Below are 57671 nucleotides of genomic sequence, written 5' to 3' on the forward strand. Positions count from 1 at the left end.
GGATCCAATTGAATACACATTGGAGGGAATTAATCAGGTACAGTTAAAAGAAAATATTGGACTTGATTTTGCAACCACTTTGCGAACTTTTTTAAGACAAGACCCTGATATTATTATGGTAGGAGAAATCCGTGATGTTAATACGGCCAATATGGCAATCCGGGCCGCATTGACTGGGCATTTGGTATTGTCAACAATTCATACCAATTCTGCATGGGCAACTGTTTCAAGATTAATAGATATGGGAATTCCGTCTTTTTTAATTGCCAGTACTTTAAATGTTAGTGTCGCACAACGTTTGGTTAGAAAACTTTGTAACTCGTGTAAGCAGGAAGAGGAGATTGATTCTGCAATTTTTCCAACTAATTTTGAGATTCCCCAAAACCTGACAAAGCATTGTGTAGCTGTAGGCTGTGAGGATTGTTATCATACAGGCTATTCAGGCAGAAAAGCAATTTATGAAATTTTACCAATTGGATCAGAACTGGCTTCTTTAATTAAAAATAATCAGTTGGATATTAATTCTTATCTGGATGAAAATGAAATATTTACATTAAAACGAAATGCATTGTCTTTAATTAATAATGGAATTACTTCTATAGATGAAGTTTTTTCATTACTCTTGTAAAACAAAAAAAAAAACAGTAAAATCTTACGATTCGATATTGATTCATGAAAAAAATAACAACAATACTTTTAATATTTATATTTCAAATCTCATTTTCGCAGGAGAATAGAATTTCGCAGCTTAAAAACCATATAGAATCCATAACCACTGATGCACCGGGACTTAACGAAAAAGTTAACATTAATATTAAAGAGGCTTCTTTATCCAGTTTTTTATTAGGGGTTTCACAAATTCATAAATTAAATATCAGCGTAGCGCCAAATTTAAGCCAAATTAATATCGTTAATAACTTTTCGGATGTTACAGTTGGTGATTTATTAATCTTTTTATGTAAGGAATACAATCTTACTATTGATTTTACAGGTAATATTTTAGCAATCAAATCGTATGAAAAGCCTATCGAAGCACCTTCTGTAAGGGCAATTGATGTTGTCTATTATACAGATGGTAATTTGCTTTCTCTTAATTTAAAAGACGATAAATTATATGATGTCTTTAGAAAAATAATGGATGAAAGTGCTAAAAACTTAGTTTTTGCACCAGGCCTGGAAAATCAGTTGTTGACAGTGTACATTAAAAATATGCCATTTGATGCGGCATTAAATAAATTGGCTTTTGCCAATAATCTGAATGTTACTAAAACAAGAGATAATTTTTATGTTTTTGATAAGCCTGAAGGCAATTTCACACCTGAAATTGGCGATAATAATGCTACAATAAGGCAAAACAAACCGCAGCGTTCCAGAAAATCTAATTTTTTCTTTACTGTTGTTGATGCAGATAGAAAACTTTTGGATGTTGATTTTGAAAATACACCCATTTCAAGTATTGTCTATGACATTGGTCATGAATTAGATATTGATATGTTTATTTCGAGTCCGTTAGAAAATGCAGGAAATGCAACTGTAAAGGCTAAAAACATTACTTTTGATGCTCTTCTTATTAAGTTATTCGAAACAAAAGCAGATGGTGTTGCTAGTCCAAACACTAATCCATCGCAGCAGCAATACAATAATTCGCAAAATAATTTTTCTGCCAATTCAGGATCAGGTTCTTTTACTTTTATGAAGAACGGATCGATTTATTATTTTGGAACCAAAGAACAATTGGTAGTCAGGAATATAAAATCTATACCGTTGATGTATCGTTCTATTGAAATTTTAGGTGATCCATCAAAAGAGGGCAGGAGTGCAGGCAGACTGAACAACACAAACAGTTATTCTAATTACAATACGTTTGATTCAAAAAACAATTCAAACTACCAAAATCAGAATAATTTTTCAAATAATGCATCATCTTCCTCATCTTCCGGCAGCAATGTGCCTTCTGAATCTATATTGACAATTATTCCGGATGAAATTAAAAAAGATTTAGATATTAAAATAGATAAGGAACTTAATAGCTTTTTGGTTAATGGACCAGCAGCAAGTATTGAGCGATTTGAATCTTTTATTAAATACATTGACAAGTCTGTACCCGTTATTCTAATTGAGGTAATGCTTCTTGAAGTAAACCGATCGGCTACTGTAGAAACAGGTATCAAGGCAGGAATAGGAGATAAACCAGTTACAACTTCAGGAACTGTTTTTCCGAATGCAGATATTAATTTGGGAGCACAAACAATTAATAATATTATTGATGGTTTTAGCGGATTTGGGTCTTTAAATATTGGTAAAGTAGTACCAAATTTTTATTTGAGCCTGAAAGCTATGGAAACGAATGGTAATCTGAAAGTGAGATCATCCCCTAGATTATCAACTTTAAACGGTCATAAAGCCTATTTGTCTATAGGAGAAACAACATATTATGTAGTTACCAATCAAAATTATTACGGATCTCAGATTCCGCAGGCGTCAGAAGTTAAAAATTATCAGCCAATAGACGCAGAATTGTCTGTTACGATTATGCCATTAGTTGCCGGCGATGGGCAGGTCACTATGGACATTAAAGTTATTCAGTCGAGTTTTAACGGACAAAAAGTAGATAAGGATGCTCCTCCGGGTATTAATTCAAGAGAATTTACGTCAATAATCAGAGTTAAAGATCAGGATTTGATTGTTTTGGGAGGATTAGAAGAATCGGTTAAAAATGATTCAGGAAGCGGAGTACCATTACTATCAAGGATTCCGGTGATTAAATGGTTATTCAGTTCCCGTAAACGAGAAGATTCCAGGAAAAAATTGAGTGTACTAATCAAACCAACAGTGATTTACTAATGGTTTTTCCGTCTATAACGTCACTTTTGCTTGGTAAAGAATATATTGGAATTGAGCATTTTACTTTAAACAATGAAGAGAAGATTACTGTACTCTTGATTGAAGAAAAGAAGGAAGGATTAGTTATTTCTAAAAAAGACAGAGTTAGTTATAATCAAAAAATAGCTGAAAAATGGGATGTGAAATTACCCTTCTTTTTAATTCTTAATACAAATCAGGTTATACAAAAGGAAGTTCTGAGCATCGAAGTTTCGGATGATAAATTACTCCATAAAGCGTTTCCTAATACAAATTGGGAAGAGTTTTATTTTGAAATCTGGCGATTAAAAACAAAATCTATAATTGCCATTACCAGAAAAACCTATCTTGACGAAATAGTGAATCAATATGATAAACAAAAGATTAAAGTAGCAGGAATTAGTCTGGGCGTTTGTGCATTATCTGAAATTTTTGGATACGTAAATGAAAACCAAATTTTTACAAATAATCAGGTAATTTCAAAACAGGAAGAACAACAAATAATTTCTACAAATGTTTTGGAGTCTTCAATTACTTACAATGTTAATGAACTTGAAGTTGAGAACAGGCATTTGCTGGCTTTTTCAGGAATATTGCGTTTACTACTAAATACAACTGATAATTCGGGTTCTGTTGTATCTTTTAGTGACGAATTGCATGATAACTACAATCAAAAGCAATTTTTTGTAAAAGGATTAAAAATAATGATCGGAATTGTGTTAGGTATTTTATTGTTGAATTTTATCTTTTTTACCCACTATTATAAATTAGCACAAGAAACAACAGAGACTGTTTTAGTCAATAAATCGTCACTTGAAGATGTTGCTAAAATCAAGCAGCGTATTATAATAAAAGAAGAAAAAGTAAAAAACAGTGTTGGAAAAACTGACTCTCAAAGTTCACTTTTGATAAATGAGATTGCTAAAGGAATTCCATCCTCAATTTTATTAACAGAATTAATTTTCAATCCTTTAGAGAAAAAAATAAAAGCAGAAGAAGCTGTTGTTACAACAAATAAAGTGATAACTATTAGAGGCACAACGCTTTCTAATGATGATTTTACGCATTGGATTGAAGAGATAGAAAAAAAAGGATCAATTGACAAAGTTCTCATTACACATTTTGGAAAAAATGATGCTAATGAAACGGAGTTTTCTATTAAAATTACGTTGAGATAAATGAAGCTAAACAAGAAAAATAAGTTGCTTGTATTAGGATTTGTTTTAATCCTGTATATCTGTTATTCTTTTGCGATATCAAATACAATCATGTATTATAAAGAGTATAAAGATAAAAAACAGCAAATTGCCAATGATAGTAATATGCCTAATCTTGTAGGTCAGCTTGTTAAAAAAGAAAAACAACTGGATCAGATTTTGTCTCAATACGATATTAATGTTTCAGAATCGTTCCAGAATGATTTATTAAAACAATTAAGTTCGTATAGTGCAAATTATCATCTTAAAATTACTGATTTTCAGGAACCCCACATTATAATTCAAAACGGATTTACCACAACAAGCTATATTTTTACTTTAGAAGGTTCATTTAACGGATGCCTGGCCTTACTGAATCAGATAGAAAACAATCCAAAGCTAGGTGCTGTAAAGCATTTAAATTTCACTAAGAAAAAAAATTATAAAACTAACACTGATCAATTGCTTGTTGAAGTCATAATGCAGACAAATAAAGGGGTTTAACTATTTAAACATAATTATGAAAAAAAATCTTTTGCTGCTAATATTAGCAGCTCAAATAAATTTTGCACAAAATACTTTTCCTCCTACTGGCCCGGTTGGTATTGGTACATCCACTCCAAATAGTTCAGTGCTATTGGATGTAAATGGTAAAGCAATTTTTAGATCTCTTTTATATGCTAATGATATAATGGGTGGAAATGGGGGCGACATTAGAATTGGACCAAATACAGGAGGAAATGCCTCAACTTTATTTTTTGTTGGTGGAGTAAATCCCACTGAAATTATGAGAGTTCATTACAATGGAAATGTTGGAATAGGGACTAGCTTACCTTCTGCCAAATTAGATGTAAGTGGAGGTATCATTAGTAGTGTTTCGAATCCCTTGGGTGGTTATATTAAATTAAAAAATCCTTCTAAAACTGTAAGTGGTACAGCTAGTGAATGGACAATTTTTAATATGACCGGAAATTATGGTAATAGTTTGCAATTTTGGGCTTATGATGATTTAGACTGTGCAAATGGAGGAATGTGCAGTAATCGTTTTACTATCATGGATAATGGTAACGTTGGTATAGGCACTAATTCTCCAACAGCAAATTTAGAAATCAATGCCCCAGCAATAACAGGAGCCGAAACTTTACTAAAATTACGGGTAAGTGATGCTCCTCAGGATTATATAAGGATTGGAAATGGAACTAACTCAAGTGCACAATTTTTACCTAATTTAGTTGGATATCGTACTTCAGATGTAAGACCTTCCCTGTATTTGACTGCTTCAACTGAAACAGCAACTGATACTGGAAATGATGCACTTATGGTGTTTGATTCCCGGACTTCTGCCGCTGCTATAATAACAAGACCTTTGTTTTCCTGGGACTCTTATGGAAACAGGAAAATGGTTTTAAATGCTAATGGCAGTCTTGGAATTGGTACCACAGCTACAGGAAATCACAAACTTGCTGTAGAGGGCTCAATTGGTGCAAGGGAAATAAAAGTTCAAGCAACTGGCTGGTCAGATTTTGTATTTAAAAAAGAATACACTTTGCCAACACTTGAAGAAGTTGAGAAACATATTGCAGAAAAAGGACATCTGGAAAATATTCCAAACGAAGAAGAAGTTCTGAAAAACGGAATTAATCTGGGAGAAATGAATGCTAAGCTTTTGCAAAAGATTGAAGAATTAACTTTATATGTAATTGAACAAAATAAAAGACTTGATAAAGTTGAGAAAGAGAATAACGATTTAAGAAACCTGATTGAAAGTCATCATGAAAAATAAAAAAATGAAAGAGAAAATAATTAAGTTATTCTTTGCAATAATGTTTTTATATTTTCAAAATGCGATATCACAAGGCTTTATTACCTCAACAGATAATAGCGTAAATGCCATTATTGCATCTTCCGCAACAATTCCTAAAATGGAAAATGGTACCGCAATGTGGACAGCAACAAATGCATATTGGGCTACACCACTAATCTATAGAACCAAAAGATTTCCTGAAGATGGCACAGGTACTTTTCCCTTTAATAATTACGGAGAATTAATGATACAAGGAACGTCCCACGGGAGTGGATACAATAAGGGAATAAGTTTACTAACTTGGGATGGATTAAGTAGTTCTCCTGAAATAAGAATGAGAATAGCACCAAATGGAAATATTGGTATAGGCATGATTAACCCTACCAATAAATTGGATGTTAACGGTATAATCCATTCTAAAGAAGTAAAAGTTGATATGACTGGTTGGTCAGATTTTGTATTTAAAAAGAATACACTTTGCCAACACTTGAAGAAGTTGAGAATCATATTGCAGAAAAAGAACATCTGGAAAATATTCCAAATGAAGAAGAGGTTCTGAAAAACGGAATTAATCTGGGGGAAATGAACGCTAAGCTTTTGCAAAAGATTGAAGAATTAACTCTATATGCAATTGAGCAGAAAAAAAATACCGAACAGCTTACTAAAATAATTTTAGAGCAAAATAAAAGATTAGAAGAACTGGAGAAGAATAAAAAATAAATTGTTTTAAATCAATAATAAATTTTTAATTTAAGCTCAATCCTCCTGGATTGGGCTTTTTATTTTTTTACAAATTAAATAACAACTAAAATAATCAAAGCAGCCTTATTTAAAAACATCCAAAAATAGCAATATATAACTTATAACACCGTTTAACTGATTATAACATCAAAAATTAGCATAAAAATAACAATTTAATTAGAAAAATATTTAAATCATGTTTTATGTTAATTCCTTTTGTATATATTTGTTAGTGGAAATACTACACTTTTAAATGAGTATTTAAGAATTTTCAAAGGCATTTAATTTATAGATCCCTTGTCCAATATTTAAAAAATTTTAAAATTTTAAAGGAAAGAAAAAAGTGAAAAATTTTTTACCCTATTAACTAAATCGTTTTAGTAGAAAAAGAAAAGATTAAACTGATATTTATATGTTTTTATTGGGCTATTATTTTACAAATTAATGTTATACAAAAACCTGTGTTTTTCTAGGTTCGGCAGGAGATAAGCAAAGTCTTTTATTACAAGCAGAGTTCAACTATTTTATAAATTTTTTAAAACAACTAATTAATTAACAAACAAAAATCAAACAAATTTTAACCAAAAAAAATGCTTATGAAACGAATTTTAGCAGTGTTAGGAATCGTATTGTTCAGTAGTGCAGGAGCTGTTGCGCAAAACCGATTAATAACAGGCACAGTGAATGATGCAGATAACAAGGGAGTTGTTGCTGCATCCATTGAGGTTCAGGGAAAACCATTTAGCGCTATTACTGACGCCGAAGGCCGATTTAAGATGAATGTTCCGGAAGGTAAAGTTACTTTGAATGTATCTTCTATAGGTTTTGAATCTAAATTGGTAGTACTTCAGGAAAACGAAAACAGAGTTTCTGTTACGTTATTAGAAAATGCTCAGGAATTAAAAGATGTGGTCGTAACCTCATTTGGAGTTAAAAAACAAAGGAAAAGTCTAGGTTATGCAGTCGGAGAACTCAAGGGTGAAGACCTGACAAAAAATAAGGAAATAAACCTTGGAAACGCACTTCAGGGTAAGATAGCCGGAGTCAACGTTTCTGCACCGGTAACAGGACCATCAGGTTCCAGCCGTGTGGTCATCCGTGGAGCGACGTCGGCCTCCGGACTGAACCAGCCTTTGTATGTTATAGACGGAATTCCGATTGACAATACGCAACAAGGAAATGCCGGTATGTACGGAGGAGCAGATAAAGGAGATGGTATGTCATCATTTAATCCGGATGATATAGCTTCTATCTCGGTTTTAAAAGGTAGTGCCGCTTCTGCACTTTATGGGTACAGAGGATCAAACGGTGTTATTTTAATTACAACAAAAAAAGGAAAAAACGGATCTGGTATTGGAGTAGATTTTAGTACAAATTCTACTTTTAATACTCCTGCAAGCCTTTTGAACTGGCAGGACCAATATGGAGCAGGTGCACCGGACGCAAACGGCGTTCCTACGAGGTTTACAAATTTGCAGGAACTCAGGGATTCTTACTATTTTGCCTGGGGTGATAAGTACGACGGAACACCCTCGCTTGCTATTGACGGAACGACAAAACCATACAGAGCATATGGTAAAGATAATGTCGAAAATTTCTACAGAACCGGATATTCGTTTAGTAATACGCTGGCAATTTCGGGAGGGAATGAGACAACAAACTTTAGATTGTCTTTCGGAAATACAAAAGATGAGTCTATTTTACCGGGAACAAATTTTGGACGAAACAACGTCAACCTGAGTTTGAATTCTTCTCCAAACAAAAAAATAAGTATTGAGACTAATGCACAGTACATTTCTGAGAAAAGTAAAAACAGACCTTATCTGAATGATTCTCCGCGAAATCCTTCTTTTCCAACTACTTTTATGACTCCGGGCACAGATATCAGATGGATAAGCAATCCGTATGATATAAACGGTGGTGAAGAAGATTATTTTGGAGGAAATGTATATCATACGAATCCATACTTTGCTACAGATCAGCTGTTAAACAGCGATCTTAGAAAACGTTTTATCGGTTCTGCAAAAGTAACGTATAATATTACGGATAAAATTTACGCAAAAGCTGTTGTGGGGATTGATGATATCAATTACGAATATACAGAAATTGAACCTACAGGAATCAACTATAGTCCGGGAGGATCTATTGAAAACAGAATAGAAAACCGTTCTGAATTTAATGCTTCGGGTTATTTAGGATATAAAGGGGATATTACTAAGAATCTTTCACTGGATGCTTTTATCGGCGCAAACCGCCAGGACAACAGATACAATGCGATCAAAATGAAAGGAAATAATTTTATTGTTCCGTTTAAATATTTTTATGCCAATACACAACCGGACAAAACAGAAAAACTGTATTCAAAAAGTGAAGTGAATTCTCTTTTTTATTCTGCCGATTTAGGATATAAGGATTTCCTCTTTTTGAGTTTAACAGGTCGCCAGGATTGGTTTTCTACCTTGTATATAGATGATAATACCACTTTTTATCCATCTGTAAGTACTAGTTTTATTTATTCTGAAATAATCAAATTACCGGAATGGATGTCTTATGGAAAAATTAGAGCAGGATGGGGTAACGTAGGTGGAGCATTGCCAGAGGCGTATGCATTGACACTAACTTATATTGCTCCGGATGGACAAACTGAATCACAAGGGCAGCCTATTTTGGGTATTAATGGAGAAACGGTTCCAAACAAAAATTTAAAACCATATAACGTAAGTACAATTGAGTTTGGTTTTGAAAACACGTTTTTCAATAACAGATTGAGTACAGATTTGACTTTCTACAGTAAAAAAACAACTAAAGATATTGCCGATGCAGATATTTCTATTGGTTCAGGATTTAGAACAACCAAAATTAATGTTGGGGAAATCTTAAACAAAGGGGTCGAATTTGCAGTAAACCTAAAAGCAATAAAAACAGAGAATTTTTCTTGGAGTGTAGGTTATAATTTTGCTTATAATGAAAGTGAAGTGGTGAGTCTTTCTGATAAAATTAATACTAAATCATTGGAAGGAAACAGAGATGCAAGAGCTTCTGTAGTCTTAGAGAAAGGACAGCCGTTTGGAGTAATTAAAGCATATGATTATTTAAGAGATCAATATGGAAATGTTGTACTTGATTCAAACGGAAAATTTTTGAGAGGAAATCTTATTATTGCAGGACAAGGTGTTGCGCCAACATCTATGGGACTTTCAAATGATTTCACTTATAAAAACCTGACACTTTCTGTATTTGTTGATGCCAAATTTGGAGGAGAAATTTATTCTGCAACAAATCAGTTAGGCGCCCGTTACGGATTATCAGAAATTACGCTTCCGGGGCGTGAAGGCGGGATTCCGGTGGATGGAAAAGATGTGCTTGGTGCACCAGTAAGTACAACAGTATCGGCCTATGATTACTGGAGAAGTTATAGCGATGTAACATCAAATTTTGTATACGATGCTGATTTTGTTAAGTTAAGAGCTATTTCATTAAGCTATAATTTTCCAAAAGCATATATTCAGAAAACACCTTTTCAATCTATAAGTTTGGCTTTTTCTGCTCATAACTTATGGACAATTTATGACAAAGTACCTAACATCGACCCTGAGTCAAATTACTCAAACAGTAATGCGCAGGGTATGGAAAGAGCTTCAATGCCTTTGACAAGAAATTATGGTGTAACGCTTAATGTCAAATTTTAATAATACAAAAAATGAAAAATAATATAAAAATATTTTGTGCAGCAATTGTTAGTGTCATCACACTGGCTTCCTGCGATAAAGGATTCGAAGAAATGAACACGAATCCAAATGCTCTGACAGACCCGGCCATAAAATCAATGTTTACACTGGCTGAGATTTATGTTGACGGACAGGATTTTTCTAACACAAGAGGAAATAATATTTATGCCGCACAAATCGTACAGCATTTTTCTTCACTGGGAGGTTCGGGATCAAAATATACCTATTCTTCAGAATATTCAGCTGCTCTTTTTGGAGAATCCTACGGTAAGGGATTAAATCAGATTTTTCAGTTATTATCTGTATTAGAAGATACTCCCGAAAATTCAAACATGATTCAGTCGCTTAGAATTATGAAAGTTTTGATGTTCCAGAAATTGACTGATACTTATGGTGAAGTTCCTTATTTTGAAGCTGGAAAAGGATACAACGGAAATATTTTTTCTCCAAAATATGACACTCAGGAAGCTATTTATAATGACCTCTTAAAAGAACTGGACGAAGCAGGTTCTGCTCTTGATGCCTCAAAACCATTTGCGGGCAGTGCCGATTTGTATTATCAAAGTGATGTTGCAAGATGGAAAAAATTGGCAAACTCAGTCATGCTAAGAGTGGCAATGCGTTTGTCTAAAGTCAATCCTGCAAAAGCAAAAGAATATGTAGAAAAAGCCTATTCAAAAGGTGTTTTTACATCCAACGATGATAGTCTTATCCTAAAACATGATGCTGCTCCTGTTGGGGTTAAAACAAATCCGATTACTTCTGCATGGATTAGAAATGACCTAAACGGAGGAGAATCAAATATTAAATTCAGTAAAACTTTTATTGATTTATTAAAAAACACCAATGATCCGCGTTTAAGGATCTATGCCAAATTAGAGGCAACGGGAGATAATGATCCGGCTCACCAGCAAGGACTTGCAAACGATGCTAAAGAATTTCCGGGTGGAGACAAAAAATTGTTTTCAGACCCTAACACTTCAACAGTGCTGCGTTACGATGCACCAACTTTGATTATGTCGTTTGCAGAAGTTAAATTTATACTGGCAGAAGCAGCCGTTAGAGGCTGGAGTGTTGGTGAATCTGCACAAAAACATTATGAAGATGGCGTAAGGGCCGCAATGACTGTATTAACTATTTTTGGAGATAAAGTTCCGGCAGTTACAAATGCAGAATATAATACGTATATGACCACATATCCTTTTAAATCTGCGGGTACTGATGCACAAAAAATTGAGCAGATTATTACGCAAAAATGGATTGTATTATTGTTTAATGGTTTTGAAGCTTTTTCAGAGTACAGAAGAACAGGTTATCCGGTATTAGTTCCTGTAAATGATCCAACAGGAGAAACAAACGGTACGATTCCGAGAAGATTAATTTATGATCAGTCTGAACTTCTTACAAATGAGGAGAACTATAAGGCAGCAATACAGCGTCAGGGTCTTGATTTGATGACAACCAGAATCTGGTGGGATAAAATCTAAATCATTTGATTAAATAATGAGATAAGCCGGGTAATTTCTGCCCGGCTTATTTTACTTTTTATTTCTATTAAAATTACTCTTGCTGAGAATATACACTATATTGATTTTGTTGCTTTTCTTTCGCAAAGATTAAATTGCTTCTGCTGAAAAAGATGGAACATTTTTAAATAACTTTAGACATTCAGCAAAAGAGCTAAAAAATCAAAAATAAAAAGGTAAAAGTGATAAAAAAATAGTATTTAAAACCTTTGTTAACCAGTAGCTTCTGAATCTCAAAACCTTAAAAAAAATTATGTCAAAAAAATATAACAGATTAATTCTTGGCGGAATTTTCATTTTATTAATAGTCAATTCTGCAATCTCACAGCAAAAGAAAACGGAGCAAAACAGTGACTATACACAATATGTAGATCCAATAATTGGTTCAGCAGGTCATGGGCATGTATTTGTTGGTGCCAATGTTCCATTTGGCGCGGTTCAGTTAGGACCCGTAAATGTTTTTGAAGGCTGGGACTGGTGCAGTGGCTACAACTATGCAAGTAATACCATATTGGGTTTTACGCATACACATTTGAGCGGAACAGGAATTGGAGATTTAAACGATATTTTGTTGTTGCCCGTATCAGGAAAAGTTGCCCTTACAAAAGGGACAAAAGAAGATATGGCGACAGGTTACGGTTCTTATTTTTCGCATAAAAATGAAATTTCAAAACCGGGTTATTATAGTGTTATTTTAGACAAATATAAAATTAAGGCAGAATTAACGACCAGCGAAAGAGTTGGTTTTCATAAATATACTTTTGATACCACTGCCGATTCTCACGTTTTATTAGATCTCGCAGACGGAATAGGATGGGACAGGCCCGTAAAAACTTTTATAAAAAAAACAGACCAAACAAAAATCGTCGGGTACCGTTATTCTGCAGGGTGGGCAGCAGATCAGCGTATTTATTTTGCTATGGAATTTTCAGAGCCCATTGCAAATATTGCTTTGTATGACAGTATTGCTCCGGTAAAAGGAAATGAAGGCGAAGGTTTAAAAATGAAAGCCATTTTAGATTTTAAAACCCTAAAAAATAAGCAAGTTCTAGTAAAAGTTGGTATTTCTCCGGTCAGTTTTGAAAACGCTTCTGCGAATATAAAATCAGAAATTCCGAACTGGGATTTTGATAAAATTGTAAAAGAAGCAAATTCAAAATGGAACAAAGAGTTGAGCAAAATTCAAATCAAAGCGAGTGATAAAACGATGAAAGTTTTTTATACCTCGTTGTACCATACCATGTTTGCACCTTCGGTTTTTAATGATGCAAACAGAGATTACAGAGGGACAGACAAAAAAGTATACGAAAAAGCTAATTTTACCAACTATACCACTTTCTCCCTTTGGGACACCTACCGCGGGCTCCATCCTTTATATACCATTACACAGGCAGATAAAATCAATGATATCGTTAAATCTTTTTTAGCCATTTATCAGCAACAAGGAAGATTGCCGGTCTGGCATTTAATGGGAAATGAAACCAATACTATGAATGGAAATCACTCCATTGCTGTTATTGCAGATGCTTATCTAAAAGGCTATCGCGATTATGACACTGAACTGGCTTACGAAGCAATGAAAAAAACGGCCATGCAGACACGCGACGGAATGGACTATATTCAGAAATTAGAATATATCCCGGCCGATAAAGTGCTGGAGTCTGTTGGAAATGCTTTAGAATATGCCATTGATGATTATGCTATTGCCCAAATGGCAAAATCATTAAACAAAACAGAAGATTATACTTATTTTATGAAAAGAGCGAATTTGTATAAACTCTATTTTGATAAAGAAACCACTTTTATGCGTGGAAAATTAGCAGACGGAAACTGGAGAACACCTTTTAACCCGCTTTCATCGGTACATCGTAAAGATGATTATGTAGAAGGAAATGCATGGCAATATACATGGCTGGTACCTCAGGATCCGTATGGTTTAATTGATTTATTTGCAGGTGAAGATAAATTCTTGGCCAAATTAGACGCATTATTTTTACTGACCGATAAAGTAGAAGGAGAAGATGTTTCTCCTGACATTAGTGGTTTAATAGGCCAATATGCGCACGGAAATGAACCAAATCATCATACACCATACTTATATGCTTATGCCGGACAGCCCTGGAAAACAGCAAAATTAATTCGTGAAATCGATGATAAGTTCTATTCAACAAAGCCAGACGGTTTGTGCGGAAATGAAGATTTAGGCCAGATGTCTGCCTGGTATATTTTATCTGCCATGGGATTTTATTCGGTTAATCCCGCAAACGGAATTTATGTTTTAGGAAGTCCGCTGGTAAACAATGCTGTAATTCATTATAAAGAAAATATTTCATTTAAAATAAATGCAATAGACAACAATGCGGCAAATATTTATATTCAAAAAGCAGAATATAATGGAAAACCCTATACCAAATCATACATAACACATGACATGATTATAAAAGGAGGCGAACTAAAATTATATATGGGAAGCAAATCGTCGACAACCTGGGGAGTAAAGAAGGAAGACAGGCCTCTTTAGATTTTAGATTTTAGTTAGATTTTAGATTTCAGAGTTTAGATTTTTAGATAATACAAACTTTCCTGCAAGGTTTGTAAAACCTTGTAGGTATCAACAAGCATATAAAATTTAGAAAAAGACTTTCCTGCAAGATTCTAAAACCTTGTAGTTAAAGTATTTAAAATATTCAGAATCAAAATAAAATATACTCAAAGTACATTTTTCATTTTACAGCACATTTTACAACATAAAACAATTATGAGAATAAAGTATTTAATTTTTTTAGGACTAATGCAATGTTGTTTTTTTGTTAATGCACAAAATAAAACTTTGGATCCTGTTGAATATGTAAATCCTTTGATGGGAACACAATCTTTGCACAATCTTTCTAACGGGAATACCTATCCCGCAATTTGCAGGCCATGGGGTATGAATTTCTGGACACCGCAAACAGGAAAAATGGGCGATGGCTGGGCATATACGTATACCGCAGAAAAAATAAGAGGATTTAAACAAACACATCAGCCATCACCGTGGATGAATGATTACGGGCAGTTTTCTATAATGCCGGTAACTGGCAAAACGGTCTTTAATGAAGATGAAAGAGCAAGTTGGTTTAGCCATAAGGCAGAAACATCCAAACCTTATTATTACAGTGTTTATCTTGCTGATTATGATGTTACAACAGAAATTACGGCAACAGAAAGAGCAGCACATTTTCAGATCACATTTCCGGATAATGAGAAATCTTCAATTATAATCGATGCATTCGATAAAGGATCTTATATTAAAATTATTCCATCAGAAAATAAAATTATTGGGTATACAACCCGCAACAGTGGCGGCGTGCCGGAGAATTTCAAAAACTATTTTGTATTACAGTTTGACAAACCATTTACAGCCAACTCGACCTGGACAGATAAAACCCTGACAAAAGACAAATTAGAATCAACAGGACTTCATGTAGGTGCCGTAGTAGAATTTAAAACGCAGAAAGGAGAAAAAGTAAATATAAAAGTAGCTTCTTCTTTTATCAGTGCAGAACAGGCTGAGTTAAATTTAAAAAATGAATTGGGTCAGGCAACTTTTGATGAAACGGTAGAACAATCTAAAAATGAGTGGAATAAAGTTCTTGGAAGAATAACAATTGAGGATGATAACGCAGAGAAAGTAAGAACTTTTTATTCTTGTTTGTACCGCACAGTATGTTTTCCTCAAAAACAATATGAGATAGACAAAAATGGTGATATTGTGCATTACAGCCCCTACAACGGAAAGATTTTGCCTGGTTATATGTTTGCCGGAACCGGGTTTTGGGACACTTTTCGGGCCTTATATCCTTTGCTCAACCTGGTTTATCCTTCTATAAACAAAGAAATGCAGGAAGGGCTTATAAACGATTATAAAGAAGGAGGATTTTTGCCAGAATGGTCCAGTCCGGGCTTTAGAAATGTTATGGTCGGGAATAATTCGGCATCAGTTGTTTCTGATGCGTATATGAAAGGTTTAAGAGGTTATGATATTAATACATTGTATGAAGCCCTGGTACATGGCGCAAATAATGAAGGCCCAATGGATGCTGTGGGAAGAAAGGGCGTGAGCTATTACAATACTTTGGGATATGTACCTTATGATGTAAAAATCAATGAAAATGCTGCCAGAACTTTAGAATATGCTTATGATGATTTTGCCATTTGGAAATTAGCGAAAGCCTTAGATCGTCCGAAAAATGAAATTAAATTGTTTGAAAAGCGAATGCTGAATTATAAAAATGTTTTCAGCCCTGCCATCGGACTGATGAGCGGAAGAAACAAAGACGGAAGCTTTCCTGCAAAGTTTAATCCCCTAAAATGGGGAGACGCCTTTACAGAAGGAAACAGCTGGCATTACAGCTGGAGCGTTTTTCATGATATTCAGGGGTTGATAAATTTAATGGGAGGAGAGAAAGCTTTTACGGCCAAACTGGATGCTGTTTTTACTACGCCTCCGGTATTTGATGATACTTATTACGGATCTGTAATTCATGAGATTCGCGAAATGCAGATTATGAATATGGGGCAGTATGCACATGGAAACCAGCCAATTCAGCATATGATTTATTTATATAATTATGCAGGAGAACCCTGGAAAACACAATATTGGTCAAGAGAGGTTATGAATCGTTTGTACAAACCAACTCCGGACGGATATTGCGGAGACGAAGATAATGGACAGACATCTGCCTGGTATATTTTTTCTGCAATGGGATTCTATCCTGTTTGCCCTGCAACCGAAGAATATGTGCTTGGAGCACCATTATTTAAGAAAACAACCATACAGTTTGAAAACAAAAAACAGCTTATTATAAACGCCACTGATAATTCTGAAACCAACCGATATGTCGATAAATTGAAATGGAACAATTCAAAACATGAAAAAAATTATATTGGTCATTTTGATTTATTAGAAGGCGGAGAATTAAATTTTGACATGACCAGTTCTCCAAATTTACAACGCGGAACATCATCGGCTGATTATCCATATTCGTATTCAGCTTCAAAATAATTTTTTCAATTATGTAGAAATTTAAAAATAAAAGGTTTTCACATAATGACAGTTTAAATAAAAATGGTCTGTTTATTACAATTAATAAACAGACCATTTTTTTTGCAACAAAAATTTATTTCCATGGATCAAGAACTACTTTGACACAACCGTCAGTACGTTTTTTAAAAATATCATAAGCATGTGAAATTTCAGATAATGGCAATCTGTGCGTAATGATATCATCAAGTTTTACTCTTCCTTCTGCAACATACCCCAACAATTTGTCGATATATTTTTGTGCAGGAGCCTGACCACCTTTTAGTGTAATTCCTTTATCAAAAAATTGTCCAATAGGAAAATTATCATACAAAGAAGGATAAACACCCAATACAGACACAATTCCGCCTCGACGAACCGCGCTCATACAAGCTTCCAGTACTTTTACAGAACCTTTTTCGAGATTAATTACGGCTTTTGCTCTGTCGATTAAATTACGATCAGGCTCAAAACCTACCGCATCTATGCAAACATCGGCACCACGGCCATTTGTAAGCGCCCTGATATGTTCTACAACATCTTTTGCACCATCTTCCCATAAAATGGTTTCACAGCCAGTTGTCTCGTAAGCCTTGTCAAGACGATATTGCAGGGTATCAATCACAAAAACTCTTTCTGCACCTCTCAAAAAGGCGCTTTTTGCTGACATGAGGCCAACAGGTCCTGAGCCAAAGATGGCGACACTTTCTCCGCCCTTAATTTCGCCCCAGTCAACTCCTGTATATCCGGTTGGGAAAATGTCCGTTAGAAATAAAACCTGCTCATCCGTAAGGAAATCGGGAACTATTCGTGGACCAAAATTGGCATAAGGAACCCGGACATATTGTGCCTGTCCGCCATCATAACCGCCATATAAGTCAGTGTAGCCAAATAGCGCACCACCTTTTTCGGTTACAATTCCACCTTCGGGGCCATAATTTTCAGGATTACTGTGTTCACAATGTCCCGGCAAATCATGATTGCAAAAAAAGCACGATCCGCATGCAATCGGGAAAGGTACTACAACACGATCCCCAACTTTTAGATTCCTTACTTCGCTGCCGACTTCTTCAACGATACCCATAAATTCGTGGCCCAAAACCATAGGTCGTGGCTGAGGAAACCCACCCGAATATATATGGAGGTCCGATCCGCAAATGGCTGTTGATGTTACTTTAAGAATAATGTCATCCTGTGCTTTTAAGCCAGGATCATCTACCGTGTCGTATTGAATTGAACCCGGCCCGTGTATAACTGCTGCTTTCATTTTGTAAGTTTTTAAATTAAAACCTTAAAAATGCGATTATTAACTTTTTTATTCTTACAAGATTTTACAAAGAAATTACAGCATTTTTAGTATAAATAATTAAATTTAAAAATACAAAGAATAAAATTTTAAGATTTTATTTGAAAGATTTTTATTATATTTGTTCTTCCAAAATAGTTGTACTTTTACTTGATACCTTCCGAAAAAATCTTTTTATGAATATAAATGGAGAAATCATTGTAGTAGAGGATGATCAGGATGACAGAGAATTTTTAGCTGATATCTTCGAGAGTCTTAAGATTACCAATAAAATAGTTTTTTTTGATGATTCGACAAAGGTCGTGTCTTATCTTTCAAAAGTAGAAGTAAAGCCATTTTTGGTTTTATCGGATATCAATATGCCAAAAATGGATGGCTATGAATTGAGAACCATAATTTTGAAAGATGATCTGCTAAGCAAAAAATGTATTCCGTATATTTTTCTTTCGACATCAAAAGATCCCGAAAATATACATCGTGCATTTGCACTTTCTGCGCATGGTTATTTCAAAAAAGAAGAGAATTTCAAAACGTATCAGGAGGTTATATCAAACATCATTTCGTATTGGAAAATGAGCCAGATACCGAGATTATACTAAATTACCTTTTCACAGCAACTCATACTTATAGATTCTTATGAGTTGTGCTTTGGTATCGCTGTTTTTTTTATATCAGAAATAGTTTTTTCATTGGTTCTTGAAGATGTTGACTTTGACTCTGTCTTTTTCTCTGATGTTCTGGAACTTGAAACATTGTTTCTTTGATTTGAAATATTCATAATTATTAATTTTAATTAATGGATGCGATAAAACTACTATAGCTGAAATTAAAATAGTGATTAAAAGTACTTTAAAAGATAACCCTATATTTATAGAATTTTATAAGTAACTTGTATAATTACAGTATTTTACAGTTTTTTTTGTCATAAATCAAAATTTTTCTCCTAAATGATTTTAATGTTGTCAAATTTTCAAAAATTAGTGCTTTTTTAATGTATTAATCATTTGATATTTAAGTCTTTGTGTTTATTCTGTAAAATATGCCATAAAAGATGTAACCATTAATAAACCATAAACTATAATTTTGGTTTACGAACTAAAAAAGAAGACTTATGAAAGCTTTACTCAAAACCAGATTGGCCTTGTTTATTTTATTGTTCGGACTAATGATTTCGTGTAAAAAGAATGAAACAGCTCCGGCAGACAATTATGGAAATGAGACTGATTCTACAGAAATGGCGATAGATACAGTGGGACCAAATTCGGATACAACAAATGTTACTAACCCTGGAACTACGGGTGCTACAGGCGAAAGCTCAACAGGCTCAGGTACTGCAGGATCTGTACAAAAGGGTAGTGCCGCTGTTCAGGATTCGGCCAAAACTTCTAATGGCAAATAATATTTGCCTTAGGTTGCTTATTTAATGTTTTGTAAAACCTGCAGTGATGTTATTACTGCAGGTTTTATGATTTTATGCATTCACTTTTCGATCATAATAGCATTCTAATATAGATCGCATTTCATGTGGTTTTTTTAAGGCACTCAAAAATTCATTCCAAACAGGAGCGGGAATTAAGTCGGTTAAAATTTGTTTTACTTCTGTAACCTTTGGCGCATTCTCTTTTATTAATAAATCCCATTCGTTATAAAAGTGAAGAATGTCATCGGGATAAACTTTTTTTCTTTGAGAACCTTCATCAATTACGTCAAAAGGTTTTTCAACATTTAGATAGCCATAATCATCAGTAAGTTCTTCACCCGGATAAATATCCCTCACCGCAATTTCAAAGTCATATGGAGTACTGAAACAACTTGGATGAAAACTGTGATTTACAAACTTTGCATTATCCCAACATAAAACATAATCTCCATATTTATTAGTAAAAGAATACGTTTCCAGATATTGTCTGATATAAGGGTTCAGTGTTTGTACTTTTTTTCTTTTAAAAATCTGGTCGAGTTCGTCCTGAACCCAGGTAATAGTCCCGCGGGGGATAAATTTTGTAGCTACCAGACCGTAACCTTTTTCGGCATTTATAAAACGAACTTCTGTATCGGGATGTATCATATATAATTGTTTTTAGAGTATTAAATTTAAGATTTTAAATTAAATATCTTATTTCATGATTCACACTTTGTCAGTTTTTATCTTAAAGTTTCATGTTTGCGAAACCTGAAACGCTGAAACCTGAAACAATTATTGGACATTGAATGACACACATCTGAAAATCCTATAAGGTTGATAATTAATTGTGTAAGAAATGCCGTAATATGTTCTATAAATTTGAAAATATAATTTTAAACACAAAATCATGAAAACTGCAACGAAAAATACAAAAAGCACTACGAGTGCAAAAAGCACAGCAACATCTAAAACAAAAGCAACAGGTACTGCTTCAAAATCAACTGGTAAAAACGCAAGTGTAAAAGCAAAATCAAGTGCGGCAGAAGGACTTAGAGAATTATTTGTTGATTCTTTAAAAGATATTTACTGGGCAGAAAAAGCTTTGGTAAAAGCGCTTCCAAAAATGGCAAAAAATGCTACATCAGAAAACCTTATCACAGCAATCAACGAACATTTGGCTGTAACACAAGAACAAGTTACAAGACTTGAAAAAGTGTTTGAGTCTGTTGGTGAAAAAGCTGTGGCTAAAAAATGTGATGCTATGGAAGGTCTTATCAAAGAAGGAGAAAGCATTATGGAAGAAACAGAAGTTGGACCGGTTAGAGATGCCGGAATTATTGCGGCTTCACAAAAGATTGAGCATTACGAAATTGCAACTTATGGTACTTTAGCAGCATTTGCACAAACTTTGGGTGAAGATGATGCAGTATTGTTACTTGAAAAAACTTTGGGTGAAGAAAAAGATGCCGATGTGACACTAACTGAGGCAGCTTACAATACTATTAATTTCGATGCAGCCGAAGAAGATGAAGCTTAATAGAAATTACATTAAAAAAGAAAAACCTGTAGCATTTTTTTGTTACAGGTTTTTTTTATGTTTTAAAATCTCTTTAGATCTCCAGCGTTGACAGGATTTCCTTAATTGAAAATTCTGCCCCGCAAACAAATTCATCAGCTGCACCGTAATAGACTGTTAGTTTATCTCCGTCTACAACATGACCGTTCGTAAAAACCACATAACCAAAAAAGCCACTGAGCTCATAATTTGCTTTTGGAAACATAATTGGTTCTACGGACCTGGCAATAACCTTTGAAGGATTTTCAAGATCCATAAGAAATGCACCCAGGCAATATTGATGTTCTGCATTGGCGCCATGATAAATTTCGAGCCATCCTTTCTCTGTTTTTATCGGTGCTGCACCCGCGCCAACTCGGGCACTATCCCACATTCCGTGGCGTGTTTTTACAATGCATTGATGATTTCCCCAATAAACTCCGTCTTGTGATTCGGCAAGCCAGATAAAATTCCCTCCAATTTGCGGACTCGAAGGCCGGTGCAGCGCATAATATTTGCCGTCGATCAGTTCTTCAAAAATCGCACAATCTTTATTATGCGGAGGAAGGATCATTCCTTTAAAATCAAAATTTTTCCAGTCTTTTGTAGTACGCAATCCAACTCCCACGCCATTTTCAGAAACAGCAGTATAAGTCAGATAATAAGTATCTTTAATTTTACTGACACGGCAATCCTCAATTCCAAATTGCTCGAGAATTCCTGTTCCCATTATAATTTCAGAATTTTCAGGCTCATAAAAATGGACTCCGTCATCACTGCAAAGCAATCGGAGATGAGATAGGGTAGTAAGATAATCCAGCCCTTTATAATTCACAACACGGGCATCATTCGCAATCAGATCAGGATCGTTGAGCGGAATTTCTATAATTTCTACTTTTCCCAATGCATTTACAACCGGAAAAAATATTACACCTTCTTTTTGTGTAATACATTCTGCAACCCTTACCAAAAGCCATGTTTTATTTTCAAAAACAAAAACGCCGGGATTCAGCAAACTTATAATCTGCAGTTCCGGGGTACTTGCACTTAGGTCTTTAGGCATTAATAAAGGATTTTCGGGAAAACGTCGTGCTATATCACTCATACTCATTGTGATTTTAAATTGTATAAAAAGGGAAGTTGTATAAAGTAAATCATTAAAAAAAATAATGTCCTTACATAATCAATATTTGATTTTTATACAATTTACATGTGGTGAGTTAATGAATATTAAAATATAATAATCCTGAAAAATCATGTAAAGAATCAAAACAAGATCTCATTAATTTAGTTGAGAAATTAAAATCAATTATAAATTTAAATACTACAAGATGTTTACAAAAGGACAAAATGTACAGCAGGAGTTTGGAGGCCAGATTATGAAAGTTATCGGTTTTGAACCAGATTTAATAGAGAATGTCATTACGCAATGGGAAGATCAGGAAGGAACTATTGTTACTGCCAAATTTATGGAATCTCAGTTGCATCCTGCTGATGAATAATATAAGAATTTTATGAAATTAAGATTTTTAATTTTTTAAATTACTGATTATTAGATTTTTAATTTTTGCCTAAAAATAAAATTCTAATGTTCCTCTAATGTAGCACTAAAAATTAAGTTTTAAATTGCAGGCTTAGAACTTTTGAAAAAATGCTTAACAGAATTAAAAATAGTCTTGTTTGTAAATGCCTTCAGGTATTGCTTATCGGGTATTTTTTGATGAGCAGTATTAATATTGCCAACAGTTTTGGCCTTATTATTAATGAGAATACAGCAGAAAATTCTATATCCGGAATAACTTGTAATTTTCTCAAGAAAATATTCAAATGTGATGCAATTCCCGAAGAATTAGAAGATTCTAAAACAAAAGATTCCAAAACTGCCAAACTCGCAAAAGGAATTCCGTCTATGGATTATATTATTCCTTTAGATGCATCATTGCATCCGGTCGATTTTCAGATCGAATCTGCAGGAAAAAATTATATAGACAATCCTATTTTTTCCTTTGTTTTTCACGGTGAAATTCATTTGCCGCCTCCACAAATAGTAATATAAATACTCTTTTTTGATTTAGAAGAAATTCTAACATCCCTGCTATGGCATTTGCCGTATATCAATCTATTAATCTTGTATTTATATATAAATTCATGACACCTCTTAAACGTTTTTTTAATTTACTTAAACTAGACAAACGCGACGTATATCAAATTATATTTTATGCCGCTTTTGCAGGTTTGGTAAACCTTTCACTGCCTTTGGGAATCCAGGCAATTATTAATTTTATCCAAAGCGGACAGCTTAGTGTTTCCTGGATTGTTCTGGTTTTTCTGGTTACAATTGGAGTTGGTTTTGGCGGTATTTTAATCATTTTACAGCTTCGGATAGTAGAAAATCTCCAACAGCGTATTTTTGTGCGTACTTCTTTTGAGTTTGCTTACAGAATGCCCTTAATTAAATTTAAGGAAATGTATTCTGAATATGCACCCGAAAAAGCAAACCGTTTTTTTGATACACTGATGGTGCAAAAAGGAACGGCAAAATTATTATTAGACTTCTGTACCGCTTTTTTGCAGGTAGGTCTTGGTATAATATTATTGGTTTTGTACCATTCCTTCTTTATGGTAATTGGTCTGTTTTTTATCGCAATTTTATATATAATTTTTAAATTTTCATATAAAGACGGCCTCGAAACAAGTCTAAACGAATCCAAGTTCAAATACAAAGTAGCAGCCTGGCTTCAGGAAATAGCGCGTAACCGTGAAAGTTTTCGGAAAAAAAGCGGATTTGAATATGCATTAGAACGAAATGACGGCTATGTGAGCGAATATATAAATTACCGAGAAAAACACTTTCAGGTAATGAAAAAGCAATATGTACAACTGACTATATTTAAAGTTATTGTTACTGCTGCCCTTTTGTCTATTGGTGGTTTTCTGGTAATTCACCATCAAATGAATATTGGGCAGTTTGTAGCTGCTGAAATTGTTATTGTATTGCTTATCAATTCTGTAGAGAAAATAATCTTTGGACTTGAATCTTTTTATGATGTGCTTACTTCGTTAGAAAAAATCGGACAGGTAACAGATATGGAGATCTCCTGCATTCCGGAAACATCTACGATAACCGAAACAGGAATTACAATCGAAACAGATAGTATTGCTTATAATTATCCGGGTAATAATAAAAAATCGCTCAAAAATATTAACCTAAAGATCGCTCAGGGCGAAAAAATATTGCTTACAGGCCCAAATGGTGCGGGAAAAAGTACCCTATTGCGACTTCTTTCCGGTGTATTAGAACCAGAAAGCGGTGCCATGTATGTGACAGATAATTACATGAACCGCCTTAACGAAGATGCCTACAGAGCACAGGCAGGAACACTTTTGGAAGGAGATACGCTTTTTGTGGGAACCATTCGCGAGAATGTCGTTTTCGGGAACAGTACAGTCAATAATGATGATTTGAAGTGGGCTTTGGATAATGTATGCCTGACACCCTATATAAAAACGTTTCCTAATGGGCTTGAAAATCAGATTCATCCGGGTTTAAATGCACTTTCTGCTTCAGATGTTCAGAAAATATTGCTGGCACGCAGCATCGTTCATAAGCCAAATATATTATTCCTTGAAGATCCTGTTGATAAAATGGATGAACAGACTTCTGCCCAAATTATTGATTTTTTGCTTTCTGATGAAAACGACTGGACGGTAATTTTAACTTCTAAAAATGAAATCTGGAAGGACAAATGCAGCCGTATGATTACAATTGATGACGGAAAAATTATTAATGACGTAAAGCTTTAATTATGCTCAATATATCTAAAGATAACCATGTACTTATAACTCCGGGCAAATATAAATCGATAACAAGTGTTGCCCGAAGACCCCATTACAAAATCCTGAACAGGGTTATAGTAGGATTTTTAATTTTCCTGATTGCGTGCCTTTTTCTTCCCTGGACACAAAACATCTCAGGAAGCGGTTCGGTTACTACCTTAAAACCCGATCAAAGACCACAAACTGTGCATAATGCAATTGCAGGACGAATTGAAAAATGGTTTGTAAAAGAAGGTGATTATGTAAAAAAAGGAGACACAATAGTTTTTATTTCAGAAGTAAAAGAAGACTATCTGGATCCCAACCTTGTTGACAATACCAAACAGCAGGTTGATGCTAAAAAAATGGCGGTAGAATCATACGAAGATAAAGTAAATTCTCTTGACGTACAAGCAAAGTCCCTTAATGCTGAAAGAGATTTAAAATTGCAGCAGGCCCTCAATAAAATAAAACAGGCCCAATTGAAAATCAAAAGTGACAGTATGGACCTTGAAGCTATTAAAACACAATTAAGAATAGCACAAACGCAATTTAACCGTTCGACAGCTCTTAACAAAGAAGGATTAAAACCAGTTACAGATGTAGAACAGAAACGCCTGAAGCTTCAGGAATCGGAGGCCTATATTATTACACAGCAAAATAAATTGTTAAGCAGCAAAAATGAACTGATAAATGCAAAAGTAGAGGTAAACCGCCTTAAGGCTGAATATTCTGAAAAGATTTCGAAATCAAGAAGTGATAAATTTACAGCCTTAAGCACGCAATACGATACAGAAGCGCAGGTAAAAAAATTGCAGAATCAATATGCAAATTACAGCATCAGAAATGGCTTGTACTATATTACAGCTCCTCAAAGTGGTTATGTAAACCGTGCTTTGCTGACCGGACTTGGTGAAACCATCAAAGAAGGAACTCCAATTGTGAGTATTATGCCGGCTAGTTACGATATAGCGGTCGAAACATTTGTTGATCCTATCGATCTTCCGTTGGTGCATCGCGGTGCAAAAATACGTGTTTGGTTTGATGGCTGGCCGAGAATTGTATTTTCGGGCTGGCCCGGATTGTCTTACGGAACATATGGCGGAAAGGTAGTGGCAATTGAAAATTTTATCAGTGCAAACGGAAAATACAGAGTACTGATTTCACCTGATGGTAAAGATCAAAAATGGCCAAAAGAGCTGAGCATAGGAGCCGGAGCACAAAGTATTGCCTTACTGGACACGGTTTCTGTAGGATATGAAATATGGCGTAATCTAAATGGTTTTCCGCCAAATTATTATAAGTCAGTTGAAAAAGAAGGAGATGAAAAGAAGAAAAAATAAAATGAAATCAGTTATAAAATTGTTTTCTCTTTTGTTTTTATTTGGCTTTTTGAATGGACACAGTCAGGATTTTAATAAAGAGGAATTAAGTTATAGCGAATTTTTAGGATACGTAAAAAAGTACCATCCGCTGGTAAAACAGGCAAATCTGGAAGTAAGTACTGCTCAGGCTGCGCTTATGGCTGCACGTGGAGGTTTTGACCCAAAAATTGAAGTAGATTATAATAAAAAAGAGTTTAAAGGAACAGAGTATTATTCCTTATTAAACAGCAGTTTTAAAATTCCGACTTGGTATGGAGTTGAAATAAAAGCAGGTTTTGATGATACAGAGGGTCAATATTATAACCCGCAAAACCGCACTCCAAATGCCGGTTTAACCTCTTTAGGGGTAAGTGTTGCCCTTGGTCAGGGTTTATTTATAAATCAGCGAATGGCCGATGTAAGAGAAGGAAAGCTGCAGCTAAAACTAAGCGATGCTGAGCGAAAACTCAGAGCAATAGAAGTATTATACAAAGCCAGCGAAGCCTATTTTGAGTGGAGAAAAAGTTATAACGAAGCCGAACTTTACAAAAGTTACCTTGGTTTTGCTAGCACTCGTTTTGAAGGGGTAAAGAAACTGATAGAATTGGGTGATTCGCCCGCTATTGATAGTATTGAAGCCAAAATTACAGTGCGAAATAGGCAGCTGAATGTTGAAAATGGAAATTTGAAATTGGCAAAAGCCAAACTTTATCTTTCTAATTATTTATGGATAGAAAATGTCCCGGTCGAACTGGATGATAATGTCAAACCGGAGCAAAATTTGCTTCAGACACTCGAAGAAACATTAAAGACCGATGCAATGCTCGTGAGTGTTGAAAATTTTGAATCGCATCCCAAAATACAGGCTTTGGAAACTAAATTATCGATGTTGGAAGTAAACAGGCAGCTAAAAGCAAATCTGCTGCTTCCTAAGGTAAATGTAGGGTACAATTATATTTCTGAACCTGCTTATTTTGATTCTTTTAATACAGACGATTATAAATTTAATATTGATTTTAGTATTCCGATTTTTCTCAGGAAAGAACGTGGAAACCTTAAAATGGCTAAAATTAAAATAGAGAATCTGAAATACGACATCAATCAGCAAAGACTGGAGCTTAAAAATAAAATAAAAGCACAGCAAACTGAAATTGCTTCGCTGAAAAAACAAAAAGAGGTGATCGATAATCTGGTAAAGGATTATTTTGCAATGTTGAGCTCAGAAGAAAAATTGTTTTCTTTTGGCGAAAGCTCTATATTTCTTATCAATTCGAGAGAAAATAATCTGGTAAGTGCGAAGTTATCGCAAATTAGCATAGAAAATCAATTCTATATTTCGAATGCTGAATTGTATAAAATACTCGCCAATCCGGATTAATGTTTATACTGCTTAGTTATGAAAAAAGCCATTAGCGTGTTTTTTTGCTAATGGCTTTTGTATGCTCAAATAATGCTAGAATTTTCTCGGATTATTAACGGGATCTTTTTCCTCAAGATCCTGATCGATATCATATGGCATATCCAGATCATCTTTGGCGCTGTAACCTTCTTTTTGGTAATCCTGATCATTTATATCAGTATCATTTTCATCATAATCTTCTACCAAATCATCATCGATGTCCGATTCATCAATTTCTTCGTCTTCGAGGTCATCATCTTCATAATATTCGTCTTCATCCAAAGCATCCAGAAATTGACTGTCCAAATCTTCTTCCTCATTTACAATGGCATCATCGCTATTGGTAATATCTTCTGCTGGTTCATCTTCGTCATCAATATTATCTTGATATTGATCAACATAGCTTGAAGTATCTTCCTGATTCGAACCAGAAAAATTTTTTGCTTCTTCGTTTGTATTAAAATTTTCGGTTTCATTAAAATTAGGGTTATCCCAACCGTAATTTTGTTTATTTTCTGTGTTCATATCACTGATCTTTAATTGTTAGTAAAAATACAATATAGAATTTGAAAAAAGGTTCTAATAAAAGTGATGTAACTTCCTGTATCAAAAGCAAGTAGTAATAAATCCAATTGTCAAAAAGAAATTATTTGATACAGGAAGTACATACATAATTTTATAATAAAGTATCTTTTTGCGTATACGATTAATCTTAAATCAAATTTAGAATAGCTGGCACCATTGTGTTTATATGATTTTGATTTTCAATTGTATAATTATCAGTGATTTGCAAAGTCATCTTTGTATTAATTTGATAGCTTGTATGCGAAGGAGTGCATAAAACAGTAAATCGTGTAACATATTACGAAAAACTTGCAACAATTTCGAGTATTAGAGTTTTTATATTTGATAATCAGTTAAATACAAACTAAATTTTATAAATATGAAAAATTTAATCAACTTAAAAACGTTGCTGTTTATATTTTTAATAGCATTTACATTTTCATGTAAAACTTCAAGCGAACCAGTTACAACAGATTCAGATGCCATACAGGCAGGAGATAGTACATCTATCAATTCAGGATCAAAAGGAACAACGCGTGGAGCAAATGAAGGTAATGAAGGAGGTCAGGAAGTAGATCCGAAAACGGATTCTATAGCTCCTCAGAAAACAGATTCTATTCCTCAGAAATAGATGATTGTCAGGAATTAAAAATTCTGGACAGTTATTTACTTGTTAATTGTTAATTTAGAAGGCCCTCTTTTTTAGAGGGCTTTCGCTTTTATAAAGTTTTTTACAAATAAAGGTATGCAGTTTCGGCTACAATTTTCCAGCTTTCGGTTTTTGCAGCCTTAGACATACCCGCGCTCAGTCCGCTTGTCGATGGCAATGTAAAATAAGTGACGTTTGAAAGAGGAGTATTGTATTTTTCGAAATATCGAAAAGCAGTTTTACTTTCGAAGAATATATGTTTAATGTCCGGATATTGTGTGAGCAGATTTGTCAGGTCATTTGCCACTTCTCCGGTAATCTTTGCATCGCTGCTACCTTGTCTTTGGCACGAAGCCAGCACGTTCCACAAAGCAATTTTATTCTTGCTTAGTAACGCTTTTCGATCTTCATAAGACAGACTGAAATCTTCATTAAAAACAGAAAATAAAATCTTCCAGAATTGATTACTTGGATTTCCGTAATATTGCTGTTTTGCAATAGATTGCTCTCCCGGCATAGTACCGAGGATCAATATTCTGCTAGACTTTTCTATAATTGGGAGAAGCGCTTTTCTGTACATTAAACTAATTTCTGATTCTGCAGCAAAAATAAAAAATTACTTGCCTTGTACCCATTGTAACGCTTCATCAAATGAATCTTTTTTAAATCCGCGGAACTCTCCGGGAGCTATATAGCTAAATCCATTTGTAAATGAAATGGCATTTTCGGAGTCGGTTACAATTGCGGCCCTGTTCCATTTTGTAAAATTTTTAATACCGATAAAAGCATCTTCAAGCCATGACGTCAAAGTAAAATTTTCCAGATTAGTATCAATCAGGAACAAAAAATTGATCTTATTTATTTTACTTACCAACTGGTCTATGGCCGGAGCTATAACAGTTTTATAATCATGTGCCGTTACTTCGCCTATTGCTCTGAAAGCAACAACATTTTCAGGAGCATTAATTTTTTCTATCATAAAAATTTATATTGAATTAAACTGATATTTACAAAAAAACTGCAGCAATATATGCTGCAGTCTGTTTTTTATATATTCAAATTAATGAACAGATTCCAAATAAGATTTTAGATTTGTAATATCGTCATTTACTATTTTTTCGAAGAAAGGATTCAGCAGTTTTGCAGCAGCTTCTCCCGCAACTCCAAGTGGAGCATGATATGAAATGGTTACATCAATTTCCGTTCTGTTACCAAGACTGTTAAAAGCTACTTTTCCAACATTTTTAATAGAAGCGTCAGGTAATGAGTTCCAGCTCAAAAGTTTATCTTTTTCATCTTTTACAATTTCAGCAGTCCATGTGAGAGTTCCAATTCCGGCTGGTCCTTTTGCAGTCCATTCAGACAATGTACTATTTACGGTTTTTACAGATTGAAGATGATTCATGAATTTTGGTAAATTTTCCAGATTTCTCCAGAAGGAATAAACCTCACTTACAGGTCTGTTAATAATGCTTTTAACTCTGATGTTTACATTTTGCGCCTTATCATTTTTCAGGTGGTCAATGGCATCATACACAGGACAATATCCGCTAATGCCTCTTGCCAGCATCGCACCCGCAGAAGTTATTTTCGGAATACTTTTATCCTGTTGTGATAATCCTTTATACAACAGGTACGAGCCACTTGCAATCATTAAGATTCTCTCCAGTGATGATACATTATTTTTAATCTTCAGTGTTTTGTGCGGCTGCACGCTTGTCAAAGTTGATGTATTTGCTTCCATGATTTTGTGTTTTATTGATTTTTTAAGTATTCTGACTTTATATTAAAAATATTTTATTTGTAACTTATTAAAAGTAAGTACTTTATGCCCTGTTGGTTTTACATGATTATAATCTGTCTTTATACAATATAGATGTAATTGGTATTTTAATCCTTAAAAAAGTATTATTTAAAATGGTATTTTTGCAATTGAAATTGAAGAAAATAATGATCAGAATAAACCAAAAAGATTCCTTTTCTATAGAAAACACACTGTTTTCTTTTGCATTAAAATCAGAAGCAGCAGAAGTTTTTGAAGATTGTAACACCTTAATAACCGGAATAGGAAAGGTAAACGCCGCTTATGAGTTAACGAAAGCGATCCAGATAAAAAAACCGTCATTGATTGTCAATTTAGGTTCTGCCGGAAGCAATCATTTTCAGAAAGGGGATGTTATTTGCTGTACTAAATTTGTACAAAGAGATATGGATGTAAGAGGTTTGGGCTTTGAATTGTACGAAACGCCATTATCCGGTCTGCCTCCCATATTAGAATATGGCTTAATTATGGAAGGATTGCAGCAGGGTATTTGTGGTACCGGCGATAGTTTTGAAATGGGCCACCGCACAACGGTATATAATGTTGTAGACATGGAAGCCTATGCGCTGGCTATGATTGCAATGAAAGAAAATATTCCATTTCTGTGCTTAAAATATATTTCAGATGGTGCCGATGATAATGCAGCCGAAGACTGGGCAGTACAGGTACACAAAGCAGCATTTGCTTATGGAAATATTTTGAAACTAAATAAAAATGTTTTGATATAAAAATAAAAGCAGAGAGATTCTGCTTTTATTCTTTTACTAATACGATAACAGCTTTATAGCCCGTGCCGACATTCCATTCGCTTGACGAAATAACGACTCCTTTATCATCAAAAACCTGAAATTCTGCAGTATTCGGAGAAGCAAATCCTTCGTTTAAAGCTTCAATATCAATTTTGTTGATTCCTTGTATCAGGTTTATTTTTAAGCTTTTAAACTCTCCGTCTAAACTTACTTCGGGCTGGATTACCTTATCGTTCAGATATACTTTTACTTTATCTCCATCTACAAAAGCCGCATCACGATAACGAATAGTAGAAGTGAGTCCGGTTGTTTTAAAACTGCCTAAAAATTGATTTCTTCTATAAAAAATACCTTCGACATTCGCCTCTTGTTTATAGAGATTTGTGTTTTTAAAAAGTTGATCAGGATCGATTTTATAAGGATCCGGTTTTTCTGCCACAACCGGCGGATCATTTTTGGGCGGTGCTTCTTTTGGCGGTGCTGTTTCTTTTATGTTTGCATCCTTTGGCGGAATTGGTGTAAACTTTTTGTTTAATTCATCCTGTGCATGTCCCTGCAGTGAAAAAATAAGTATGGTAAATAAAAATAAAATCCTTTTCATATAGTAATAATAAATAAATGACACATTAATAACTATTTAAATAACACTTAAATAGTGCATTTATTGCCTTTAATAAAATCAATTATAAAAAAATGATACAGATTTAATAATTTTAAAAACTCACACTTAATGGATTAAGTGCGTAATTTCTCTGTTAAATTTTTCCAATATCGCTTTGGCATGTGCTGAAGATGGAGTTTCATGTTTTTTCTGGATTCAATATTGACACTTGTAAAATAACGGCCCCATAGAATTTGAAAAAACTCTTCTTCTTCGTCACATATTTCAGTGAGGGATTTAGACGAAGAGGCAGCAGAATTAAACTGAAGCTGTACAGTAGACGTTTCTTCAAGATCATAGTAAATTCCATATTTGCGTTTTGCATCATATATGAGCCAGCGTTGATCGGCATAACGGCTTTTAAAATGATTTTCTATAAGTGGCAGTACATTGCATTCGGGTTCAATAATAGCATAATACAATTGATCTTTTGTCAGTTTAAAACGAACAAAAGCTTTCATGCGGTGACTTTCTCTTCTGGTGATTTTGGCTGCTTTTCGTACCTCCCAGACATCATTATTGCTAAAATCTTCTTCTATGTTTTTTGAGCTTGAAAAAACATATTTAACAAACCGAAACATAACATCTTCTGCGGAATTTATCTCAGACAGAAAAGTTTTGTAAATTCTTTCAAACCCTTCTTCAGAAAGTTTTTGTTTTAAACCATCAGAAACGCGTTTGGCTTTTTCAATATCAGTATTTACAAAATGACTCGTCGCAAAAAGCAACGCTGTCGAAGGTTCATTTTTTGCAAAAACAACATCTTGAAGTTTAAATTCATAAATCTCAAATACTGCGGTAAGCCATCCTTCATAACTTCCGTCATAAATTACCTGTATCATTGGGTTAACTATTTAAAATAAAGAAAGCTGGTTAGAAAAATCGTTCTGATATTTACTCTTTTGAGTGTCTAAAATATGGTCTTTAATTTGTAACGCAGTTAAATCTTTGTGGAGTAAAAATGGAGAACTAAAAGCCAGGAAATATTTAGCGCGGCTGTACGCAATTCCCATTTTTTGTAAATCCTGCGGAACCAGTTTTTTAAACTTTCTTGCCGCTACAATTTTCTGCGCACTCAAAAAACCAATTCCCGGAATTCGTTTAATCAGCTCTATATCGGCCCTGTTAATATCAACAGGAAACTGATTCATATTGCGCAATGCCCATCCCAGTTTTGGATCAATATCCAAATCAAGATTTGGTTGGTTAAAGCCTACAATTTCATTTACATTAAATCCATAATAACGAATGAGCCAGTCAGCCTGATAAAGGCGGTTTTCGCGTATTATCGGCACCGGAGTTCCAATAGAAGGAAGACGGTTGTCATGACTTATAGGCACATATCCAGAATAATAGACGCGCCTCATATTCATCTGCTGATAAAAATAATCGGCCATACCCAAAATTTCAAGATCACTTTCTTTTGTAGCGCCAATTACCATTTGGGTGCTTTGGCCGGCAGGAGCAAAGAGGGGCGCTTTATAATTTGCTTTTCTTTCTTCCTTATGGCCTGCAATCTCAGTTTTTAGGTATTGCATTGGTTTAATAACATCTTTGTGGCTTTTATCAGGAGCAAGTAGTTTTAGCCCCTGTTCTGTTGGCATCTCCAGATTTAGGCTTAAACGGTCGGCATAAATTCCGGCTTCTTTTAGCAATTCATCACTAGCTCCCGGAATTGCTTTCAGGTGAATGTATCCATTAAAATTTTGCTCTAATCTTAATTTTTTTGCAATTCTCACCAGACGTTCCATTGTATAATCAGGATTATCAAATATGCCCGAACTCAAAAATAAACCTTCGATATAATTTCTTCTGTAAAAACCTATTGTAAGGTCAACAACCTCATCAACAGTAAAGGCTGCACGTTTGATATCATTGCTTTTTCTGGAGACACAATAAGCGCAATCGAAAATGCAGTGATTGGTGAGCAAAATTTTTAATAATGCCACACAGCGTCCGTCTTCGGTAAAAGAATGACAAATGCCCGAACCACTGGAATTCCCCAAACCTTTGTCCTTGTTTTTTCTGTTACTTTGGCCGGAAGAACATGATACATCATATTTTGCGGCATCAGACAAAATTTCTAACTTTTGTAATACTCTTTCCTTCAGCATTTTTTATTAATTTTCCTGGATTAATTTCATTTTTTTGGAATATCAAAAATAGACTAATTTGTAACAGTATTGGTTTTTGTATAAGTTACAAATTGTAACAAATTTAAAGGTCGGCTATTAGCATTAACAATAACTTGGTTATATTTGGATTTGTTTAGGGATATTACTTTTTGACTAAAATTGAGAACAGAAAAAAGGTTTTTGATCATAAATCACTTAGCTGAATACCTTTAAGCATGGAAAATCTGTTTAAAACCTTAGGCAAAAAGGCACAAAACCCAAAATGAGAGAAATTTATTTTTTTAAAATTGTTCATATTTTGTTGATAAATAGTGTGTTAAGTCTATTTTAAGTATATCTGATGAAATAATTTATGTTTTATATTTGATATACAGATTGTAAGGAAATTAATTTAAAATATTAATAAATGGAAAGAGCTATAAAACTAAAAGTACGAAAAGAATTAGACGGTCGTCAGCAGTTTAATATTATTAAATTAAAAGGAAGTTTAATTTCTAAAGGTTATACCGAAATTATACATATCCTGGATCAGGACGATGAATATCATATCAATTCTTTTGAAACGTCGGTTGAATCTACAAATGAAGTAAAAGATTTTATAAGAGCATTTATCACCAGCGAAAACCTTACTGATACGGTAACTGTTTTCAAATAAAATGGTGTATGTTATTAACAAAATCTATTTTTGAGATATTTTATCCAAAAAACGTATATCAGATTAATTAAATTTCTGTTCTTTGTACTGTCGTAAATGAAAATTAGTTGTAACTAAAAAATAATTTTTGCGACAAATAAATCAAAAGCAACACTATTAATCCAAGGCAATAAATTTAGAATCCCTGAGTTTAGAGTGTTAGCAATTAGGGTATGGAAAACAGAAAACTAATCATAAGTTTAAAAAAAGGCAATGAAGCTTCTTTTAAGGAAGTCTATCTTACTTATTATGACAAACTGATCCACCTTGCAAAACGATTTGACTTAAAAGTTTTGCGCCCTGAAGATTTTGTTCAGGAGACTTTTTTAAGACTTTATGATAAAAGGGAATTATTAAATGAAGATGTTTTATTGGATAAACAATTATTTGTAATCAGCAAAAATATCATCCTGAACCATTTAAGCAGGGAAAATAAAATAATTCAGCTCGAACCTCTCAATATCGAGATTGCCGCAGAAGAAACCGAAACGGACCTTTATGAAGAAAGACAGCAAAAATTGCATAGTTTCATAAATGAGCTTCCGGAGCAGCAACAAAAAATATTTACCTTACACAAACTGGAAAACCTTAGCTATAAGGAGATTGCAGCAATTACAGACCTTTCTGAAAAGACAATTGCCAATCATATTTATCTTGCCAGTAAATTTATTCGAAAAAAAATCGAAAACCATTAGGAACTTTTTCAATCTCGTTTGTTATATATAAAAACAAGCGATAGAAATGAAAACTGAATCTTATAAAACAGATGTTACCACAAAAGAAGATGCAAGGTTTATTGTATCGCTTTTGCAATTCGTTATTTCTGATTGTATTATGAATTTTGATTTGGATGACCATAATCATGTGCTGAAAATTGAAACAAACAGAGATATTAAAGAAATGGTTTACGGGGTTTTTAATAAACAGGGATTTTATTGTCAGAAACTTTAACGCTCCAAATTATGGATGATAAAAATATAGAAGAGGAATTAAAAAGAATATGGGACGAAAATTCTGAACCGCAGCCTAACCATATAAAAGAAGCTTCGTGGCAGGAATTTCAGGCGAAAACTTTTTCTCCGAAAAGAAAATTCAAACCGTGGCGTTATGCAGCCGCTGCGGCCGTATTGATATTTATGTTTGTTGGTGCCGGTATTTATTTTACTAAAGATCCTTTGGGCAATACTATTTTGGTTGCTTCTAATGTAGTTGAAAATTTAACTTCTAAAGTCAAAACAGTAAAGTTGCCCGATAATTCTATTGTAGAATTAAATCCGAATTCTAAAATTATTTATGCTAATGATTTTGCGGTAAACAGAAAGATTGCAATAGAAGGTGAGGCTTATTTTAAAGTTACAAAAGATAAAAAACATCCTTTTCAGGTTTTTTGCCATGAGACAACCACTACAGTTTTGGGAACTTCTTTTACAGTTCAGGCAAATGTAGCACAAGAAGTAACTGTTTCACTTTATGAAGGAAGTGTCCGGATGAATGTAAAAGGCCAGACAAAAAACTGGATACTGAAACCGGGAGAAAAATTCACCTACGGAAACAAAACCGCTGTAGTAGAAGAGTTCAACAGATTTACAGATTTTGATAACGAAAAACTAACTTCTCTTTGCACTTATGTGGAGATGAATTATGGTTATAAAATGAGTATTCCACAGGAATATGCTAACCAGAGAATTACACTTCGAATCAATAAAAAAGAAGACTTAAAAACAATTGTTCAATTAATATCAGAAATGTATAACCTAAATTTTGAAATAAACGATGAAGTAAAACAAATCAGTTTTCAATAAAAAAGAAAAGGATGCACTAGCCGCGAAACTACACATCCTCCTCATTATCAGGATAGCAAAGAGCTATTCTATTTAATTAATTATTCAAAAATACAAAATTTCATGAAGCATTTAATTTCAGCATGCTTTTTTTTATTCAGTTTAAGTATGTTTTCACAAAAAGTTACGATAACTGTAGATCAAAATGCGTCGCTCAAAGAATTTTTTAAGCAAATTGAAAATCAGACCGATTTTAAGTTTGCCTTTACAGATCAAATAGATACCAATCAAAAATACTTCAGTCAAAAAAAGACTTACACTAATATTGAAATAAAAGATCTTATTGGTGAACTAAATAACAGTTCTGCTGTACAGTTTTCTATAACCGGCAATAATATTTTTGTGAAGCAGAAATCTTTTAAGGCAACGAAAAAAAAAAATAAACTGACAGGTCAGATTCTTGACGAAAACAAAGAACCTGTCATTGGCGCCAATGTTTATATAACTGAACTTGCGACTGGTGCTACAACCGACAGAAACGGAATGTATGCAATAGAGCTTGACAAAGGAACTTATACGGTTGTAATTAGTTATGTGGGCTTAAAAAACAAAGAAAAAAAAATCACTATTGCTGACGATGTCAGGGTAAACTTTAATATGGAATCTGACAGTCAGCAATTAGACCAGGTGATTGTGACTAACAGCAAAGCGGTCGATGTAAGAAACACTCAAATGAGTGTAAATAAACTTTCGATGGAAGAAATCAAAAGGATTCCGGTTGCCATGGGCGAGCCGGATCCTTTAAAATCTCTTTTGACACTGCCGGGTGTTACAAATGCCGGAGAAGCGTCGTCAGGTTTTAACGTCCGCGGAGGTGCTGCCGATCAAAACCTGATTCTTCTGGACGGAGCTCCTGTTTATGGAGATTCGCATATGTTTGGGTTTTTCTCTGTTTTTAATGCTGATGTTGTAAGCAGCCTTGATTTATATAAAGGAGGAATTCCTTCTAAATTTGGAGGACGTGTTTCTTCTGTTTTAGATGTAAACCAACAAACCGGTGATTTTGAAAATTATAAAATAAATGGAGGAATTGGTTTAATATCAAGCCGTTTATTAGCACAGGGGCCAATTACAAAAGGGAAAGGTTCTTTTATCATTGCAGGACGGGCTTCTTATGCCCATTTATTTTTAAAACTGGCCGATAATAAGAATTCGGCTATGTTTTATGATATAAATGCTAAATTAAATTATCGTCTGGGAGCCAATAACAGTATTGCTTTTTCGGGATATTTAGGAAATGACGTTTTTGATATTAGTGATCGGTTTTCCAGTACATTCGGTAATAAAATGGGGATCTTAAGCTGGAAACATAAATTTTCTGATAATGTAAACACAAACCTTTCTGCATTCTACAGCGATTATAATTTTAATCTGGGCATAACACCAGAAAAATTTGAATGGGATAATACGATCACTACATACGGAATCAAGAATAATTGGAACCATTCACTTTCTGATAAGCTGAAACTGAATTATGGTTTTGATGGTCAGTACTATAAGTTTAACCCTGGTACTGTGAAGCCATCAAGTTCTGACTCGCAGTTTAATTTCAAACAACTGGACAAAAAATTTGCTTTTGAATCTTCTGTTTATCTTGATTTTGAACATCAGATTACAGAAAAGCTTAATCTTAGATATGGACTTCGCTATAGTATGTTTTACCGTCTGGGCGGGGAGGAAATTAGTATTTACGAAGATGGCAAAGCAGTGGTATATAACCCGATTTATAATATTTATGAAGAAGGAACTCCAATCGGGACTAAATCGTACGGAAGTGGAGAAACCATTAGTAAATTTAATAATCTGGAACCGCGTGCAGCATTGTCGTATACCTTTAACGAAAATACATCTGTAAAAGCAAGTTATAACAGAATGGCGCAATATATCCATATGTTGTCGAATACGCAGTCTCCGCTGCCAATGAACATCTGGACACCAAGCGGGCCTTTTGCAAAACCACAATTACTGGATCAGTACGCAGCCGGATTCTTTAAAAATTTCAGAGATGGCGATTATTCTTTTGAGGGAGAATTATTTTATAAAAAAATCCAAAATCGTATCGATTATATAGACGGTGCAGATATATTGGCCAATAATAATATTGAACAGGTTATTCTGAGTGGTAAAGCCAGATCATATGGTATGGAATTATTGTTTAGAAAAAACGCAGGCATTTTTACAGGCTGGGTTTCTTATACCTTGTCACGCGCAGAACAAAAAACTCCCGGAAGAACGCCGGAAGAGCCGGGAATCGCAAATGGTGACTGGTATTTATCAGGATACGATAAATTACATAATTTAAGTGTTGTAGGTAATTATGAATACAGCCCAAAATGGTCTTTTAATGCCAATTTTACCTTGCAGTCAGGTCAGCCTGTAACCTATGCCAACGGTTATTATGAGTTTGGCGGAATCAATATACCCAACTTTTCTCTGAGAAACGAAAACAGGCTTCCAGTTTATCATCACCTCGATCTGGCAGCAACTTATACACCAAAACCGGATAAAAAGAAAGGATGGCAAAGCTACTGGGTATTTAGCATTTATAACATATACAACAGAAAAAATGCTGCTTCGATGACCTTTGCCACAAATGAAGATACAGGAGCAAATGAGACCCGAAGATTGTCCATTTTTGGAATAGTACCCGGGATTTCTTATAATTTTAAATTTTAATGAAGATGCAAATGTTTAAAAAATATAGTCTAAAGAGTAAAGCACTAACAATAGTTAGCCTGTTATTTGTTTTGGTTTTTTCTTCTTGTGAAGATGTGGTAAATCTTGATCTTGAGACCGGAGAAGCGAAACTAGTGGTAGATGCCGAAATTATCTGGAAAAAAGGAACAGCTGGTAATGAACAAGTTATTAAAATCAGTAAAATGGCTCCTTATTATAATAATACGACACCAAAAGTTTCGGGAGCACAGGTAAGAATTGAAAACAGTACGGGTGATATTTTTACTTTTAATGAAACCGAGCAGGGAATTTATGTCTGCACTAATTTTGTTCCTGTTCTAAATGCGGATTATAAATTATTTGTAACTGCAGAAGGGCAGAGCTTTACAGCAACTGAAAAACTGACTTCTGTAACACCAATTGATAAGGTAGAACAAGCACTTGTACCTGATTTTGGGGGAGAAGATGTCATTGAACTTACTTTTTATTATAAAGATCCCGCCGATCAGGCCAATTTTTACCTGACAGATTATCAAAGTGAATTCCTGCTGTTTCCGGAATATGAACTTACTGATGATGAATTGTTTAATGGAAATGATATTAGCACCCGATTCTCAGACGAAGACATGAAACCGGGAAATACTGTTGAAATTACGCACCGTGGTATTTCTAAAAGTTTTTATAACTATATGAAACTAATTTTGGAGGTTTATGACGGAAACCCTTTTTCTGTTCCTCCAGGAAATATACGAGGCAATATCGTAAATACCAGTGATGCTAATAATTTTGCTTTAGGATATTTCAGGCTTTGTGAGTCTGATAGTGTTTCTTATTTAGTAAAATAAAAATATTTAGGTTGATTTGTACGTACATCTGGCATATAACATACCGTATGTCAGGTGTATGTTTTTTTTTAAAATAAAAAACCTATGCGTTTAAACATAGGTTTGTATTCTAAGTTATAGAAGCTTATTAATCTTTTCCGGCAGCATTTCTGTCAACAAGAAATAAAAGTTCTCCTGTTTCGGGTTTTATTAACTGCATCGGATATACATTTGGATTATAATCTCCATGTAAAACTTCTTTTAAGGCCGGAGCTTTCTTTTCACCAAAAGCAATTACCACAATCTTTTCTGCCTTATTAATAAGTGGTGCTGTCAGGGTAATGCGATGCATTTTTTGTGGTTCAAGATAATAAGCATCTACCCATTTCTTTTGTTCATTTAACACAGCCTGGCCCGGAAAAAGCGAGGCAGTATGTCCGTCATCGCCCATACCCAATAGTATAAGGTCAAACTTTCCTTCATCACCTAATACATTTCTAATAGACTGCTCATAAGCAGAAGCGTAGTCTTCTGCACTAACACCGTCTTTATACATCTCAAAAATATTTTCCTGCGGAATAGGAACGTGGCTTAATAATGTGGCATAAGACATTTTTGCATTACTAAGATCATCATGAAGCGGAACCCAGCGTTCGTCTCCCCAAAATATAAAAACATTCCTCCATTCTATTTTACCTTTGTAAGCATCAGAAGCTAATAGTTTGTAAATGCCTGCGGGAGAAGAACCGCCTGTGAGAACTGCAGTAAAATTTCCTTTTTTGGCAATAGCTTTTTGGGACAATTCTACAAAAAGATTTGCCGCTTCGGTATTAATTTCTTCTGTATTATTGTAAATCTGTATCATTTAAAAGTTCTTCTTTTGTTTGTGTATTCGGAATCCAGGCATGTCCCTGACGTGCCAGTAATTCATCTGCTTCTTCCGGTCCCCAGGTTCCTGCTTTGTAATTCGGAAAATTAGCAGGAGGTGTAGTTTTCCATAATTGCTGAATGGTATCAATAGCATCCCAGGCCTGTTCTACCTGATCCCAGCGCATAAACAGGGTAGGATCTCCTGCCAGTGCATCTGCTATCAAAGTTTCATAAGCTTCTGGTGACATTGTAGAACAGGCAAAATAATCAAAAACCATTTCTGCCGGTCTCAAAGAAAGTGAAAGCCCTGGTTTTTTGGTCATAAACTGCAGCTTAATATCCATAGCAGGCTGGATATTAATAATAAGCCTGTTGGGTGTCATACCTTCTTTTCCATAAGAAAAAGAAGAATGAGGAACAGGTTTAAACTGAATAATAATAGAAGATTGTTTTTCTTCCATTCTTTTTCCGGTGCGTAAATAGAACGGAATTCCCTGCCACCTCCAGTTATCCAGATAAATCTTCATTGCTACATACGTTTCTGTATTAGAATCAGGAGCAATTCCTTTATCCTGACGGTATCCAGCTACAGGTTTCCCGTTTATGGAACCCGCATCGTATTGGCCTCTTACAATATAGTGATCAACCTCATCTGGTTTGATACGACGAATCGATTTCAAAACATCTGCTTTACGATTACGAATATCATCTGCGTTTAATGAAGCCGGTGCTTCCATGGCAGTCATACATAAAATCTGAAGCAAATGGTTCTGAATCATGTCTTTTAATGCTCCAACTCCTTCGTAGAATCCGCCTCGTTCTTCAACGCCGACTTCTTCTGCCACGGTAATCTGAACAAAATCAATAAAGTTTCTGCTCCATAAGGGTTCAAACATTGAGTTTCCAAAACGGAATGCCAGAATGTTCTGAACGGTTTCTTTGCCTAAATAATGATCAATCCTGTAGATTTGTTCTTCCTTGAAAGTCTGCGAAAGCATTTCATTAAGTGCAATTGCAGAGGTTTTATCGTAACCAAATGGTTTTTCGATAATAATACGATCTTGTTTTGCATTTGCCGCAAGCCCAATCTTTTTGATATTGCTTGAAATAGTTGAAATAAAAGAAGGTGTAATCGAAAGATAGAAAAGGCGATTGGCACGTTCTCCAAAAGCCAGATCAAAATTATTGATCTTCTCGTTTAATCCGATATAAGATTCTTCTTGGTCAATATCCAGACTGTGATACGTTATGTGCGAAAGAAATTTTTGCGTTTCAGGATCAGAAACTTCTTTTTTTCTTGAAAATATATTTAGATTTTCTGAGACATAACTGCGAAAATCTTCATCTGTTTTCTCGGCTCTTCCGAGCGCAATGATCTGAAATTTTTCAGACATACGGCCGTCGAGATACAGATTTTGAAAAGCAGGAAACAGTTTTCTTTTGGCTAAGTCTCCGGTTCCTCCAAAAATAACAATGATTGTTGGATTTATATTTTTGAATTTACTCATTTTGTGTGTTGTGTTGCTTAAAATTCTTATTCAGTCCATTGTGTATGGAAAACGCCGGTAGTATCTGTACGTTCGTACGTATGCGCACCAAAATAATCACGCTGCGCCTGAATTAGATTTGTTGGGAGATTTTCTGATCGGTAAGCATCAAAATAAGCTAACGAATTCATCAATCCTGCTACTGGCAATCCTTTTTGAACCGCAAACTGAATTACCGCTCTCATTCCTGCCTGGTTTTCTGTTAATTTTGAAGCAATTCCACTATCTAAAAGTAAGTTTGGTAAATCTGCTTTTGTAACATATGCTTTTCTGAAATCTTCCAACATAGTAGCACGAATAATGCATCCGCCGCGCCATATTTTAGCAACAGTTTCCAGATTTAATCCGTAGTTATATTCTTTAGATGCAGTATGAAGCTGTGCTAATCCTTGTGCATACGTAACAACAATAGAAAAGTATAATGCTGATTTTAGTGCCGCAATTGCCTCACTGGAATTAACATTAGATTCGTTTGTATTCCAAACTAATTTTTTAGCAGCTTCAATTCTTTCCGGTTTTGTTTTAGACATATCACGCATTACAACCGCCGCATCAATAGTGGGTACCGGCACTTGTAAATCCATTGCATTTTGAGAAGTCCATTTTCCTGTTCCTTTTGATTTTGCCCAATCAGATATTTTATTGATTAACAGCGTTCCGTCTTCATCTTTTTGTTTTAGGATGCTTGCTGTAATTTCAATCAGATAAGATTTAAGATCGTGTGTTTGGTTCCATTCTGCAAAAGTTTTCTGAATGGTCTCTTCATCCAGATTATAACCTCTTTTCATCAGGTCATAAACTTCAGAAATCAGCTGCATGATTCCGTACTCAATTCCGTTATGAACCATTTTTACATAGTTTCCGGCAGAACCATTTCCTAGGTATTCCACACAAGGCTCTCCATCTACTTTTGCTGCAATTGCTTCAAAAATAGGACGAAGTCTTTCATAAGCTTTCTGATCTCCGCCAGGCATCATAGCAGGACCAAATCTGGCCCCTTTTTCACCTCCTGAAATTCCCATTCCAAAGAAATGGATTCCTTTTTCGGATAATTCTAAAAATCTTCTGTCTGTATCGGTGAAGTAGGTGTTTCCACCATCAATTATAATATCACCCTGATCTAAATGCGGCAATAGACTTGCAATAGCGCTGTCTACCGGTTTTCCTGCAGGAACAAGCAGCATAATGGCTCTTGGCTGCTGAATAAGCGATACAAAATGCTTTACATCTGTTGTTGCTTCAATAGTATTATTAGGATCTGCTTCTTGTTGAAGAGAGTTGACTTTTTCGGTATCTAAGTCTAAACCTGCAGCCGCAAAGTTGTGGCTGGCGATATTTAAAAGTAAGTTACGGCCCATTACACCGAGTCCCACAATTCCAAAATCGAATTTGTTCATAGTTTTAATTGACTAAATTATTAGTGTGTTGTTGTTTCAATAAACTGAAATAAGAAGCAGTTTTACTGTTTTAATGCCTGTTAGCGCATTTATTGACAGTATTGTTTTACAACTCTTACTTATTTAAGATTTGCTGGGCTAAGTTAAAAAAAAGCTGGCATATTAAGGCAGGATTTATTTGTTTTATCCCATTTATGCAGTATGTTTATAGGTGTAAATGATACACTAATAATCTGTTTTTTTGGCTTCCTAGATTACAAACGCCTTTAGTTTAGCCATTTTGCCATCGGTAAATTTCCAGACATCACAGTACGAATAATCAATTAGTTTTCCATCTTTATTTTTCAGGCTTATTTTGCCTATAGCTGTAACATAATCACCTTCGGCAATAAAATTTTCAACCATAAATTTTGGCGGTTCCTTATAAGCTTCTTTCATATATTGTCTAACAGCTTCTTTTCCTTTTAATGTCTGATCGCCTATAAAAATCCATTCTGTATCTTCTGTACAAAAAGACAAAAAATCTTCATATCTGCTTTCTGTAATTGCTGTGTTTGCTTTTTGGAGTATTTCTTTATTCGTTAAGTTCATAAGTTCCTTTTTTAAGTTTACGGCGATTTAATCCTGTTTAAAATTTTTCAGACTGCCATCATCATTAAACTGAATAGAATATCGTTCGCGGCTTCCGTTTATAGTTGTCGGATACCATCGTATTTGATTATTCCAAATCGTGAGGTAAGTACTGCTGAGCGGTTTAGCACCTTCAATTTCCTGTGCTTTTTTATTGTAAATTTCAGCTACTTTGGCAGCATTCACAAAACGGACTTTATTTAGCGAAACCAAACGGCCTTTTATATCATCCCGCACAGATAACTGAACTGGTCTTGGGTCAGACCATTGATTGTTTCGAAATTCATAAGCATCAATATACTTAGGGTTTTCAGGATGCTGCAGCATGACATTTATTGTTCCGTCGTTGTAGAAATAAAGGGTAGAATAAATAAAAATTTCTTTTCCCGCATACTTAGGCAGTTTTCTAAGCGCTTCTTCTGCTTTTTGCAATTCTTCAGTGTGGGTCAAAAAATCAATTCCTTTACTTTCAGTATGAGTTTGCGTATAAGTTGTTGTATGACTTTCTATTACGGTTTTTATAATCGAATCAACATTGGGCGGTTTTATCTCATTATTTTGAACAGTTGGATTTATGGTTTCATTGCTAATTAAGGTATCTGTTGGGGTAATTGTTTCTGTAATGCTTTTGGATATTTGTTCACAACTAAAAAAAAGCGGGCAGCAAATGGTTAAAATAAATAGCTTTTTCATTTTATAATATATTGTTTAAATCGTTAGCAAATGCAATTTGATTCGGATTTTCCGGCAGATAAAAAATTTCTATATATTCTTGTTTTGTACTGTCAAGATCCAAAAGACCAACAATTTTCTTAAGAATATTTCTGTGTACGTGATGTTTATGGTCTGTATATTCCAGTGTAAAACGCATTTCGGGCTGCTCGTTAATGTAAGTTCCCGTCTGGCTCACTTTTAGTAATTTGGCGCGGGTTTTTATTCCACCAAACTTAATCATAAGTGCATCACTGCCTAATCCGCTAAATTTGCTAAAAATGAATTGTATCAGATATCGATACAACAAAAGCGTAAATGCACAGACAATTAGCGGGTGGCCAATGCACATAAAGCGCCATCCCATTCCGTAACTTTCATATCGGTAAGAAAAAATATAGTAGGCAATTACAGCAATTGTCAGGATTACCCAGCCTAATATCCTTAGAATAAATACCCTTGTATTTAGCGTTACGGTTGTAGTGTTAATTATAAAATTCGGTTCTTTATTTAGATTTCTGTTAAGTAATAAATTTAATTTTTTCCCAACTTCAAAACGGCGTTCATGCGGTTTCATATCAGTAATGGTGGTTTTATGTTTTATTTCGGTATCGGCAAGGTTTTTAAAACATAATTCAAGTTCATATGTGTTTAATTTTGCGTTTGGCCGCGAAATTTTTACAGCACTTATGATTTTTGCTTCACGCTGTACACCATTTTTTTTAATATTTTCTAAATTTCTCTTTGTGATAAAGATCTGAACGATCCATTTTCTAAAATAGCCCATTAAGACTATGAGCCAAAGAATAACAGAAAAGGCAAGATAGCCAAGAGCGATATAAGGATTTTTATCTTTTAGCGTAGCGACATCAAATTCGCTGTTAATGGCATAATATAAAAACATTGGAAAAGGAATTGCAAAAAAGAGCATATAAAGTGCCCAGAAAATAATGCCAAGATGTTTTTTCATTCCTTGTGGTATTTTGAATTCATATATTTTTTTGACAAGTAAAGACGCTGCTCTTTTTGATAAAGCATTATGAAAGAGCCTTGTACTCAAATTTACATAAAATAAAATAAAACTATAATTAAAATTTGTCAGGAATTTTTTAAATTAGCTTAAATGTAATTTTTTCTTAAATTTGCTTTAGAGAAGATTCCGACAAGCCTTTCAAATTTTGTAATACCACCTATGAGCTCAAATACAATACCTTTACTATCTTCCAATTTTCTTACTGATTTAAAAGCTCATACAGCAGATTCACATAAAAATCTGGAGAATCTTCCGGTTTCGGCTTCGATTTTATCTCCCGATATAAAAATAGAGGACTACTGTCATTATTTAAGTCTTATGCATGACGTGCATAAAAGTACTGAAGAAGTAGTTTTTCCTTTGCTCACCGGGGTAATTACTGATTTAGAAGAAAGAAAAAAAGTATCTTTAATCGAACAGGATTTATTATTCCTGAAGTTCAGTAAATCTATTTCAACAACTATTTTTCAGGATGCAGATATAACAATTCCGTTTGCACTTGGAATATTATATGTTATTGAAGGTTCAACGCTAGGCGGAAGATTTATTTTAAAAAATGTGTCAGCAAATCCACAACTTTCGGGTAATGAAGGAGTATCGTATTTTAGTGGTTACGGAGACAAAACAGGAAGTTATTGGAAATCTTTTCTGAATATGCTTTCAGAATACGAAAATAATAACAATTGTGCAGAAGAAATTATAAAGGGCGCAGTTTATGCGTTTGACAATATTTACAACCATTTTGGCGGGAGATAGAAAGAATGAAGATTAAAGATATAGTAAATCGAAATAATGTTACGCTAACCAATTGTGAACATGAACCGATACATGTACCGGGTAAAATTCAGCCTCACGGATTTTTAATAGGCCTTGATCTGAACAAAAAAATTGATTTTTGTACAGAAAATATTTCCTTGTTTGTCAGCGTACTTCACATTGAGGTACTTGGGAAAAGTTTTGCCGATGTTTTTGGATTAAAAGCAGAGCAGCAAATCTATAACTATATTAATAAAGATAAAGCTCAGGATGTTTTTCCTCTTGAGATTGATCTCCTTGGAAAAGTATTTCAGGTTAGCATACACAAAAGTTTTGACATCTATATTCTGGAAGCTGAGCCTAAATTTGGAGGAAGAGAAAAACTGGCTGATGTGTACACACAGACTATTCATTTTATAACCCAAATGAACAATACCAAATCGCTTAAGGATTTGTGCGCGCTTGTTGCAAAAGGAACCCGGGAGATAACAGGTTACGATCGTGTGATGATTTATCGTTTTGATGAGCAATATAATGGCGAAGTTTTTGCCGAAAGCTGCAGAGAAGATTTAGAGTCATTTTTGGGATTGCATTACCCACATACAGATATTCCGGCGCAAGCCAGAGAACTATATATTAGAAACCAGCTTAGATTAATAGTAGATGTTAATTATGAACCGGTTCCAATTTTTACAGTTGACGATTCAGAAAACAAAAGCCTGGACTTAAGCCTCTCCATACTTAGAAGTACATCACCAATTCACGTAGAATATTTACAAAATATGGGTGTTGGTGCTACGCTTACAATTTCATTAATTCACAATGACCGGCTTTGGGGCCTCATTGCCTGCCATCATTACTCAAAAAAGAACATATCCCCGGAAGTCAGGCTTGCAGCAAAGATTCAGGGACAGTTTATCACTTCTCAGATTGATATAAGGCAGTCTAATGATGAAAACATAAATGCACAAAAAACAGCTGAAGCGCTTGAACAATTGACAGGTATTGACCTTCCGCTGGTTCAGGACTCATTAGAGAAAATAGTTGCTTCGCCGGAGTTACTGCATATTTGCAATGCGGCAGGAGTTTCTATTACATGCAGAGGTAAAATCTATAAAAACGGATTAACGCCTACAGACGACCAGATTACAGCATTAACAGACTCTATTTCTGATCTAAAAATAACAACAATATTTACTACAAACAAGGTTAACGACTATTTTCCCGAATTGGAAAATTGCCCAACTGTTGCCGGTATTATTTATCATTCGCTAGGCAGTGCCGATCATATCATTTGGTACAGGCCCGAAAGCATATCAGAAATTAACTGGGGTGGTGATCCCGAAAAAAGTATAGTAAAAGATAGTACAGGCCTGCATCCGCGAAATTCTTTTAATATTTGGAAACAGATTATTAAAAATCAGAGCAGTAAATGGAAACAATATGAAATTAACGGTGCAGCTCAATATGCTCACGTTCTTCATAACCAGCTTATGATGATTATGCTGAGTGAAGAGGAAGAAAAATACCGTACTCAAAGCGAAATTCTTCGTGAAACCAATTCAGAACTCGAAAACATCAACTGGATTAGTACGCATGATTTACAGGAGCCTTTGCGAAAAATACAACTGATCACCTCTAAGGTAATGTCTGAAATTGATGTTGCGACTATTGATTCTATTGCTCATTCGCTCGAGCGTGTATCAAAATCTGCCAGCAGAATGAGGGTTTTACTGGAAGATATTCTAAAGTACACCAGAATTAAGAACACACAGGGAATTCTGGAAAAAACAGATTTAAATCATATTCTTCAGGTTACAATAGAGGATATGAGTGAAATGATTACAGAAACCCATGCTGTAATTAAATATGAAAATCTTCCCGAGATTCATTCAATTAGTTTTTTAATGAAACAGTTGTTTTCGAATATTATACAGAATTCATTAAAATATGCATCAACAGAGAGAACTCCTGTTATCACAATAACGGCTTCTCAGGAACCTGTTTTAATAAAAGAAATGTTTAAGGTATATTGTAACTGGATTCGTTTCTCTGATAATGGAATTGGTTTTGATCAACAATATGCCGAATCAATTTTTAAGGTTTTTAGCAGGCTGCATCATAAGGATGAATATACAGGATCAGGGATTGGCCTTGCGTTATGCAAAAAAATAATGCAGGCAGTGGGAGGCGCTATTTTTGCAGAAGGAAAACCAGGAGAAGGAACAGATATAATACTCTATTTTCCTTGTGATCCATTAGACATACTTTAGAATTAAAATTGAGATTGGGAATTAAGTAGGTTCTTTTACAATCTGGACGTGATTATTTCAAGATAACACATTGTCAGACTGAGCGAAATCGAAGTTTCCACAAAGTTATTTAGCATGACAGGACTTCGACTTCGCTTAGTCTGACAATACATATAGAGTTACTTTGTAACTTAATCTTTGGACAAAGATTAAACATAATCACAACCACTCACCCGAAGCATTATAATCCTCAGGTAAATAGGTAAGATATTGTACCATCCTGGGTGTTTTTCCTTTGTTTGGAGTGGCACAATGTGGTAATGTATTGTTCCAAATTATAAAATCACCCGCATTTCCAATTACAGGTTTTGGTTTGAGGGTTTTTATGGCTTTATCTCTTGGGTTTTCATTTGGTTCCAGACTGTTTAGCCATTGCGTTATTTCGTTATGAAACCCCGGTACACAGTGAAATGCACCATCCTCAGGACCACAATCAGTAAGATAGAGTAGTCCCTGTAATCCAAATGTAATGGGCTGGCTTAAGCTCGTATCCCAATGAAGCGGACTTCCTAAAAAATTAAATCCAATAGTTTCTGGCGGATTAAAACTTACTTTATCAATAGTTTTGTATATTTTGTTTGTATTGTAAAGTTGTTCATATGCTTTTCTTATCCTTGGAGAAAATCTGTTTTTATTTAATGTTTCATGATCAGAAAAATTAAGCATTAAACCTCTTTGGTTTTCATGCCTGGTATACCAGGTTCCTTTATTGTTGGGATCCATTTTGAGATAATCCCATATTGCTCGTTGAGTATCTTCACAATCTTTTTTCGAAATAGCTTCTTTTATAATGATGTATCCATTTTTATCCCAAAATTCAAGATCTTCCCCAGACAGGACATTCGTTTTTAAATGTTCAAGCTCTATTTTTTCGTTTGTCTGTCGGTTTATGACCCAGGCTTTAAAGGTTTTAAAATCTGGTTTCTCAATGTAGAGAAACTGTAACGTATCTTCCATACCAATGCCTAATTGATATAAAGTTTTAATTTCTTTGTCCCAACTTTTATGATCTGTAGCAGTAGGAATAGAGGAGGGATGTACAATACGTTTCCAAAAAGTTTCAAGAATTGTCCAGTGCATATTTTACATATTTAAAATTTTTCAGGGTTAGGGTGCTGAAAGTTATAATTCAAAAATAATCTTTTAGTGGTTTATCATTGATAGTACAAATACCTGATTTTACAATTGAAAACTCAATTTTTTATATCGATTTTAGAAAGGGTAGAGTTTTAGTATAAATCACATTTTCAATAGTTTACAAAAAATTTAACACACAGACATGGGAATTATATAAATATTCTCCATAATTTTGCAACATCAAAAAGTGAAATATTAAGCTTTTCATGAATTGATATCCCAAATCTTATTTAACTTTATAATACTGCATATGAGAATAATTTTTATGGTATTGTTTGTTTGCCTTAGCTCTTTCACAACCTACAACGTGACAGACAAAAAGGAAACTTTAACTGAATTTGATATTATGAGACTTACTGATCACGTTAACGAGATCAAATCCATGGCGGGTACTGACCGAAAATACAGCAACAAAATTGCCTTTTTTGTTGACATGAAAATAAAATCAGGAAAAAACCGCTTTTTTGTTTATGACCTGCAAAATGATAAAATCATCGATCAGGGATTAGTAGCACACGGCAGCGGTTCTGAGACAGGTGTACAAGGAGATTTAAAATTCAGCAATGTTGCAAACTCCAATTGCACTTCACTAGGCAGATATTCAATAGAAAAATCGTATTATGGTATTTTTGGAAAAGCGTTTAGACTTACCGGTCTTGATGAAACCAATTGTAATGCTGCTAAACGAGCTATTGTATTGCACCAGTATTCTGCAGTTCCTTATGAAGAACAAGATCATTATATTGCGAGAAGCCATGGCTGTCCAATGGTAAACGAAATATTTTTTAAAAGACTGGAGAAAATCATTGAAAGTTCAGATTCTAAAATTATGCTTTACGTTTATTACTAGATAGTTGCAAAGCGTACAAGAAGATATATTCTGAATGAAATATAAAAAAAGAGCTAATTAGCTCTTTTTTTATACAATTAATTGTCTTAACTATTAGTTGAAGCACTTCCTGAACTTCCAGCGCCTCCGCTGTTGTCGTTCTGATCGTTATCATAACCACCCTCATTTGTGCGATTGTCGTCACGCTCGTCATCCCAGTCTCCTGTATTTGCGTCTTTATCTTCCGAAGTGTTGTTTTCTTCTGCAGCATTCAGTTGCGCATGATAAGGGCATTTTGCAATATTTTCGTTGTAATTGTTATCTGTATTTTCCATGATTATATTATTTAGAAATTTTTTACTGATATTAAAATTACAGCTATATAATCTATATCATTTACAGCAAATTATAGATTTGTTATCAGATTTACATCTTTCGCGAAAGCGTTATTATAATTTCATTAATTGTATGTCAGGAACACTTTATCAGAATTTTGTTAGTGAGTATATTCGTCAAAAAATTAAACACAAAAAAAATCATAAAACCTTTTTTTGAAGGTTTTATGATTTAGTATAAAATTTAGTTAACTGAATAAAATTTATTCTTCTTCTCCGGAAAATTCATCATCATTCAGCTCATCATTATCGAAGTCATCATGATCCGGATCTTCATTTATCAGATCTTCACCATAGTCCGGTTCAGCATTTTCTGAGATAGAATGATCTGGTTTAGATAAGTTATAATGAACTTCATATTGCATTTGATCAAATAGAAAAAACTGATCTTCGTAACGGAAATTGTTTGTTTCTGCTAAATTCATGATATCCTTTTTTTAAGTTTAGTAGTTTGTAATTGTTTTTTAGTATGCGCAAATGTAAAATCGCCAATACTTATAATCTTACATTTTGGAGTCTTAAAATTTACATAATTCACACATCTACAATGTTTTCCGTATTGATTATCAATTACTTTAGATTACACTTTTGCCATGGATTTTAATTTCTGAATTACCGCCGTAGTTCTATTTTCAAAAATGTCCTGTTCAATTGGTGTCACAACAGATTGAAATAGTTTCATTAAATCTTCAGAATGTGTAGCTGCTTTTTTTGTCTGAATGTTGTATTGAATAAACTTTATCCATAGAATTGCCTTTAATTCGGTTTGATCCTCATTCCACATCTTCATTTCAACCAGCAAAATATTCTCTGTGTATTTTATTAGTTGAGATTCAATTAACACAGTCTCCATCGTAAAAGCCGGTTTTATATAACTGATCTGATTAGATGCAACAACCCAGCTTAATCCTGTTTTTTTTAAATATTCAAAAATATCAAGGCCGTAATTTTCTGCAATTTGATCCTCCCGGGCATTCAGAAAATACTCCAGATACTTGGAGTTGTTTAAATGATTAAAGGGATCGCAATCCTGAAACCTGATTTTTCTTTTTGTTTTAAGTACTTTTTCCATTTTGAGTATATTAATTTAAATACCAATCGGTATTTAGATGGTTAAAAAATTTTTATTTCCTGATAGCAGGGATTAAGATATTGTCAATAAAATCCATGCATGAGGCGATGTAGGATTGGTCATTATGTGTAAATGCCAAAAGTGAACTTCCTTCAATAAGTGATAAAATTATTTTTGCCTGTTTAACCGCATCAACATCTTTTCGAATTTCATTAGCAGTAATTCCGTCATTGATAATATTTGTCAGACCAATTGTAAACTTTTGAGATAATTGCTGTGCAGCCTTAAACAACAACGGATTGATAAATTTAGTATCAACGCCTGCTCTTAACATTGGACAGCCGCCTATATTTTTAACCAGATCATAATAGCGTCGTTGATAATTTGTTATGGCTTTAAGTTTATTAATACTTCCTTTTGTTGCCGCTACTTCCTTAAATAAAGGCATAATTGCCGAATTGATATTTAGCTGAAAAGCTTTTAGAGCTAAATCTTCCTTATTTGTAAAATTGCAGTAAATAGCACCCTTAGTCAGACCGGTTGCATTGGTTATATCACTCAGGCTGGTTCCAATATATCCCTGTTTGTTAAAGAGAGGAGCTACTTTGTCTAATATAAAATCGGATGTATTCATAGTTCAAAAAGATTAAAACAAATATAGTAATAAATACCAATTGGTATATGATTATTTCAAATTATTTTCAAGTTGTGGATCAGTTATGTATTCCTTTAGTTTTATTGCGTTAAATGCCGCATAACCTTTCTCATCATTATCAAAATAAACAAATACATCTTTAGTTTTTAGCCAGATTTTGCATTGCGCAGCCCATTCCATTAAGGACTCATCAGAATAACTGCCCTGATACTTATTGGCACCAGGACCATGAAGTCTCAGGTAAACAAAATCTGTCGTAGTCTGTATTGGAGAAATATGCCCCGCGAGTTCATATATGCAAAAGGCAACATTGTATTTTTGCAAAAGATCATACACGGGCGGAATGTACCAACTCTCATTTCGAAACTCAAAAACATATCTGTTTTTTGAGGGAAGTGCTGCCAGAAATGTTTCAAGAAGCTCGACATTGACAGTCAGAAAAGGAGGGAGCTGAAACAAAACCGCGCCTAATTTCGTTCCCAGAATTTCTACTTTCTCCATAAAGGACTGCAGACTTTCTTCGGGGTTGCGTAGTTTTTTTAAATGCGTAATAAACCGGTTCGCTTTTATAACATAAACAAAATCATCTGGCACAGTTTCTCTCCATTTTAAGAACGTATCATCAGAAGGAACACCATAAAAAGTATTATTGATTTCGACCGTATTAAAAATCCCTGCGTAATACGAAAAGTGATCTTTAACCTTTGTTCCTTCAGGATAGAATGTACCACGCCAATGTTTATATGACCATCCTGAAGTTCCTATATGAATATGATTTTTTTTCATTATACTTTAGTTTTGGCAGAACTATACTTAAATTGAAAAATTAAAAGGATAAGCAGCAATAACCAGATATGTAATAATTACAATGCTCATCAAAAAAATGACTACGGTAAGAATGGTTAACAAAAGTGTTGAGTATAAGTATTCTCCTTTTTGCAATAACTTATATGTCTGCTTGTATTTCCAATACGATAAAACAATTGTTAATGCCCCGGTAAGAACTAATGCAATTCCGATAACAATCGTAAAACCATTTTTTGGAATATTTGAGTTTTGAAAGAATGCGGCCGGCAGCTGATTTACAAATAATGAAAATTTTACGATAACAAATCCAAAAACCATTATCCCGATACCGGTACGTATCCATGACAGAAACGTTCTTTCATTAGACATATGTTCGTTGATCATTTGTTTATTATTGTCTTTCATGAAGTTTAAAATTTTATGTAGTATTATTTTTTAGTGCAAAAACCCGCTTGATTAAAAGCGGGCTTTTGGTTTTTCAGATATTTCTAAATATTTGGAGTCTATTTTTGGAAACTATTCTGCCGCAACAATATTTACAGCATTTAATGCTACTTCATTTAGTAAACAATCAGATTCTTTCTCCTCGGCCAGAGTTTGAGTAAGTAATTTTGCAGCATCATTTTCGCCCAGTGTTTTAGCAAATGCCGCCAAAGTACCGTAAGAAGCAATTTCATAATGTTCGATTTTCTGTGATGCAGCAATAATTCCGGCGTCACGTACTGCACCTGGAACTGTTTCGGTAAGAATAGTATCTCCTTCTTTTAACAGTCCTGCCATAGCTTCGCACTTTTTGCCTTCTGCCTTTTCACCCAGTAATTCAAATATATTTTCAAGTCTTGTAACCTGGTTTTGCGTTATGATCCAATGCTCGGTAATAGTCGAAGCAAGTCCTGCTGAGGTTGCATTTGCTGCCATTTTTGGCAATGCTGTTACCAGGGCATTTTCTGCCCAGTAAATATCCTTCAGACTGTCGATAAACAAATCTCTTAGTTCTGCTGCGGCATCACCGGCAGGTTCAACAATTAAGTTTTTATTTTTATTAACTGCAGGTGCTTTTTCCTGAGTTGCTTTTTCTGAATTTTTCATATGATTTGATTTTTTTGTTAATTGTATAAGTTTGGTTCGCGTTCCCAAAAGCGGTGTTGTCCCATGGCGGCTATAAATTCATCAGTAAAGGCTTTTGTTGCCGCTTCATTTGTTAAGATAAGCCCTTGATCGTCTGCACTTATTTTAGCAGCAAAAGAAGCTGCACCAATTACCGCAGTAGCACGTCCGTCTGCTCCGATAACTTTACAATGTTTGTAAGCATCATGAAGATATTCGTTTACATCGTCATTTTCTATTAATGCATTCAGGCCAATTCCGTCCGGAACATATACAGCATCAAAAAGGACAGAAGAGGCCGTCAGGAAACTAAAGTTTGCCGCAATTGCGCCATCCTGATCCGTTAATATATTACCAAGGGTAGGAGCTACAATAAATCCTTTTGCATCTTGTTTTAAAAGAGCTTCTTTCATATTCATCACACAGGCTTCAGAAACTCCGTCTGAACAAATTATAGCCACTTTTCTTGAAGCAATAGTTGGTGAATTTGTTGGGTTTTTAAGCATGCTTAAGGCGTCTGAAGATTCTACAGAAGATTCTACAGTCTGCGGTTCGTGTTTGCCCATTTCGTTTTCAGGAGATACACCGTGATTGATTGGCGTTTCCAGAACAGGAGGAACTGTAGCACCAAGTCCGGCCGCAACCTGCTCTGCCAGTTTCATATCAACTTGAGAAAGAAGCCCAAGCATTCTGACCCTGATCGCAGTTGTTTCCACTTTTCCGAGTTCAAAACGCAGCGCTTTTACAATATGGCTTTTCTCTGTCGGAGTCTGACTGTTGAAGAATAATCTTGCCTGTCCGAAATGGTCATTAAAACTTTCGCTTCTTTCCCTGATTTTATGTGCATCAATACGCTCATTAAAACTTGCAAAACCGCCTTCGGCAATTTTTGCCTGATAAGGACATCCGCCTCCAAGCGAATTTGGATGATAACTTACACGTCCAATGTTAATTTCCTGACGCATGTGTCCGTCCCTTTGGTTGTTATGGACAGGGGCAATGCTTCTGTTAATCGGAATTTCGTGAAAATTAGGACTTCCAAGTCTTGATAATTGTGTGTCAGTATAAGAAAATAAACGTCCTTGTAATAAAGGATCATTCGTAAAATCAATACCTGGCACTATATGCCCCGGGTGAAAAGCAATTTGTTCTGTTTCGGCAAAGAAGTTATCCGGATTTTTATTCAGAACCATTCGCCCTACAATTGTTACAGGCACAAGTTCTTCGGGTACAATTTTGGTCGGGTCAAGAAGATCAAATTCATACTTGTTTTCATCTTCTTCCGGGATAATCTGTACTCCAAGTTCCCATTCCGGGAAATTTCCCATTTCTATGGCTTCCCATAAATCCTGTCTGTGAAAATCGGGATTTTTACCTGATATTTTTTGTGCTTCATCCCAGGCTACAGCATGGGTACCCAATTTTGGTTTCCAATGAAATTTTACAAAGGTAGATTCTCCGGCTTCATTAATAAGTCGGAAGGTATGAACTCCAAAGCCTTCCATCATACGGTAGCTTCTTGGTATGGCACGATCAGACATGATCCACATAATCATGTGCATAGATTCCGGCATCAGCGAAATAAAATCCCAAAAAGTATCATGTGCAGAAGCGGCTTGCGGAATCTCATTATGAGGTTCCGGTTTTACAGCATGTACAAGGTCTGGAAATTTTGAAGCATCCTGAATAAAAAATACAGGAATATTATTGGCTACCAAATCATATATACCTTCCTGAGTATAAAATTTTACGGCAAAACCCCTGACATCCCTGGCAAGATCTGTAGATCCACGTGAACCTGCTACGGTGGAGAATCTGGCAAAAACCGGTGTTTTCAATCCGGCTTCTTTTAGAAATCCGGCTTTGGTAAGCTCCGGGATTGGGTTTGTTACCTCAAAAAAGCCATGAGCTCCCGAGCCACGTGCGTGAACGATTCTTTCTGGTATGCGCTCATGATCAAAATGAGTTATTTTTTCCCGCAATATAAAATCCTCCAATAAAGAAGGTCCGCGTTCACCAGCCTTCAGGGAATTG

56 protein-coding genes (2 of these 56 only partly in view) are annotated in these 57671 nt (G+C 34.6%); 30 read left to right on the plus strand and 26 right to left on the minus strand.

Going from position 1 to position 57671, the window contains the following annotated elements; genetic code table 11:
- From JOD96_RS01565 to JOD96_RS01615, 11 genes are all read left to right on the plus strand, one after another.
- Positions 1-628: the end of a GspE/PulE family protein gene (locus JOD96_RS01565; protein ID WP_209562512.1), read on the plus strand. The gene continues 776 nt to the left of window position 1, outside the view; the window shows 628 of its 1404 coding nt (coding positions 777-1404); its start codon lies beyond the left edge, outside the window; it ends in the stop codon at positions 626-628.
- A 44-nt stretch (positions 629-672) separates the two neighbouring features.
- Positions 673-2844 (plus strand): type II secretion system protein GspD, encoded by a 2172-nt coding sequence (locus tag JOD96_RS01570; protein ID WP_209562513.1) that lies wholly within the window; start codon positions 673-675, stop codon positions 2842-2844.
- Entirely contained in the window at positions 2844-4040 is a 1197-nt protein-coding gene (locus tag JOD96_RS01575; RefSeq protein ID WP_209562514.1) for a general secretion pathway protein, read from the plus strand. The genes JOD96_RS01570 and JOD96_RS01575 overlap by 1 nt, the downstream gene beginning before the upstream one ends.
- Entirely contained in the window at positions 4041-4562 is a 522-nt protein-coding gene (locus tag JOD96_RS01580; RefSeq protein WP_209562515.1) for a general secretion pathway protein, read from the plus strand.
- Positions 4563-4578: 16 nt separating this feature from the next.
- Positions 4579-5841: a hypothetical protein gene (locus tag JOD96_RS01585; RefSeq protein ID WP_209562516.1), complete on the plus strand. Its 1263-nt coding sequence runs from the start codon at positions 4579-4581 to the stop codon at positions 5839-5841.
- A complete protein-coding gene (locus JOD96_RS01590; protein WP_209562517.1) occupies positions 5831-6421 on the plus strand; it encodes a hypothetical protein in 591 nt (196 codons plus the stop codon). The genes JOD96_RS01585 and JOD96_RS01590 overlap by 11 nt, the downstream gene beginning before the upstream one ends.
- Positions 6422-6444: 23 nt before the next feature.
- On the plus strand, positions 6445-6582 hold the full coding sequence (locus tag JOD96_RS01595; RefSeq protein ID WP_209562518.1) for a hypothetical protein: 138 nt from the start codon (positions 6445-6447) through the stop codon (positions 6580-6582).
- Between the two features lie 617 nt (positions 6583-7199).
- Complete coding sequence (locus tag JOD96_RS01600) at positions 7200-10292, plus strand: SusC/RagA family TonB-linked outer membrane protein (protein WP_245188317.1); 3093 nt, start codon at positions 7200-7202, stop codon at positions 10290-10292.
- 11 nt (positions 10293-10303) lie between these two features.
- Positions 10304-11818, plus strand: coding sequence for a SusD/RagB family nutrient-binding outer membrane lipoprotein (locus tag JOD96_RS01605; RefSeq protein ID WP_209562520.1), 1515 nt, complete (start codon positions 10304-10306; stop codon positions 11816-11818).
- Between the two features lie 292 nt (positions 11819-12110).
- Positions 12111-14378, plus strand: coding sequence for a GH92 family glycosyl hydrolase (locus JOD96_RS01610; RefSeq protein ID WP_209562521.1), 2268 nt, complete (start codon positions 12111-12113; stop codon positions 14376-14378).
- A gap of 237 nt (positions 14379-14615) precedes the next feature.
- Entirely contained in the window at positions 14616-16901 is a 2286-nt protein-coding gene (locus tag JOD96_RS01615; protein WP_209562522.1) for a GH92 family glycosyl hydrolase, read from the plus strand.
- Positions 16902-17016: 115 nt separating this feature from the next.
- Here the strand turns inward: JOD96_RS01615 and JOD96_RS01620 are convergent, their stop codons facing one another.
- Complete coding sequence (locus JOD96_RS01620) at positions 17017-18186, minus strand: zinc-dependent alcohol dehydrogenase (RefSeq protein WP_209562523.1); 1170 nt, start codon at positions 18184-18186, stop codon at positions 17017-17019.
- A 215-nt stretch (positions 18187-18401) separates the two neighbouring features.
- Between JOD96_RS01620 and JOD96_RS01625 the strand changes: the two genes are divergently transcribed.
- On the plus strand, positions 18402-18824 hold the full coding sequence (locus JOD96_RS01625) for a response regulator (protein WP_209562524.1): 423 nt from the start codon (positions 18402-18404) through the stop codon (positions 18822-18824).
- 35 nt (positions 18825-18859) lie between these two features.
- Here JOD96_RS01625 and JOD96_RS01630 read toward each other — a convergent pair whose 3' ends face one another.
- Positions 18860-19003, minus strand: coding sequence for a hypothetical protein (locus tag JOD96_RS01630; RefSeq protein WP_209562525.1), 144 nt, complete (start codon positions 19001-19003; stop codon positions 18860-18862).
- A gap of 333 nt (positions 19004-19336) precedes the next feature.
- Here JOD96_RS01630 and JOD96_RS01635 point away from each other — a divergent pair, with 333 nt between their 5' ends.
- Positions 19337-19624, plus strand: coding sequence for a hypothetical protein (locus JOD96_RS01635; protein ID WP_209562526.1), 288 nt, complete (start codon positions 19337-19339; stop codon positions 19622-19624).
- Between the two features lie 72 nt (positions 19625-19696).
- On the opposite strand, the gene JOD96_RS01640 is transcribed toward JOD96_RS01635, so the two are convergent.
- Positions 19697-20293: an SET domain-containing protein gene (locus JOD96_RS01640; protein WP_209562527.1), complete on the minus strand. Its 597-nt coding sequence runs from the start codon at positions 20291-20293 to the stop codon at positions 19697-19699.
- 244 nt (positions 20294-20537) lie between these two features.
- On the opposite strand from JOD96_RS01640, the gene JOD96_RS01645 reads away from it, so the two are divergent.
- On the plus strand, positions 20538-21167 hold the full coding sequence (locus JOD96_RS01645; protein ID WP_209562528.1) for a ferritin-like domain-containing protein: 630 nt from the start codon (positions 20538-20540) through the stop codon (positions 21165-21167).
- A 73-nt stretch (positions 21168-21240) separates the two neighbouring features.
- On the opposite strand, the gene JOD96_RS01650 is transcribed toward JOD96_RS01645, so the two are convergent.
- The gene (locus tag JOD96_RS01650) at positions 21241-22290 is read right to left on the minus strand and encodes a glycoside hydrolase family 130 protein (RefSeq protein WP_209562529.1); all 1050 of its coding nucleotides are present in this window, start codon (positions 22288-22290) and stop codon (positions 21241-21243) included.
- Positions 22291-22516: 226 nt separating this feature from the next.
- On the opposite strand from JOD96_RS01650, the gene JOD96_RS01655 reads away from it, so the two are divergent.
- The 5 genes from JOD96_RS01655 (at position 22517) to JOD96_RS01675 (ending at position 27743) form a co-directional block, all read left to right on the plus strand.
- Entirely contained in the window at positions 22517-22687 is a 171-nt protein-coding gene (locus JOD96_RS01655) for a hypothetical protein (RefSeq protein WP_209562530.1), read from the plus strand.
- A gap of 149 nt (positions 22688-22836) precedes the next feature.
- Complete coding sequence (locus tag JOD96_RS01660; protein ID WP_209562531.1) at positions 22837-23241, plus strand: hypothetical protein; 405 nt, start codon at positions 22837-22839, stop codon at positions 23239-23241.
- Between the two features lie 92 nt (positions 23242-23333).
- Positions 23334-24989, plus strand: a complete 1656-nt coding sequence (locus JOD96_RS01665; RefSeq protein ID WP_209562669.1) for a peptidase domain-containing ABC transporter — start codon at positions 23334-23336, stop codon at positions 24987-24989.
- 2 nt (positions 24990-24991) lie between these two features.
- The gene (locus tag JOD96_RS01670) at positions 24992-26344 is read left to right on the plus strand and encodes an HlyD family secretion protein (protein ID WP_209562532.1); all 1353 of its coding nucleotides are present in this window, start codon (positions 24992-24994) and stop codon (positions 26342-26344) included.
- Complete coding sequence (locus JOD96_RS01675; protein WP_209562533.1) at positions 26325-27743, plus strand: TolC family protein; 1419 nt, start codon at positions 26325-26327, stop codon at positions 27741-27743. Before JOD96_RS01670 ends, JOD96_RS01675 begins: the two co-directional genes overlap by 20 nt.
- A gap of 75 nt (positions 27744-27818) precedes the next feature.
- Here the strand turns inward: JOD96_RS01675 and JOD96_RS01680 are convergent, their stop codons facing one another.
- Positions 27819-28289 carry a hypothetical protein gene (locus JOD96_RS01680; protein WP_209562534.1) on the minus strand — a complete coding sequence of 157 codons (471 nt, stop codon included), beginning with the start codon at positions 28287-28289 and terminating at the stop codon, positions 27819-27821.
- A gap of 418 nt (positions 28290-28707) precedes the next feature.
- Between JOD96_RS01680 and JOD96_RS01685 the strand changes: the two genes are divergently transcribed.
- Complete coding sequence (locus JOD96_RS01685) at positions 28708-28959, plus strand: hypothetical protein (protein WP_209562535.1); 252 nt, start codon at positions 28708-28710, stop codon at positions 28957-28959.
- Positions 28960-29059: 100 nt separating this feature from the next.
- Here the strand turns inward: JOD96_RS01685 and JOD96_RS01690 are convergent, their stop codons facing one another.
- The 3 genes from JOD96_RS01690 to JOD96_RS01700 all read right to left on the minus strand — a co-directional run bounded on the left by JOD96_RS01690 (position 29060) and on the right by JOD96_RS01700 (position 30721).
- Complete coding sequence (locus tag JOD96_RS01690) at positions 29060-29557, minus strand: DNA-deoxyinosine glycosylase (RefSeq protein ID WP_209562536.1); 498 nt, start codon at positions 29555-29557, stop codon at positions 29060-29062.
- 36 nt (positions 29558-29593) lie between these two features.
- The gene (locus JOD96_RS01695) at positions 29594-29956 is read right to left on the minus strand and encodes an STAS/SEC14 domain-containing protein (RefSeq protein ID WP_209562537.1); all 363 of its coding nucleotides are present in this window, start codon (positions 29954-29956) and stop codon (positions 29594-29596) included.
- 81 nt (positions 29957-30037) lie between these two features.
- Complete coding sequence (locus JOD96_RS01700; RefSeq protein ID WP_209562538.1) at positions 30038-30721, minus strand: SRPBCC family protein; 684 nt, start codon at positions 30719-30721, stop codon at positions 30038-30040.
- 206 nt (positions 30722-30927) lie between these two features.
- On the opposite strand from JOD96_RS01700, the gene JOD96_RS01705 reads away from it, so the two are divergent.
- Positions 30928-31527, plus strand: coding sequence for a nucleosidase (locus tag JOD96_RS01705; RefSeq protein WP_209562539.1), 600 nt, complete (start codon positions 30928-30930; stop codon positions 31525-31527).
- A gap of 25 nt (positions 31528-31552) precedes the next feature.
- On the opposite strand, the gene JOD96_RS01710 is transcribed toward JOD96_RS01705, so the two are convergent.
- The 3 genes from JOD96_RS01710 to JOD96_RS01720 all read right to left on the minus strand — a co-directional run bounded on the left by JOD96_RS01710 (position 31553) and on the right by JOD96_RS01720 (position 34323).
- Positions 31553-32149 carry a hypothetical protein gene (locus JOD96_RS01710; RefSeq protein WP_209562540.1) on the minus strand — a complete coding sequence of 199 codons (597 nt, stop codon included), beginning with the start codon at positions 32147-32149 and terminating at the stop codon, positions 31553-31555.
- Positions 32150-32283: 134 nt separating this feature from the next.
- Positions 32284-33051: a TIGR03915 family putative DNA repair protein gene (locus JOD96_RS01715; RefSeq protein WP_209562541.1), complete on the minus strand. Its 768-nt coding sequence runs from the start codon at positions 33049-33051 to the stop codon at positions 32284-32286.
- Between the two features lie 12 nt (positions 33052-33063).
- Entirely contained in the window at positions 33064-34323 is a 1260-nt protein-coding gene (locus JOD96_RS01720) for a putative DNA modification/repair radical SAM protein (RefSeq protein WP_209562542.1), read from the minus strand.
- Between the two features lie 427 nt (positions 34324-34750).
- Between JOD96_RS01720 and JOD96_RS01725 the strand changes: the two genes are divergently transcribed.
- The 6 genes from JOD96_RS01725 (at position 34751) to JOD96_RS01750 (ending at position 40400) form a co-directional block, all read left to right on the plus strand.
- Positions 34751-34999 carry a hypothetical protein gene (locus tag JOD96_RS01725; protein WP_209562543.1) on the plus strand — a complete coding sequence of 83 codons (249 nt, stop codon included), beginning with the start codon at positions 34751-34753 and terminating at the stop codon, positions 34997-34999.
- A gap of 212 nt (positions 35000-35211) precedes the next feature.
- Complete coding sequence (locus tag JOD96_RS01730; RefSeq protein ID WP_209562544.1) at positions 35212-35733, plus strand: RNA polymerase sigma factor; 522 nt, start codon at positions 35212-35214, stop codon at positions 35731-35733.
- Positions 35734-35779: 46 nt separating this feature from the next.
- Positions 35780-35989 (plus strand): hypothetical protein, encoded by a 210-nt coding sequence (locus JOD96_RS01735; protein WP_209562545.1) that lies wholly within the window; start codon positions 35780-35782, stop codon positions 35987-35989.
- An 11-nt stretch (positions 35990-36000) separates the two neighbouring features.
- On the plus strand, positions 36001-36840 hold the full coding sequence (locus tag JOD96_RS01740) for a FecR family protein (protein ID WP_209562546.1): 840 nt from the start codon (positions 36001-36003) through the stop codon (positions 36838-36840).
- A gap of 102 nt (positions 36841-36942) precedes the next feature.
- On the plus strand, positions 36943-39555 hold the full coding sequence (locus JOD96_RS01745) for a TonB-dependent receptor (protein WP_209562547.1): 2613 nt from the start codon (positions 36943-36945) through the stop codon (positions 39553-39555).
- A gap of 11 nt (positions 39556-39566) precedes the next feature.
- Positions 39567-40400: a DUF4249 domain-containing protein gene (locus tag JOD96_RS01750; RefSeq protein ID WP_245188318.1), complete on the plus strand. Its 834-nt coding sequence runs from the start codon at positions 39567-39569 to the stop codon at positions 40398-40400.
- Between the two features lie 127 nt (positions 40401-40527).
- On the opposite strand, the gene pgl is transcribed toward JOD96_RS01750, so the two are convergent.
- The 6 genes from pgl to JOD96_RS01780 all read right to left on the minus strand — a co-directional run bounded on the left by pgl (position 40528) and on the right by JOD96_RS01780 (position 46504).
- Positions 40528-41244 (minus strand): 6-phosphogluconolactonase, encoded by a 717-nt coding sequence (gene pgl, locus JOD96_RS01755; protein WP_209562549.1) that lies wholly within the window; start codon positions 41242-41244, stop codon positions 40528-40530.
- Positions 41225-42757, minus strand: a complete 1533-nt coding sequence (gene zwf / locus JOD96_RS01760) for a glucose-6-phosphate dehydrogenase (protein ID WP_209562550.1) — start codon at positions 42755-42757, stop codon at positions 41225-41227. The genes pgl and zwf overlap by 20 nt, the downstream gene beginning before the upstream one ends.
- Before the next feature lie 26 nt (positions 42758-42783).
- Entirely contained in the window at positions 42784-44193 is a 1410-nt protein-coding gene (gene gndA, locus JOD96_RS01765) for an NADP-dependent phosphogluconate dehydrogenase (protein WP_209562551.1), read from the minus strand.
- 249 nt (positions 44194-44442) lie between these two features.
- On the minus strand, positions 44443-44784 hold the full coding sequence (locus JOD96_RS01770) for a nuclear transport factor 2 family protein (protein WP_209562552.1): 342 nt from the start codon (positions 44782-44784) through the stop codon (positions 44443-44445).
- Positions 44785-44811: 27 nt separating this feature from the next.
- Positions 44812-45516: a hypothetical protein gene (locus tag JOD96_RS01775; RefSeq protein WP_209562553.1), complete on the minus strand. Its 705-nt coding sequence runs from the start codon at positions 45514-45516 to the stop codon at positions 44812-44814.
- 1 nt (position 45517) lies between these two features.
- Positions 45518-46504 (minus strand): hypothetical protein, encoded by a 987-nt coding sequence (locus JOD96_RS01780; RefSeq protein ID WP_209562554.1) that lies wholly within the window; start codon positions 46502-46504, stop codon positions 45518-45520.
- A gap of 222 nt (positions 46505-46726) precedes the next feature.
- On the opposite strand from JOD96_RS01780, the gene JOD96_RS01785 reads away from it, so the two are divergent.
- Both JOD96_RS01785 and JOD96_RS01790 read left to right on the plus strand, forming a co-directional pair.
- Complete coding sequence (locus JOD96_RS01785; protein ID WP_209562555.1) at positions 46727-47323, plus strand: biliverdin-producing heme oxygenase; 597 nt, start codon at positions 46727-46729, stop codon at positions 47321-47323.
- A 5-nt stretch (positions 47324-47328) separates the two neighbouring features.
- Positions 47329-49596 (plus strand): ATP-binding protein, encoded by a 2268-nt coding sequence (locus JOD96_RS01790; RefSeq protein ID WP_209562556.1) that lies wholly within the window; start codon positions 47329-47331, stop codon positions 49594-49596.
- A gap of 198 nt (positions 49597-49794) precedes the next feature.
- Here the strand turns inward: JOD96_RS01790 and JOD96_RS01795 are convergent, their stop codons facing one another.
- Positions 49795-50715, minus strand: a complete 921-nt coding sequence (locus JOD96_RS01795) for a phytanoyl-CoA dioxygenase family protein (RefSeq protein WP_209562557.1) — start codon at positions 50713-50715, stop codon at positions 49795-49797.
- Positions 50716-51022: 307 nt separating this feature from the next.
- Here JOD96_RS01795 and JOD96_RS01800 point away from each other — a divergent pair, with 307 nt between their 5' ends.
- Positions 51023-51622, plus strand: a complete 600-nt coding sequence (locus JOD96_RS01800; RefSeq protein WP_209562558.1) for a murein L,D-transpeptidase catalytic domain-containing protein — start codon at positions 51023-51025, stop codon at positions 51620-51622.
- Between the two features lie 86 nt (positions 51623-51708).
- Here the strand turns inward: JOD96_RS01800 and JOD96_RS01805 are convergent, their stop codons facing one another.
- The 8 genes from JOD96_RS01805 to JOD96_RS01840 all read right to left on the minus strand — a co-directional run.
- Complete coding sequence (locus JOD96_RS01805) at positions 51709-51936, minus strand: hypothetical protein (RefSeq protein ID WP_209562559.1); 228 nt, start codon at positions 51934-51936, stop codon at positions 51709-51711.
- Positions 51937-52199: 263 nt separating this feature from the next.
- Complete coding sequence (locus JOD96_RS01810; protein ID WP_209562560.1) at positions 52200-52421, minus strand: hypothetical protein; 222 nt, start codon at positions 52419-52421, stop codon at positions 52200-52202.
- A gap of 155 nt (positions 52422-52576) precedes the next feature.
- Entirely contained in the window at positions 52577-53068 is a 492-nt protein-coding gene (locus JOD96_RS01815) for an acyl-CoA thioesterase (protein ID WP_209562561.1), read from the minus strand.
- Positions 53069-53120: 52 nt separating this feature from the next.
- Positions 53121-53702: a TetR/AcrR family transcriptional regulator gene (locus JOD96_RS01820; protein WP_209562562.1), complete on the minus strand. Its 582-nt coding sequence runs from the start codon at positions 53700-53702 to the stop codon at positions 53121-53123.
- A 51-nt stretch (positions 53703-53753) separates the two neighbouring features.
- Positions 53754-54509: a DUF72 domain-containing protein gene (locus tag JOD96_RS01825; RefSeq protein ID WP_209562563.1), complete on the minus strand. Its 756-nt coding sequence runs from the start codon at positions 54507-54509 to the stop codon at positions 53754-53756.
- Positions 54510-54536: 27 nt separating this feature from the next.
- The gene (locus JOD96_RS01830; protein ID WP_209562564.1) at positions 54537-54935 is read right to left on the minus strand and encodes a YidH family protein; all 399 of its coding nucleotides are present in this window, start codon (positions 54933-54935) and stop codon (positions 54537-54539) included.
- Positions 54936-55046: 111 nt separating this feature from the next.
- On the minus strand, positions 55047-55619 hold the full coding sequence (locus JOD96_RS01835) for a ferritin-like domain-containing protein (RefSeq protein WP_209562565.1): 573 nt from the start codon (positions 55617-55619) through the stop codon (positions 55047-55049).
- A gap of 17 nt (positions 55620-55636) precedes the next feature.
- On the minus strand, positions 55637-57671 hold the 3' portion of the coding sequence (locus tag JOD96_RS01840; RefSeq protein WP_209562566.1) for a catalase. 107 nt of this gene lie beyond the right edge of the window; the window shows 2035 of its 2142 coding nt (coding positions 108-2142); its start codon lies beyond the right edge, outside the window; the stop codon is at positions 55637-55639.

The sequence above is a fragment of the Flavobacterium sp. 1355 genome (assembly GCF_017833415.1).
Classification (GTDB): Bacteria; Bacteroidota; Bacteroidia; order Flavobacteriales; family Flavobacteriaceae; genus Flavobacterium.

Coding starts and splice junctions, on each gene's coding strand:
- JOD96_RS01730 (WP_209562544.1), top strand. CDS start 35,212: ATGGAAAACAGAAAACTAATCATAAGTTTAAAAAAAGGCAATGAAGCT.
- JOD96_RS01660 (WP_209562531.1), top strand. CDS start 22,837: ATGCTTAACAGAATTAAAAATAGTCTTGTTTGTAAATGCCTTCAGGTA.
- JOD96_RS01705 (WP_209562539.1), top strand. CDS start 30,928: ATGATCAGAATAAACCAAAAAGATTCCTTTTCTATAGAAAACACACTG.
- JOD96_RS01675 (WP_209562533.1), top strand. CDS start 26,325: ATGAAAAGAAGAAAAAATAAAATGAAATCAGTTATAAAATTGTTTTCT.
- JOD96_RS01770 (WP_209562552.1), bottom strand. CDS start 44,784: ATGAACTTAACGAATAAAGAAATACTCCAAAAAGCAAACACAGCAATT.
- JOD96_RS01830 (WP_209562564.1), bottom strand. CDS start 54,935: ATGAAAGACAATAATAAACAAATGATCAACGAACATATGTCTAATGAA.
- JOD96_RS01745 (WP_209562547.1), top strand. CDS start 36,943: ATGAAGCATTTAATTTCAGCATGCTTTTTTTTATTCAGTTTAAGTATG.
- JOD96_RS01595 (WP_209562518.1), top strand. CDS start 6,445: ATGAACGCTAAGCTTTTGCAAAAGATTGAAGAATTAACTCTATATGCA.
- JOD96_RS01635 (WP_209562526.1), top strand. CDS start 19,337: ATGAAAGCTTTACTCAAAACCAGATTGGCCTTGTTTATTTTATTGTTC.
- JOD96_RS01740 (WP_209562546.1), top strand. CDS start 36,001: ATGGATGATAAAAATATAGAAGAGGAATTAAAAAGAATATGGGACGAA.
- JOD96_RS01725 (WP_209562543.1), top strand. CDS start 34,751: ATGGAAAGAGCTATAAAACTAAAAGTACGAAAAGAATTAGACGGTCGT.
- JOD96_RS01835 (WP_209562565.1), bottom strand. CDS start 55,619: ATGAAAAATTCAGAAAAAGCAACTCAGGAAAAAGCACCTGCAGTTAAT.
- JOD96_RS01680 (WP_209562534.1), bottom strand. CDS start 28,289: ATGAACACAGAAAATAAACAAAATTACGGTTGGGATAACCCTAATTTT.
- JOD96_RS01685 (WP_209562535.1), top strand. CDS start 28,708: ATGAAAAATTTAATCAACTTAAAAACGTTGCTGTTTATATTTTTAATA.
- JOD96_RS01640 (WP_209562527.1), bottom strand. CDS start 20,293: ATGATACATCCCGATACAGAAGTTCGTTTTATAAATGCCGAAAAAGGT.
- JOD96_RS01625 (WP_209562524.1), top strand. CDS start 18,402: ATGAATATAAATGGAGAAATCATTGTAGTAGAGGATGATCAGGATGAC.
- JOD96_RS01820 (WP_209562562.1), bottom strand. CDS start 53,702: ATGAATACATCCGATTTTATATTAGACAAAGTAGCTCCTCTCTTTAAC.
- JOD96_RS01575 (WP_209562514.1), top strand. CDS start 2,844: ATGGTTTTTCCGTCTATAACGTCACTTTTGCTTGGTAAAGAATATATT.
- gndA (WP_209562551.1), bottom strand. CDS start 44,193: ATGAACAAATTCGATTTTGGAATTGTGGGACTCGGTGTAATGGGCCGT.
- JOD96_RS01795 (WP_209562557.1), bottom strand. CDS start 50,715: ATGCACTGGACAATTCTTGAAACTTTTTGGAAACGTATTGTACATCCC.
- JOD96_RS01800 (WP_209562558.1), top strand. CDS start 51,023: ATGAGAATAATTTTTATGGTATTGTTTGTTTGCCTTAGCTCTTTCACA.
- JOD96_RS01590 (WP_209562517.1), top strand. CDS start 5,831: ATGAAAAATAAAAAAATGAAAGAGAAAATAATTAAGTTATTCTTTGCA.
- JOD96_RS01585 (WP_209562516.1), top strand. CDS start 4,579: ATGAAAAAAAATCTTTTGCTGCTAATATTAGCAGCTCAAATAAATTTT.
- JOD96_RS01790 (WP_209562556.1), top strand. CDS start 47,329: ATGAAGATTAAAGATATAGTAAATCGAAATAATGTTACGCTAACCAAT.
- JOD96_RS01695 (WP_209562537.1), bottom strand. CDS start 29,956: ATGATAGAAAAAATTAATGCTCCTGAAAATGTTGTTGCTTTCAGAGCA.
- JOD96_RS01785 (WP_209562555.1), top strand. CDS start 46,727: ATGAGCTCAAATACAATACCTTTACTATCTTCCAATTTTCTTACTGAT.
- JOD96_RS01620 (WP_209562523.1), bottom strand. CDS start 18,186: ATGAAAGCAGCAGTTATACACGGGCCGGGTTCAATTCAATACGACACG.
- JOD96_RS01580 (WP_209562515.1), top strand. CDS start 4,041: ATGAAGCTAAACAAGAAAAATAAGTTGCTTGTATTAGGATTTGTTTTA.
- JOD96_RS01645 (WP_209562528.1), top strand. CDS start 20,538: ATGAAAACTGCAACGAAAAATACAAAAAGCACTACGAGTGCAAAAAGC.
- JOD96_RS01655 (WP_209562530.1), top strand. CDS start 22,517: ATGTTTACAAAAGGACAAAATGTACAGCAGGAGTTTGGAGGCCAGATT.
- JOD96_RS01735 (WP_209562545.1), top strand. CDS start 35,780: ATGAAAACTGAATCTTATAAAACAGATGTTACCACAAAAGAAGATGCA.
- JOD96_RS01650 (WP_209562529.1), bottom strand. CDS start 22,290: ATGAGTGATATAGCACGACGTTTTCCCGAAAATCCTTTATTAATGCCT.
- JOD96_RS01605 (WP_209562520.1), top strand. CDS start 10,304: ATGAAAAATAATATAAAAATATTTTGTGCAGCAATTGTTAGTGTCATC.
- JOD96_RS01715 (WP_209562541.1), bottom strand. CDS start 33,051: ATGATACAGGTAATTTATGACGGAAGTTATGAAGGATGGCTTACCGCA.
- JOD96_RS01775 (WP_209562553.1), bottom strand. CDS start 45,516: ATGAAAAAGCTATTTATTTTAACCATTTGCTGCCCGCTTTTTTTTAGT.
- JOD96_RS01825 (WP_209562563.1), bottom strand. CDS start 54,509: ATGAAAAAAAATCATATTCATATAGGAACTTCAGGATGGTCATATAAA.
- JOD96_RS01720 (WP_209562542.1), bottom strand. CDS start 34,323: ATGCTGAAGGAAAGAGTATTACAAAAGTTAGAAATTTTGTCTGATGCC.
- JOD96_RS01750 (WP_245188318.1), top strand. CDS start 39,567: ATGTTTAAAAAATATAGTCTAAAGAGTAAAGCACTAACAATAGTTAGC.
- JOD96_RS01810 (WP_209562560.1), bottom strand. CDS start 52,421: ATGAATTTAGCAGAAACAAACAATTTCCGTTACGAAGATCAGTTTTTT.
- JOD96_RS01615 (WP_209562522.1), top strand. CDS start 14,616: ATGAGAATAAAGTATTTAATTTTTTTAGGACTAATGCAATGTTGTTTT.
- JOD96_RS01805 (WP_209562559.1), bottom strand. CDS start 51,936: ATGGAAAATACAGATAACAATTACAACGAAAATATTGCAAAATGCCCT.
- JOD96_RS01700 (WP_209562538.1), bottom strand. CDS start 30,721: ATGGAAGCAAATACATCAACTTTGACAAGCGTGCAGCCGCACAAAACA.
- JOD96_RS01780 (WP_209562554.1), bottom strand. CDS start 46,504: ATGAAAAAACATCTTGGCATTATTTTCTGGGCACTTTATATGCTCTTT.
- JOD96_RS01610 (WP_209562521.1), top strand. CDS start 12,111: ATGTCAAAAAAATATAACAGATTAATTCTTGGCGGAATTTTCATTTTA.
- JOD96_RS01815 (WP_209562561.1), bottom strand. CDS start 53,068: ATGGAAAAAGTACTTAAAACAAAAAGAAAAATCAGGTTTCAGGATTGC.
- JOD96_RS01630 (WP_209562525.1), bottom strand. CDS start 19,003: ATGAATATTTCAAATCAAAGAAACAATGTTTCAAGTTCCAGAACATCA.
- JOD96_RS01665 (WP_209562669.1), top strand. CDS start 23,334: ATGACACCTCTTAAACGTTTTTTTAATTTACTTAAACTAGACAAACGC.
- pgl (WP_209562549.1), bottom strand. CDS start 41,244: ATGATACAGATTTACAATAATACAGAAGAAATTAATACCGAAGCGGCA.
- JOD96_RS01670 (WP_209562532.1), top strand. CDS start 24,992: ATGCTCAATATATCTAAAGATAACCATGTACTTATAACTCCGGGCAAA.
- JOD96_RS01710 (WP_209562540.1), bottom strand. CDS start 32,149: ATGAAAAGGATTTTATTTTTATTTACCATACTTATTTTTTCACTGCAG.
- JOD96_RS01570 (WP_209562513.1), top strand. CDS start 673: ATGAAAAAAATAACAACAATACTTTTAATATTTATATTTCAAATCTCA.
- JOD96_RS01600 (WP_245188317.1), top strand. CDS start 7,200: ATGAAACGAATTTTAGCAGTGTTAGGAATCGTATTGTTCAGTAGTGCA.
- JOD96_RS01690 (WP_209562536.1), bottom strand. CDS start 29,557: ATGTACAGAAAAGCGCTTCTCCCAATTATAGAAAAGTCTAGCAGAATA.
- zwf (WP_209562550.1), bottom strand. CDS start 42,757: ATGAGTAAATTCAAAAATATAAATCCAACAATCATTGTTATTTTTGGA.